Below are 57,671 nucleotides of genomic sequence, written 5' to 3'. Positions count from 1 at the left end.
TCGTCCGTGCGGCGAAAAGGACACAGGAATTTCGCAGGGGCTCGAACCACGCCCTGACCCGTGACACCATGGACAGCGCTCCTCACTGAGGTGCTGTCTCCATTCTCGCTGGCCGGGAGCTGCTTCATGACACGAGCCGCCATCGTCCACGCGCACGGACCGTTCGTCGGGGCGCGGCCCTTCCGCGCCCAGGACCGGCGACACTTTCTCGGCCGCAGTTCCGAAACCGAGGAACTGGTGCGTTCCTGGAGCCGCCACCGGCTCACCGTCCTCCACGGCGACAACGGGGTGGGAAAGACATCCCTGGTCAGAGCGGGGGCCGTGCCCACGCTCACAGACCGCGGCAGCACCGTACTGCCCCAGGGCGAACTCCGCTTCGACCCGGGATTTCCCGCCGCGATACTCCCCGGACAGAACCCCTACAGCCGTGCTCTGCTGGCCCTGTGGAGCCCCTCGGAGTTCCCCACCCACGGCCCCGGCACCTCGATCAGCGACTACCTGCGCACCCACGAGAGCACCGACCGGCAGGGCCTGCCCCGGCCGGTCTTCGCCGTCCTGGACCAGACCGAACTCCTCCTGCGGCGTTCCGTCGCGCCCGAACCGGTGCGCAGGGACTTCCTGGACGAACTGTTCACCGCCGTGGAGCACCGCACCGACCTCCACCTGCTGCTCACCGTGCGCACGCAGCACCTCGACGAACTCCGGCGCCTCGTGGAGAAGCGCGAGGTCGACCACGCCGAGGTGCGACTGACGCCGTTCGCCCCGGGAACCGCCACCGACGTGGTGGCGCGCGCCCTGGCACTGGCGGGTTCACGCACCGCCGCGCGGGACGCCGACCTGCTCGTGGACCAGACCCGTACCGCCCGCGACGCTGGGCCGCGCCCGGGGCCCCCGAAGGACACCGTGGAGCCCGCCCTGCTCCAGTTCCTGGGGCGGGCGCTCTGGGAGAGGGCCAGCGAGTCCGGCGCCGCCCTGGTTCCGGACGCCGACTCCGAGGTCGACCGCCTCCTCACCGAGCGCCTGGCGGGGGTCCTCGCGGAGGTGGCGGACGAACACCTGGTCTCCCCTGAGGTTCCGTACGCCTGGCTGCGCGCGGTGGCGGGGGCCGGCCCCCGGGGAGTGGGCCGACCGGCCTGCGAGGACCCGGACAGCGAACTGACGCCCGGGGTGGTCCACGCCCTGGAGGACCGCCACCTGGTCACCGCCAACCGGGACGGCTCCGCCTACCTGCTGCGCCACCCGAAGCTGGCGGGTCCCCTGGTGTCCCTCTCCCCGTTCGCGCGCGGGCCCTCCACCCCGAGCGGCCCCGATCCCCTGGAGGCCGCCCGCGCCGCCCACACCCGGGGGGAGACGGCGCTGGCCGCCGAGCACGCCCGTCGTGGCCTGGGCGACCGACCGGTGCCGAACCCCAGGGAGCGCGCGCTGCTCACCGCGCTCCTTGGCGACCTCGCGTTCGAGCGCGGCGACCACCTGGCGGCGGCCGCAAACTACGCGGACGCAGCCAGGCAGCGCGAGGCGGTCGGCGACGGCGCGGCGGTCTCGCGCCTGCTGGTCGCCGAGGCGCGCAACCGCCTGATGGCGGGCGAGAGGTCGGCGGGGTTGACGGGGGTGGCGGCGGCCGAGGGCCGGGTGCACGCCGACCCCAGCCTGAGGGCCGGGATCGGGCAGGTGCTCTGGCTCGCGGGTCAGGGGAGCTCGGCCCTGGACGTCCTAGAGGGCGCCATGGTGGGTGGCGGCGGGATCACCGAGGCGCGGCGCACCCGCGGGGAGATCCGCGCGGAGCAGCGGGGAACGTCCGGCAAAGGGAGGAACTGAGCGTGGACTCCACCGTCCTGGTCGCCCTGATCACCGGTGTCATCACCGCGATCAGCACCCTGGGGGCCACGGCGCTGTCCGGCTACCGGACCGCGAAGGTCGAGCGCTGGAGGGCGGAGCACACCCTCAAGCGGGAGCGCGAGCAGCGCGAGTACGAGCGGGGGCGGGCCCGGCAACGGGAGGTGCACACACGGCTGGAGGAGGTGCGCGGCAGCGTGTTGCGGCTCGACATCGGCATGCGCAACATCGCCCAGATCCGGATGCACGGTCCTCCCCGCCAGGGTGGCGACGACCTGTCCGACCTCGTGCGGCAGGCCCGGACCGACATCTACGACGCGGTGATCGCGGTCGAGCGCATGCGCGACGTCCTGCCGCCGGACGGTCAGGACCACGTCGACGAGCTGCGTGACGCGGTGGACGAGGTGGTCAACCACGTTCAGGCGCGTACCGACCGGAGCGCCGACCAGGTGCACCGGGATTTGGCGTCGGGTCTTCGGGCGCTGGCCGGGGCGGTTCCGGCGGAGTGGGTGCTGGAGGCGGGAGCGCCCGTGGGGCGGCTCGGGGGCGGGGCTGGTTCCTCCGCGGAGCCGGTCGAGGGGGAGCCGAGCGCAGAACCAGGAGCAGAGTGAAGGAGAGGGTCAGCGCCCCGGTGGCCCCGCACACGAGCAGGACCGTGCCGTGCACTCCCAGGGCCTCCAGCGCGTAGCCCCCGCCCAGCATGCCCGCGGGCAGGGCGCCGCCGCTGAGGAAGCGGACGGTGCCGGTGAGGCGCCCCAGCATCTCCGGTGGGACGTGGGTGGTGTGGTAGGTCGCCACGGTGACGTTCATGTGCGCCCCGACGAACCCGATGCCGCCCCAGACCACGGGCAGCGCCGCCAGGAGCCAGGTGGACCCGGCCCGCTCGGCGCCGACGAGCAGGAGGGTCAGGGCGAGCCACGACCACAGGCACAGCACCACCATCCGGGTGGGGGTCAGCCTGCGCACCAGGACCGGGGCGAGCAGGGCGCCGAGCAGCCCTCCGGCGCCGGTGGCGGCCAGCACCACGCCGAGCAGGAAGGCGGACAGGTCCTCGTCGGTGGCGGTCAGCATGATGATCAGCCAGACCGACTGGAACAGCGCGTTGGTGATGGTGCACACGACCAGTGACCGCAGCAGGAAGCGGTCGGTGCGCAGCAACAGGAAGCCCCCGGCCAGTTCCCGGAGGACACCGTGCCGGGGGCCGGACCGCTGGGGCCTCGGCCGTGACCGGGGCAGCAGCCAGGCGGCCCACAGCCCCAGGGCGGAGACCAGGGTGTCGAAGAGCGCGGGCAGTCCGTGCGCCAGGCCGTACAGGGCTCCGCCGAGGGGGCGGCCGATCATCTGGGTGGCGTCGGTGCGGGCCTCGTTCTTGGCCGCGGCCCCGGCCAGTTCGTCCCGGGGGACGAGGAGTGGGACGGCGGCCGCCCCGGCGGTGGCGTGCAGGGTGCCGCACACGCCGTGCAGGGCGGAGGCCACCGCGAGCAGGACCACGGGTGCGTCGAACACCAGGACCGGGGCGACGAACAGGACGACGCAGGCGATGCGGGCGGCCAGGCCGACGACCATGACGGTGCGCGGGTCGTGGCGGTCCACCACGAGGCCCACGGGGATGTGCAGGACGGTGCGGGGCACCATGCCGGCGGCGGAGATCCAGCCGGCCAGCACCGGGGAGCCGGTGTGGAACAGGGCCAGGAGGGGGACGGCCAGACCGAAGGTCATGGTCCCGAGACCGGCCAGTGCCACACTGCTCCACAGCAACGCGAAATGGCGTCGCCAACGTCCGGTGTCTCGGTTCGGAAAGGTCTCCCCAACACAGGGTTCCGTTGTTGACATCGTTCTCAATGCAGATGGAAAACGTGAGTGCCGAAAACCCCGCAAGGGGTACTGGGATGGCGAATCCGAATGCCACAGGCCCTGTGGTGGAGGGCTTGTACTGAACCGATCGGTGTGGTCCACGCGGTTCTGAAGGTCCCGGTTCATGCTATCCGGAAAAGCGTGCCGCCTCGGCCTGTTGGTGTTCAAGATGAGCGTCTGAGTCGCAAGTGTCAACAGTGAAAAGGGTGATTGGTCGTTTTATCCCGTTTCCTCCGATCGACCTCAACCGCGGTCGAGGTCGCACACCGCTGGAGAACCGGTCCGACCCTGGGAGCACCGTGCCCGACCCCACCTTCCCAGCGCTCCCGCGCCGACGCCCTGCCGACGACCGTAACGCCCGGCCGCGCACTCTACGCTCCGACGGGTCGCCCCACGTGGTCCCACCGGTGTGGTTCGTGCACCTGGGGGAGCGATGGCGGATCGGGGCGTCCACCGCCTCCGTCAAGGCGCGCGACGCGCTGCGCGACCCCAGGGTGTCCCGAGCCTGGAAGACGCGCCCGTGGTCGCCCAAGGAGACGGCGACCGTCCACGACCACTTCCCCGAACGGTGTCCTGACCATCCTCCGCGACCGCTGCCACCGGGACCCGGGCACCCCCGGTGGCAGGGACACCCGCCGCTCCCTGGCGGAGGTCGGCGTCACCAGGTGGCCGATGGTCGGTGCCGCACCCGAGACCACCCTCAGCCCGGAGAGCACCCCCGACCCCAGGGGTCGCGCACGACGCCCCACGAACCCGGAGTGCGTTGACCCTCCGGGCGTCGGTGGAGGTGAGCAGCCCCCGGCGCCACATCGGCCTCCGTGGCCGCACCGAACCCCCGGGCGCGTCGCACCCCTGGAACGCGTGCGTTCGTCCCCTGCCCCACACTCGCCCCCACACCGCTCTCCGGAAGCTCCAAGGGGGTGGTGCGCAGTCCCCTCGACCGAACCGGCGCGCACGTCCCTGGCCCGGAGGTCTAGCCGGTCAACACCCGGGCGACCCGGTGGGCCTCGGTGGGGTCGGGGCACTCCCATCGCCGGACCAGCCGTTCCACCGCCGCCCGCGGCACCGGCGCGGACCTGCGGCCCATGCGTTCGCGCAGCACCTGGGGCGGTGCCTCCAACGCCACGATCTCCACCCGGGCCCGGTAGTCGGCCGCCAGGGACACCGGCCGCCCGCGCAGTTCGCGTGACACGTGGGTGGCGTTCCACACGAACGACCTGCCCGCGCGCAGGTGCTCGCGGGCGCGCTCGGTGGCGGCCGCGGCCACCGGGCGCTGGTCGGCGGTGGGACGGACCCCCAGTTCCGTGCGGAGCGCGTCCAGGCTCACCACCGGCAGGTCCGGGCGGTTCTCCCTGATCCAGTGGTCCTTGCCAGCTCCGGGCAGACCGGACATCACCGTCACGGTCATCCGGGTGTCGTCGTGCGCCGCGTAGTCGGGATCGCGGTCGGGCCTGCGGAAGAACCAGAACCGAGCGTGGTCGGAGGGAAAGGCGCGCGGTGTGTCCAGGCAGCGCTGCTCGGCGCAGTACTCGCCGTACAGTCCGATGTTGTCCAGCACCTCCGAGGCGTCTGCGCAGTGGCGCCCGAGGATGTCGGCGGTGGCCAGCACGACCAGGTCGTCGTTGCGGGCCAGCAGGCTGGCCCGGAAGGCGATCTGGCGCAGGTCCGGGCGTTCCAGGGCCCAGAACGGCACCTGGTGGTGGCGGACCAGCGCGGCCACGTGCTCACGCCACCCGATCGGGGCCCCGGACTCCCAGAGGATCCGGCGGGCCAGCAGGTCACCGCTTCGGGAGTGCCCGTGGGCGGTCACCCGGCCGTCCTCGTCGCGCCGGGTGCACAGGGGTTTGGCCACGTCGTGCAGGAGCACGGCCGCAAAGAGGCGGACCCGCTCCTCGGCGGGCCGGGCACGCCACTCGGGCAGTTCGGAGAGCGCTTCGCACGCCATGCGGGTGTGCACCTCCACGTCCCCCTCGGCGTGGTGGACCGGGTCCTGCTCCACCCCGGCCAGGTCCCGCACCCACGGGAAGGCCTCCCGTACCCGCTCCCAGTCCAGGCCCCAGTACGGCGGAGCGGGGCAGAGCTCATCGAACGGTCGCATACAGCACCTCCGGATCGGCCAGCGCGTTGGCGATCAGGGGCCGGTCCAGCCAGTGGGTACCCGCGTCCAGGATCGCGGAGGTGAACTCCGCCCGCACCCACTTGTACCGGTCGACCGTGTGGTCGCCCTCCTCGACCTTGACGTACAGCCCCTCCATGAGGTCGGAGTCGTCCGTCTCGGCCAGAGCCCGTTCGGGGTCGGCACCACCGACCCCGGCGGCCTCGGTCAGTGCCGCCCGCCACCCGGGGGTCCGGCACGTGGAGGTCCCCAGCAGCGCGGTCAGCTCCGTGAGCGAGGCCAGCGGCCCCTCGTGCAGCACGGGCACCGACACCACCGGGGTCCCGGCCAGGAGTCGCCTCCTGCGCGGCGTGGACAGGAACGTCCCGTCGCGGGTGTCCAGCACGTCGAACTCACAGAAGTAGTGCGGCAGCGCGTCGTAGTACACGGTGTGCCGGGCGTACAGCCACTCGCCGTAGAGCACGTACCGGTCCTCCAACCGGGGCCACAGCGCGGGCGCCACCGCCGCCGCCCAGGCCTTGAGCGGTGCGAACTGGCGCTCACGGGGGCCGCCGGTCAGGTAGTGCCCCCGGCTCTGGAGCCGTAGCACGCCGTCGGGACCGAAGCTGATCCCGGAGTTGGCGCCGTCCAGTTTCTCCTCGACGACCAGGTGCCGTCCGGCCAGGTGCGCGAACGGCTCGGCCGACAGGTCGTGGTCACCGTGCTGGAGCCGCGACCCACGGATGTGCCGTGTGCGGGGGTACTTGCGAAGCATGTGACGGTTGTACACACCCGACGGACCCCGGAGCCAGCGGTTTTCCGGCCCGAGCCCTCAGGTCAGTCTGGAGCGGGTTCCCAGGGAGGCGGCGTCGGCGGCGGCGCGGCCCTCGTACCAGCCCTCGGGGCTGGAGGGTCCCCGGACCCGGGACGAGGTCAGCGCTCCGAAGGCCTCGTCCACGGCGGCCTCCACCGCCTTCTCCCGGGCGGCGAACACCGGGACGAGGTCGGTACCGGTCTCGGCGGTGACCGCCTCCTCGGCGGCGCGCGCCGACTCGCTGAGGCGTTCGCCCACCCGCACCGCGAACGCGGACATGAACGACGCCCGGAAGTCCTTGCGCGCCCCGCGCCCGGAACGGTCCCGTTTCGAGCCGCTCACCCGCATCGCGGCTTCGGCCTGCACAAGCAGGGACGTGTACAGCAGGTCCACCGCCTCCACGTCGCCGGGGAACCCCATCACGGTGCTCAGGCCCAGTTCCCGGTGCCACACGGCACGGCAGTGGTTGGCCTCGGCGACCTCGGTCAGGAGCACGGCCCGGTGCTCGTCGTAGGGCGAGTCAACGGGGAGTCTGCGGGCCGAGGCGGCCTCCGGCTCCTCGGGGTCCTGCGCCACAAGGGCGAGGTCGATGCTGTGCCGGGCCATCATCTCCTGGGCCCGAGCGGTCAGCGCCTCGGCCTCCGACGGGAACTCGGTGGACTCGGCCTTGGCCAGCAGCGCCCGAACGCGCTGGAGTCGTCCCCGGTCCACCGGAGCGGAGGTGTGCACACCCGGCCGGAAGGTGCCCGGAGGCGGTCCCAGACGGCGCATCGGCGGCAGCACGCGCAACACGGCCAGGAGACGCAGGACCACCTCGACCGCCTCGAACCTCAGCAGGCCGTGCTCGGTGCCCAACCGGGTCAGGTGCTGGTCACCCGAGCCGGGGGCGGTCGCGCCCAGGGCGCGCACCTGCTCGGTCCAGCGCGGGTCCACCGTGGCGGCGGAGTGGCGTTCGAGGTCGGCGGTGACGGCCTCGGCGCACACGGCCGCGGCCAGCGCGCCGGACTCACGGGACACGTGCCGGACCGTCTCCGTGGGCTGCCAGCCGCGCGCCCAGGCGTCGGCGATCGCGAAGAGCAGGGTGTCGAAGAGCGCGCGTCCCGCCGCCCCGGCCCAGGCGGGGGCCTCGGCGTCGGCCAGCCGGGCCGCCGCGAGGTCCACGCCACCGCCCTCCTGCCCGCGCACGAGCGCCTCTACAGCTCCGGTGACCACCTCCACGGGTGTGTCCGAGGGACCTGGCCCGGCCCACTCGGCCTCGGCCCGCGCGTCGCCGCGTCTGCGGCCCTTCCTGCCCACGGTGGTACTCCCGGTTCGAGAAACTGTCGGGCCCTGCGGCCGTGCGGCCCCCTCCGGGCCGACTGGCCATCCTACCGGCCAGCGGTGGCCTGCGGATTCGGCGGTGGGGTGGGGGAGCACACCCCACCGGCCCCGCGGACCGCCCCGGGCCGGTCGGGGAGTGATCGCACCGCGGGGCGCGGACCGACCGGAACTTCCGGGTGGCGGTCCGCCTCGTGGAGGTGGTCAGCGGGCGGTCGTTCGCCGACCGGCTCGACGAACGGGTGCTGGTCCGGCTCGGCCTGACCGTCGGCACCCGGATCGCCGCGCCGGAGGGGCACGGCCCGCCCGTGCCGGGTCCCCGAGCCCGGAGCACGGGGCGGCCCCGGCACGGGCGGTGTGACGCGTCAGGGCTTGCGGGCCACTCCGCCGTAGTGCGCCACCTCGCTGATCCGGCCGACCTCGGCGGGGTTCGGCCGCCAGAAGGGGACGGAGACCACCCCGGGCTCCAGGAGCTCCAGCCCGTCGAAGAACCGGCCGATCTCCTCCGGGGTGCGCAGGTGGATGGGGAGCGCCGCGTTCTCGTTCCAGACAGCGGCGGAGTCGACGATCTGTTGGCTGGTGTCGGTGCTGTCGCACAGGGCCAGGAAGCTGCCCGAGGGCAGGGCGTCCACGTAGGCGCGGGCCAGCGCGTAGGTCCGCTCGTCGGCGGGGAAGTGCCCGAGCGTGCCCATGATGTTCAGCCCGATCGGCTGGCTGAAGTCCAGGTGCTCGCGGGCCTCGGCCAGCAGCGCCTCCGGGTCGAGCAGGTCGGCGTCGATGTAGTGGGTGGCGCCCTCGGGGGTGCTGGTCAGGAGTGCGCGCGCGTGGGAGAGCACCATCGGATCGTTGTCGACGTAGACGATCCTGGAGTCGGGCGCGACCCTCTGGGCCACCTCGTGCGTGTTGTCGGCGGTGGGTAGTCCGGTACCGATGTCCAGGAACTGTCTGACGCCCTCCTCACGGGCCAGGTGGGTGACCGTGCGGATGATGAACTGCCGGTCGGCGCGGGTGAGCTCGACGATCTCGGGGAAGGAGCTCGCGACCTGCTCTCCCAGCTCGCGGTCGACCGGGTAGTGGTCCTTGCCGCCCAGCCAGTAGTTGAACACGCGGGCGGAGTGGGCGACGGTCGTGTCCAGGGGGGCGGTGCTCGGGGTGTCCGTCATGGGGGCCTTCCGGTGAGGCGGGGCTGTCACGAGTCAGGCGCAGTATCCTGCCCCGCCGCCCCTGCGAGCAACCCACATCCCTTTGTTCCCAGGGGTTCGCGGGTTCCGGCGGTGCTCTGCGCCGCCGCTTCGGCAGCCAGTCCGATTCCTCCCGAACCGTCCTGCGGAGGGGGCCGGTGCCCGACGCCGAAAGGCGCCCCTTTCCTCACGGAAGCGACCCGGAAACATGCGGCGCCTAGCGTCGTCCCCACCGCAGCCACCGAGGAGTCTCCATGCGTCACGGAACAGGGTCCACGGGCGATGACGCGGCGGGGGCGGCGGGCGCCGCGCGCTGTCCGTACACCGCGCAGACCGCCCTCTCCCCCCAGCAGGACGGCGACCGCGGTCTGGCGCGCGGAGAGGAACCGCCCTGGGACCAGCTGCGCTCCCGACACGGAGGGCTGGTCTCCGTGGAGGTCTCGCCCGGTGTCCCCGGCTGGCTCCTGCTCGGCTACAAGGAGAACCTCCAGGTCCTGCGCGACCAGACCCACTTCTCCGCCGACCCGCGCCCCTGGAACGCCAGCGGGGCGGCGCCCGTGCGCGGGGCGGCCCTCAGCCACGACGGCGACGAGCACCTGCGCCTGCGCCAGCCGATCGTGGACGCGCTGGCCTCCGTCGGCACCCAACAGCTGGTCCCGGTGGTCCAGCGCGCCGCCGTACACCTGATCGGACGGGTCGAGTCGGCGGGCGCCGCCGACCTCATCGGCCAGTACGCGGCGCCCCTGCCCGCTCTGGCCCTCAACGAACTCCTCGGGCTGCCCGACTCCTACGGGCACCTGCTCGCTGACCTCGGCGCCAACCTGTGGAGCGGCGACCCGGACAGAGCCGCCACCGCCGCACCCGCCGTGCGCGCCTACTTCCGGGGGCTGGTGGCCCGCAAACGCGCGGAGCCGGGTCGGGACCTCACCTCCTTGATCCTGGAGCACCCGCACGGGCTGACCGACGACGAGGCCGTCGAGGCGCTGCACCTGCTGTGGGCGGCGGGCCACGAACCGACCACCCACCTCATCGGCAACGCCCTGCTCAGGCTGATCGAGGACCCCGGAGTGTGGACCGCCTACCTCGGCGGCACACTCACACCGGAGGACTTCGTCGACTACGTCATGTGGACCGAACCCCCGGTCAGCGTGCTCGCCGGGCGCTACGCGACCACGGACATGAGGTTCGCGGGGGCCCGGATCAGGCGGGGCGAGCCGCTGCTCTTCGGGTTCGGCTCCGCGCACACCGACCCCTCCGTCTCCGGTGACACCGCCGACTCCGTGGCCCTGCTGGCGGGGAACCGCGCCCACCTGTCGTGGGGCGCCGGCGCCCACCGCTGCCCGGCCACCGCCTTCACCCGGGAACTGGTGCGCACCGCCATCGACACGGCGCTGGACCGGATGAGGGGCATGGTCATGGCGGTCGAACCGGCCGGACTGCGGTGGCGCCCCGCACCCGGAGTGCACGGGCTGGTGGAGCTGCCCGTGTGGTTCACCCCGACCGGGGAGCGCGAGCAGTCCGGAGCCCGGCCCGAGCCCCGCGAACCGGTCGTCAGGCGCAGGAGCCGCCGCAGGACGCGCCTGCCCGCCGCTCAGGGCGCCCGATACCAGGCACCCTTCGCCGAGAAGCCGCACGTCCCCGACCCCCTCGAACAACTTCTGGAGGCCTGGAACCCCCGGAGCTGAGCCCCGGAGGCCGTCCTTCAACCGAACCTCAGCCGCCCTCGGGGTCCACCACGACCAACTCGGGGTGGACGCTCCCCGGATCGTCCAGAATCGGCTGGTCGCCGCCGCGCAGGTGATGGTCGAAGTAGGCGGAGGCGTAGCTCCGCACCAGGTCGACCCCGTGCTCCACCGGGAGGTCGCCGAACTGCCTCCGCCAATCCGTCGGGGTCATCGTGTCCCGCACCCCGAGCTGTTCCATGAGCACGCCCCGGTCCAGGGCGGTGGAGTGTCCGGAGTCGGTGACGCGGATCCACTGGCGCCAACCGGTCAGACCGGCCCAGCGCTCCTCCCAGCCGGGCCAGGGGTGTCCCTGACCGTTGGCGAGCAGAGCCAGGGGCTTGTCGATCTCCGCCTCCAGCTGCGCCGGGTAGTAGGGGCCGTCCAGGTTGAGCCCGGCTTCCACGCGCTCCTCGGTGGCCAGCGTCTGGGCGGTGGCGGTACCGCCCCAGGAGTGGCCCACCATGCCGGTCCGGTCGGTCGCGACGAGCTCGGACCAGCGCCAGGCCTGACCGCCCTCCAGCTCGTCCAGGAGGAAGGAGACGTCGTCGGCCCGGTTGACCGCGCCCTCCTCCCACTGCTCGGTGGCGCAGGCCCCGCACCACTCCACGAGGCCGTCGGGGAACTCCACCGGGTTTGCCTCGTGGCGGTGGTCGATCCCGGCCACCGCGAAACCGCGGCTGGCCAGGTCCTCACCGAGCGAGGACATCCAGGTGCGCGAGACCCCGGCTCCGGGGGAGATCACCACGAGGGGCAGACCGCGGTCGGTGCGTACCGGGGCGACGTCCGCCACGGAATGGGTACGCACCCTGGCCAGGGTGTCGGCGGGCAGGTGGTCGAATCCCGCCTGCGCGAGAATCGCCGCGGACTCGGCCCCGGTCAGGTAGGGGGCCGCTCGTCCGGCGTCGGTGCGGGCCGGGTACCACAGTGTCACCATGATCTCCCGGTCGCCTCCGAACCACGGGTCCTCGCGGTCGGTGTCCACCAGGTGCAGGTCGGTGGTGCCCACGGGTGCGGGGCCGGTGGGTTCGGGCAGAGCGGCGGTGGGCGGGCGGTCCCGGTCGGTCGAGGCGGCGGCCGGACCGGCGGCGAGGGTGCCGCCCAGGGCCAGGGCGCAGGCCAGGCTCAGGGGCGCGGACGGTCGCCGGGCGGCGGGCCGGGCGCGTGCGGGAGCGGGGGAGGAGGGGCGGGGCATCGGGGAACCTTCCCGTCGTGGTGGGTCTGCCATCCACCGCAACGCTAGGTATCGGGACCCGTCTGGCACGAGGGTGCACACCGGCGACTCCGCCGGGGGCGAACCGGCACCCGCATGGTGGGGCGGGCACGACCCGTGCCTCCTCAGCAGCGTCGACCCGCTGACCGAGGCGGTGCCCCGCCCGCAGCGAGTGCCCGCCCCGTCCCCAGCCTCCGGTCGGCCGCGACGGCACCTCGTCGCACCCGCACCAACGGCCTCGCCGGTGGGCCAGGAGCCACGGCTACCGACACCTCAGTCGGAGGGCTCCACCAGCAGCACCTCCAGAGTGCGGGGACCGTGTACGCCCTCCACCCGGTTGAGCTCGATGTCGCTGGTGGCCGAGGGGCCGCTGATCCACGTGAGCGGCCGGGCCGGGTCCAGGAGCCGGACCGCCCCCGGCACCCCGTTCACCACCTGGTCGGCCCGCACCACGCACAGGTGGTAGTCGGGGACCAGCGTGAGGGCCCGGCGGCCCTGGTCCGGTCCGGCGTCCAGCACGATCGTCCCGGTCTCCGCGACCGCCAGCGCGCACCCGGTCACCACGCCGTCGCAAGCGTCCAGGTCGGCCACCGACAACGGGGCCTCGGGGGAGTCGGTGAGCCGAGGCGCGGTCACCCGCGAGAACCACTCCCGTGGAGCACCCGAGGCGACCGCCACCCGGGCGGCACCGCGCCGTTCCAGCGCTGCGGCGATCCGCTCGGGCAGCGCCGCCTCCGGTACCCGTTCCACCAGTGCCCTGTAGTCCTGCAGCCGGTCCACCAACACCTCCAGGGCATCCCCCTCGAAGTGGCTCTCGTCGTACCCGTCCCCGGGGGGCGGTGTCACGTGTTCGTCGGCGGGCACGTCCGCGAGCGCCGCCCGCACCCGGGCCAGGACCCGTTCCCGGGAACCCATGGCCCCACCGCTCCCGCCACGCACGTCCGTGCCGCTCATCGCTGCCCCTTCCCCCGCTGCTTCCACCACTGGCGGAAGGTCTCCCGGGGCACGTCCGGCAGGTCCCGGGTGTCGGTCCACTTCCCCGCCTGCCCGGGCAGGTGCCGGGGCAGGTCCCCACCGACCAGCCCCGCCGCGCGCTGCACCGCGTCCAACGCCCCGGCCGAACCGAACACCGCCTCCGCCCCGGCCATGACGGCCTTCTCGCCGAGGTGCCCGGGGCCCTCCGCGACCCGTTCACGCAGGTGCACCAGGACCTCCGGGATGTCGATGGCCACCGGGCAGACGTCGTAGCACGCCCCGCACAGCGACGACGCGTACGGCAGCGCCCGGTCCACCTCCGAGGACATCCCCCGCAGCTGCGGCGTGAGGATCGCGCCGATCGGCCCCGGATAGACCGACCCGTAGGCGTGACCACCGGTGCGTTCGTAGACGGGACAGATGTTCAGGCAGGCCGAACACCGGATGCAGCGCAGCGCCTGGCGTCCGACGGTGTCGGCGAGCACGTCGGTGCGGCCGTTGTCGAGCAGCACCAGGTGGAAGTCGCGCGGACCGTCCCCCGGGGTCACCCCGGTCCAGGTGGAGGTGTAGGGGTTCATCCGCTCCCCGGTGGAGGAGCGGGGCAGCAGCTGCAGGAACACCTCGAGGTCGGACCACGTGGGCACGACCTTCTCGATCCCCACCACGGAGATCAGCGTCTCCGGCAGGGTCAGGCACATACGTCCGTTGCCCTCCGACTCCAACACCACGAGCGTCCCGGAGTCGGCGACGGCGAAGTTGGCCCCCGACACCGCCACCTTGGCGCGCAGGAACAGTTCGCGCAGGTGGACACGCGCGGCCTCGGCCAGCGCGCGGGGGTCGTCGGTGAGCCCGGGCGGGGCGGGCACCCCCCACTCCGACATCCGGTCCAGGAAGATCTCCCGGATCTGGGAGCGGGCCAGGTGGATGGCGGGCACCAGGATGTGGGAGGGCAGGTCCTCGCCGAGCTGGACGATCAACTCGGCGAGGTCGGTCTCGTAGGCGGTGATCCCGGCCGCCTCCAACGCGTTGTTGAGCTCGATCTCCTGGGTGGCCATGGACTTGACCTTGACCACCTCGGTCTCACCGGTCCGGCGCACCAGCCGTGTGACGATCTCGTTGGCCTCGGCCGCGTCGGCGGCCCAGTGGACCGTGCCGCCCGCGCGGTGGACCGACTCCTCCAGCCGTTCCAGGTGGTGGTCAAGGTGGCGCAGGGTGTGGGTCTTGATCCGCTCCCCCTCGGCGCGCAGCCGCCGCCAGTCGTCGCCGAGCTCACCCACGACCGCGTCGCGTTTGCCCCGGATGGTGTGGGTGGCCTTGTGCAGGTTGTGGCGGGTGCGGGAGTCGCCGACCGCCGAACGGGCGGCCTCGGGAAAGGGCGGAAGGCCCAGGAACGTGGCGCTCATGCGTGCGCGTACTCCTTCTCGGTGCTGGCCAGGATCTCGGCGATGTGGGCGATCCGGACACCGGAGCGCTGGCGGGACAGGGTGCCGCCGATGTGCGTCAGGCAGGAGTTGTCCACCGCGCACAGGACCTCGGCGCCGGTCTCGGCCACGTGGCGGGCCTTGTCGAACCCCATGGCGGCGGACACGTCTCCGTTCTTGACCGAGAACGTGCCGCCGAACCCGCAGCACTCGGCGGCACCGGGGAGTTCGAGCAGTTCCAGGCCGCGCACGGCGCGCAGCAGCTGGTAGGGGCGCTCACCCAGGCCGAGGAGGCGCAGCCCGTGGCAGGTCGGGTGGTAGACGACCCTGTGCGGGAAGTAGGCGCCCACGTCGGTGACCTCCAGGACGTCCACGAGGAACTCGGTGAGGTCGTACACGCGGGGGCCGAGGTCGGCCATCTTGCGGGAGAGCCTGCTGCCCGCCGCGCCGAGCCGGGGGTAGTTGTCGCGCACCATCGCCGCGCACGAGGCGGAGGGGACCACCACCGCGTCGGCACCGTCGAAGGTCCGGGCGAAGCGCACCGCGAGCCTGGCTGCGGGGCGCCGGTACCCGGTGTTGTAGTGCATCTGACCGCAGCAGGTCTGGTCCTCGGGGAAGACCACCTCGTGGCCCAGCCGCTCCAGGAGACGGACCACCGCGCGCCCGGTGTCGGGGAAGAGGGTGTCGTTGACACACGTGACGAACAGGGCGATCCGCATGGGCCTCCTTCACGCCCCGGCCCGGCAGGAGGAGCGTCCGGTCCGACGGACGGCAACCGAGGCAAGTGGTCCGACCACTTTTGCACAGCGGCGCGAGAGGGGGCAAGAACCCCGTAGCGGTCTCGGCGCACGCGCGGCGGGCGGTCGGGTGGCATTTCCACGACACAGTAGGCCGCGCAACCACTCGGGCGAGGTGTCCGTCCGGTGCGCGGGGGAGTCCCTGGAGCCATCCATGGAGCAGGTGGTCCGACCAATCGGCGAGGTCACACGGGCGCGAGCACGGGCCTGGCGAGTAGAATCGCCGTGTTCGTGACGGAGACGGGGGAGTGGCGTGGTCGAGGACGTGCGGACCCCGGTGGCCCAACGGGCCGTCGAGCGGATCAAGGCGATGATCGCCGACGGGGAGGTGGGTCCGGGGCAGCGGCTGCCCACGGAACGGGAGCTCTCCGTCCGGCTGGGCGTCTCCCGGGGATCGGTACGCGAGGCGATCCGCTCCCTCACCACCCTGGGCGTGCTGTCGGTCCGCCACGGGGCGGGCGTCTACGTCACCGCGCTGCGCCCCGCCGACCTCCTGGAGGCCTTCTCCGTCCTGGCCGAGGTCTCACGCGACGAGACCCTGCTGGAGGTCCTCCAGGTCCGCCGGATGATCGAACCCGCGGCCACCGCCGTCGCCGCCGCCCGCGCCACCCCCGAGGACCTGGCGAGGATCGGCCGCCTCCTCGACCGGATGGAGGAGGGGGCCGACCGCGCGCCCGCCGACCACGCCGCGGACGACCTCGGCTTCCACCAGGCCGTCGTGGCCTGCGCGGGCAACGCCACGCTCTCCGCCGTCCACGCCGGGCTGTCCTCGCGCACCTTCAACGAACGCGTCTGGGCCGGGCTCGGCGGGCAGGGGCTCACCGACGCCCTCTTCCAGGACCACCGGCGCATCCACGAGGCGCTACTGGCCCGCGACCCCGAGGCGGCCCGGGCGGCCGCAGCCGCGCACGTCCTGCGGGTGGAGCGCTGGCTCAGCCTTCGAGCCGACGGTTGACCCGTTCCGCGTACTGCTCGGCCCTGAGGATCCGAGACAGATCCTCGCGCCGGGGTTCCGTGGAGCCGTCCTCCTCAGGAGCGGACTCCCCGTCCGGAACCTCCTGGCCGACCTCCGCGTCCACACCGAGTACCCCGTGGTCCTCGATCTCGTCTATCCGATGGTCATCGGAGTGGTCCTCCAGGTACTCCGCCACGGCGGAGTCCTGGTCCGGAGCGCCCGCGTCCATCTCGGCGTCCACGTCGTCGACGTCCGTGGCGTCCCTGTCGAATTCGGCGGATTCCGTCATCGGCGGCCCCCTCGCCCAGGTTTCCCTGTCTTCGATCATGCCTGGTCGTGGCGGAAGACGCCAGTGGGGAGCGCGTGGAGGGCGAAGAGGACGAAACGGGGCGCCCGTTGCCGACGGTAGGCTTTTGCGCCGTCGTCCGAAGACAGAGACGGAGTTCTCCTCCCAGTGATCACGCGCGAACGGGTCCGTGCCCTCGTCGAGGCCCCCTGGTTCCAGGCCAGCGTCATTACCCTCATCCTGATCAACGCCGTGATTCTCGGTTTCGAGACGTCGACGCGGATGATGGACAGCCACGGTGATCTCCTGAAGAGCATCGACCGGGTCATCCTGGCCCTGTTCGTCGTCGAGATGGGCCTGCGGATGTTCGCCCATCGCCGGGAGTTCTTCCGGGACCCCTGGAGCTGGTTCGACATGGTGATCATCGGGATCGCCCTGCTCCCGGCCTCCGGTCCGTTCGCGGTGCTGCGGATCCTGCGGGTGCTCCGGGTCCTGCGCCTGTTGTCGGTGATCCCGTCGCTGCGCCATGTGGTGGCCGGGTTGTTCCGCGCGATGCCCGGCATGGCCTCGATCATGGTGCTGGTGGTGCTGCTGCTTTACGTCTCGGCGGTGATGGCCACTCGGCTCTTCGCCACGGACGCCCCGCAGTACTTCGGTGATCTGGGGACCTCGCTGTTCACCCTGTTCCAGATCTTCACCGCCGACGGCTGGAGCAACATCGCGGCCGAGGTGATGAAACACCAGCCCTACGCGTGGGTGTTCTTCGTCGTCTTCGTCATGGTGTCCACGCTGATCGCCCTCAACCTGTTCATCGCGGTGGCGGTCGAGGCGTTGGACAAGGCCGGACACGAGGAGCAGTACGGCAGACCCGGGCAGGGCGGCGCCCCGAGCGCCGAGGAGGGCAGCGGTCCCGACGGGGATCCGGGCGACACCCCCGACGGTGGCGCCAGCCGGACCCCGGACGAGGGTCAGCGGCAGATCCTGGCCGAGCTGCGGGCGCTGCGCGCCGAGGTGGCCTCGCTCCGCGACGAGCGCGAGCTGCTCCGTGGCGAGCACGAGCGCATCTAGTCGCCGCACCAACCAGCAACCGCCCCGTGGTGCCGCGTCATCCGAAGGGCGTGCCCGCAAAGGGGAAGGCCACGCCAACTCCGAGGGCCGGACCCTCCACCGCCACCGCAACGGTCCGAGGTCAGCGGTCGCCGGTCGTGGAGCTCACTGAGCCGGGTTCGAGGACTGTGGGACCGGCGGTGCCACGCGTGGCGGGGTCCTCTGCGTCCTGGGCCGCTCAGCGCGCTCCCGTACGGGCGCGGAGCTGTTCGGCCAGGCACTCGAGTTCGGCCGCCGTGGAGGGTGAGGCGTTGTTGAGTCCGCTGTGCACGGCCGTGGGGCTCCTCAGGAAGCGCCGGAGCACGGCCACGAGGGGCCCTTGCGGCAGAGCCCGCAACGCGGCGAACGCGCGAGGCACCGGCGGCGTCTCCATCGAGGCGAGGTTGTGCCGCATGATGTGCAGCATGCCGCGGACCGCGTCCGGATCGTCGGCCAACGCTTCCGGGCCGCCCGCCGCGTAGGCCGCCTGCTCCAAGGGAACCGCGGACGCGGCGTGCGTCCTGAGCCAGGCGTCCATCCGCGGTTCGGCCCTGGCGTTGATCCCGGCGGTGCGGAACGTTTCCACGATCCGCTCCAGACGCGGGGTGGTACGTCCGTCCGGCTCGCCGACCGGTGTCGCGACCCGGCGGGTGAGGACATTGCTCTTGCGGTAGCGGACCACGTCGCCGTCCATCGTGCCGCCGGTCGTGGGGAATCCCAGGAGCAACCGCTCGTGGCCGATCCCCGCGCTCAGCGCCTCCGGTCCGCCCGCCCAGTTGAGCATGGAGAGCACGTCCCCCGGGACACCCGCGAGTGATTCCAGCACCGCGTCCGCCTGATGGGCGCGGACGAAGACGGTGATCAGGTCGTACCCGCCCTCCGGGCGCTCGACCACCGGTACCGGCACCTGCTTGACCGCCGGGCTGTCCTCCTCGGCGAGCCGCACGCCGTGTCCGCGCAGGGCTGTCAGACGCTTGCCCCGGGCGAGGAGCGAGACGTCGTGGCCGGCCTCGTGCATCCGCGCGGCGAACAGGCTGCCGCACACCCCGGCGCCGTAAACGAGCAGCTTCATGATGATCCTCTTTCATACGTCCGTTTGAATCATACGTTCGTTTGATTCAAACATATGTATAGTCGCTCGTGTGGCAACCCCAGACACCCGCACCCAGATCCTCGACGCGGCCGAGCACCTCTTCGCTGAGCACGGATACCGCGGCACCTCGGTTCGCGCGATCACCACACGCGCGGGAGCCAACCTTGCCGCCGTCGGCTACCACTTCGGCTCGAAGTCGGAGCTGATGGCCGCGGTCGCCCGCCGCGTGATCGAGCCCATCAACGCGGCCCAGTGCGCCGGGCTCGACCGACTGCTCTCCCGGACCCCCGAACCACCGGTCGCCGAACTGGTGGAGGCGTTCGCGGGGCCGATGTTCGACGGGATGCGGGCCGACGGCGCGGGCGCCCGGACGTCCCGGCTGATCATGACGATCCTCAGTGACCCCGCCGAGGAGGTACGCAGCTGGACCGGCCCGGCCGAGGACTCGGTCCGCGAGCGCTACCTCGCCGCCTTCGCGCGCGCACTGCCCCGCCTGTCCCCGGAGGAACTGGGGTTCCGGATGCGGGGGATCCTCGCCGTGACGGCCGTCGACCGCCTGGAGGTCCACCAGGAGCCCACACCGGGCTGCGGTTCCCCGGGGCCGGGCGAAGCGGCCCGGAAGTGGGCGATCACGTTCCTCGCGGCGGCGATGAGCGCGCCTCCCACCCGGACCTGACGAGCCCGGACGGACGCTGGCGGCGCGGGTCGGGCGGCGTTTGCCCCGCGGCTCGCCGTGTTCAGGCCGTTGGTGTCCCGGAGGGGCTGGAGACGGGTTGGGCCGAACTCGCCCAGGCGGAGCAAGGCGGCGGGATCGCCTGATCGCGGTGTCTCCTCGCCCTCGGCGATGACATGAGGGGTTCCTTCGAGCAGCGCGGCACCACGGGTCGAACGCTGGTTGTGCGGCACTGGCTCGTGGAGGCCCGCGCCCCGGTCCGGCGGTGACGGGAGGCGGCACGACGCGGAGCGGCCCCAGCCCCGGTCCGGCGGTGTGAATCGCGTCCGTTGGCGCTCTGACGTGCGCGGAAGGGCCCGTGGTTGGGGGCTTTCGTGGGAGGGTAGGGGGACAGCCGCACGCGGTGTCCGGTAGGGCCCGCAGCCGATCATGGACGACGAGGAGCGACCGGATGTCTGCGAGTACACCCCTTCCTCGGACCGAGGACGTCGGGAACCGGTCCGGTGGGGCCGTCCCCCTGGATCGTCGGAAGGAGTGGGCCGCCCTGGCCGAGCACCGCGAGTGGTTCCGCGGCACCCACCTGCGGGACCTGTTCGCCGAGGACCCCGAGCGGGCCGACCGGTTCTCACTCGACGTCGGGAACCTGCACGCGGACCTGTCCAAGAACCTCCTGACCGAGCGGACGCGGGGGCTGCTCACCGATCTGGCGGAGGCCACCGGGGTCGCCTCCCTGCGTGACGCCATGCTGCGCGGCGACCACGTCAACCTGACGGAGGACCGCGCCGTCCTGCACACCGCCCTGCGGGCCCCACGCGGCGTGGTGATCCGGGAGGGTGGGCGCGACGTGGTGCCCGAGGTGCACGCGGTCCTGGACCGGATGGCGGCCTTCGCCGACCGGGTACGCGCACGGCGCTGGCTGGGCCACACCGGCCAGGCGGTCACCAGGGTGGTCAACATCGGCATCGGGGGTTCCGACCTGGGCCCGGCCATGGCCTACGAGGCGCTGCGCCCGTACACCGACCGCGGGCTGGAGTTCCGCTTCGTCTCCAACGTCGACGGCACCGACCTGCACGAGGCGCTGATCGACGCCGACCCCGAGCGGACCCTGTTCGTGGTCGCCTCCAAGACCTTCACCACCCTGGAGACGGTCACCAACGCCACGGCCGCCCGGGACTGGCTCCTGGCCGGGCTGGGAGCGGACTCCGACGCGATCGCCCGGCACTTCGTGGCGGTCTCCACGAACGAGGAGGAGGTCTCCCGCTTCGGGATCGACACCGCCAACATGTTCGAGTTCTGGGACTGGGTGGGCGGCCGCTACTCCTACGACTCCGCGATCGGCCTGTCCCTGATGGTGGCCCTGGGTCCCGAGCGGTTCCGCGAGATGCTCGCGGGCTTCCACCTGATGGACACCCACTTCGCCACCGCTCCCGCGGAGCGCAACCTACCGTTCCTGTTGGGCCTGCTCGGTGTCTGGTACGGCGGGTTCTTCGACGCCCAGTCCCACGCGGTGCTGCCCTACAGCCACCACATGTCGAAGTTCACCGCCTACCTCCAGCAGCTGGACATGGAGTCCAACGGCAAGTCGGTCCAGCGTGACGGCCGCCCCGTCACCTGGCAGACCGGCCCGGTGGTGTGGGGGACACCCGGGACCAACGGGCAGCACGCCTACTTCCAGCTGCTGCACCAGGGAACCAGGTTCGTCCCCGCCGACCTGATCGGGTTCGCGCGCCCGGCTCCGGACCTGCCCGAGGGTCTGGTGCCCCAGCACGACCTGCTCATGGCCAACCTGTTCGCTCAGGGGCAGGCGCTGGCGTTCGGCCGCACCTCCGACGAGGTCGCCGCCGAGGGGGTGCCCGCGGACCGGGTGCCGCACCGGACCTTCCCCGGCAACCGCCCAACCAGCACGATCCTGGCCGACCGGCTCGACCCGTCGGTGCTCGGCCAACTGGTCGCCCTCTACGAGCACAAGGTGTTCGTCCAGGGCGCGGTGTGGAACGTCAACTCCTTCGACCAGTGGGGTGTGCAGCTGGGCAAGGTCCTGGCGAAGCGGGTACAGCCCGCTCTGACCGAGGGCGCCGAGGTGCCCGACCTGGACGCCTCCACGGCCGCCCTGGTCCGGCGGTACCGGGACCTGCGCGGCCGCTGACCCCGTGACGGGGAGTCCCTGCCGGGGCTCCCCGGGGACCGGCTACCCCTCGCCGCCGACGGCGGCGAGGGAGGGGCCGCGTCCGGCCTCGATGTGCGCGGCCATGGTCAGCCTCGCGAGCCGGGAGTTCCCGGTGCTGACCGCGGCGTAGATCTCGTGGTGCGCCTGGAACTCCAGGTGGGGGTCGCGGAAGGCCGTCAGGGCGAACAGCCAGCGGGAGCGGGAGAGGATCGGAGCCATGAGCTCGGACAACAGCTCGTGACCGGCGGCTTCGACCACCTGCGCGTGGAAGTCCGCGTTCGCGGTCATGATGTGGTCCGGGGAGCCCGTCTCCGTTGCCTCCGCGGTCGCCTCCATGGCCGCCGCCAGACCGGCGTGCACGTGCCCCTCGGAGTGCTGGTGGGCCGCCCGCTCGGCGGCGAAGGGTTCCAGCCTGATCCTCAGGTCGAAGAGCTCGTCGACCCCCGAGGGGGACATCGTCCGCACGGTCGCGCCCTTGTGGGCGCTGGTCATGATGAACCCGTCGTGCCTGAGGTTGCGCAGCGCCTCGCGCACCGGGAGCCGGGACACGCCCAGCTCCTCCGAGAGCTCGCGTTCGCGCAGCCGCGCGCCCGGTGCGTACCGGCCGGAGATGATCCCCTCACGGATGGCGACCTCGGCCGCCTGTGTCAGAGGGGCCGACCCACCCGATGTCCGTGTCATGAGACCCGTTCCCGCCGTGTGCGCTTGGTTCACCCCCGGCCGGTGCGGGCGTCCTCGGACTCGGCCCGCAGAACCGGGAACGACGGGGGGAAGAGGGCCTCGACCGGGCGGTGGAGGCCGTCCCGCTCACTGTAGCCGCGCTGGAGTTCCCCGAACACCTCCTGCGCCTGGTTCCTGAGCGAGTCCAGGTCCACACCGGGCAGTCGCCCGTCGGTCACGACCGGACGACCGGCGACGAAGGTGTGGGTGGCGTTGCGGGCGGTGCCGTTGAGCACCAGAGTGCGCAGGGGGTCCTCCACGACTCCGTCGCGGAAGTCGCCCAGGGAGAACGCGGTCAGGTCCGCGCTCGCTCCGGCCTCCAGGCGTCCGAGGTCGGGACGCTTGAGCGCGGCCGCGCCGCCCAGGGTCGCGGCCTCCATGTAGCCGCCCAGACTGACGGCGCCGTTCCCGTAGAGCAGGCGTGAGGCGTGCAGGCCCACGTCCATGCCGCGCACGAGGTCGGGCGGGAAGGAGTCGGTGCCCAGCGCCATCGTGACCCCGGCGTCCCGGAAGTCGTTGAAGGTCTCCAGGATGTCGCCGTACCGGAAGGTGGTCAGGGGGCAGTGGATCACGCTCACGCCCGCCCTGGCCAGGCGGGTGATGTCGACGCCGTTCGGGCCGGTCAGCTCCGGGTTGCGGTCGGTCCACAGGGCATGGGGGATGAGCAGCCGGTCGTTGAGCAGTCCGCTGCGCTCGATCAGGTCCAGCGGGGTGAGACCGTGGCGCTGGATGATCACCTCGCGCTCCCACGGCTGTTGGAGGGAGTGCAGGCGCACGAGGAGTCCGCGCTTCGTGGCCTCCTTCGCCGTGCGCTCCAGCAGTTCGGGCGTGAGCGTCTCGATACGGCAGGGGAGGAGGACCGGTCGGACCAGGTCGTCGCCGCGCTCGGAGAGTTCGTCCGCGAAGCGCAGCGCCTCGTCCAGGCCGGACTCACCGCGCTCGGGGGCCTCGACGAAGGTGCGCTCTCCGTCTGCGACGGCGCCCACAGCGGAGCGGTACGAGGGGCCGAGGTAGCCGCGCAGGCCCCACTCACGGGTGAGGCCCGCCAGATGGCGCAGCTCGTCGGCGGACTCGTTCCACTCCAGGTGGATCTCCGAGGCGATCGGCATGTAGGTCGTGACGCCGTGCAGGGCGAGCTGCGCGAGTCCGAACCGGCGCAGGACGTCGCGCTGGTCGGGGGTCAGGACGTCGCGCGGGCGGTCGCGCCAGTGCTCGACGGAGCCGACCAGGGAACGGGCGTGCGCGGTGTCGTGGTGCGCGTCGAGGATGAGGTGGTCGATGTCCACCAGGGCGTCCAGGTCGATCAGCCCGGGGGTGAGGATCGAGTCGCCCAGGTCCAGGACGGGCGCGGTCGATCCCGGGGTGCCGGTGCCCACCTCCGTGACGACGCCGTCGGAGTGGGCGACGTAGCCGTCCTTCAACCAGACGTGGGAACCCTCGGAATGCGCCAGCACGTACCGTGCTCTGATGACCTGATCCATGAAACTTGTATACCACGAGCCCTTAAGGCGGGGATGGGTGTGCTCGTAAGTGCAGCTGAAGTTGGGGCTATATCGCTCTTGACAGCGGTTTTGTCCCAACCATAGGCTCCTCGAAAATTGAGCGGCTCACTGATTGGTATCCCAGATGAGGGCAAGAAAGCAGCAGGCGGAGTCGCACGGGGACGTGTCGGACCGCGGTTCGGTCGGTCGCGGTGACTGGGTGACCGCCATCGGCGTGAGCGTGCTGATCAGTGTCGTGGCCGTGTTGGTCGGCGAACACAAGTTCCGGGTCGGGCCCGCCGCCATCGTGCTGTTCCCGCTGGTCTGGGTGGTTCTGCTGGGGGCCGTCGTCGGCCTCCAGCGGTGGCTCCCGCTGCGCGGAGGCACCCGTTCGGCGGGCGAGGCCCTGATCCCGGTCGGCATGGTCCTCTTCCTCGCGATGCTCGGCACCGGCATCGGCCCGTCGATCGGCATGGTCGAACAGGTCGGACCGGCCCTGCTCATGCAGGAGGTGGGCCAGCTCTTCGGGACGATCATCCTCGCGCTGCCCATCGCCGTCCTGCTCGGCATGGGGCGCGCGGCCATCGGCGCCACCTGGGCGATCGACCGGGAGTCCTACCTGGCCTACGCCATCGACCGGTTCGGGACCTCCTCGCCCGAGTACCGCGGGGTCTTCGGCGTCTGGATCATCGGTTCGATGTTCGGTGCCGTCTTCATCTCCCTCATCACCAGCGTCCTGGGCGGCACGGGCCTGTACAACCCGCTGTCGCTGGCCCTGGCGCTCGGTGTCGGCTCCACCTCGATGATGCTCGGCGGAGTGGGCGCCCTGGCCCTGCTCTACCCCGACCAGGCCGCCGAGATCGCCGCCCTGGCAGCCCTGTCCAACCTGGTCACCAACATCGTCGGCTTCTACGCGGGTGTCTTCATCGGCCTGCCCGTGGCCCGTCGCCTCTACGGCTTCTGGTGCCGTGTGTTCCGCCGCCCCGCCCCGGAGATCGAGGAGGCGAGGCTGGTCGCCCGGGGTCAGGTTCCCGAGGGCGACGCCTCGGTACGGTCCAAGGAGGACGGCGACGCGGCGGCCGAGGCCGAAGGGCCGCGTGACCCCGACGTCCCCCGGGGATGGCGGCCGGGTGTGGCCGCCTACGCCTTCGCCGGTGTGGCGGGACTGCTACTCAACTGGCTGGGCACCGGCGGCTTCCACCCGCGCGACGTCGCGGGCATGGCCGTGCTGCTGCTGATGACGGGGATCGCGATCCTCCTGGCCCGCAAGGTGAGGGCCATCCCGGCCACGGTCTGGGTCCTGGCGATCGCCACGATCGTGACGACGCCGATCTCCCCGGTCTCCGGGGTGATCGCCGACCTCGTCCAGAACCTGAACGTGCTCCTGATCGGGCTGCCCCAGCTCGCGCTGGTCGGGATGACCATGGGCCGCGACCGCAAGGCGTTCTCGCAGCTGAGCTGGAAGATCGTGGTGGCGGCCGTGCTGACCTTCACCACCACCATCGTCGCCTCCGCCACGCTCGCCGAGCTGTTCATCAACCTGTAGCACCCGGCCGAACCGAGCCCCCACCCGAAGGGAACCCCGCATGCTGCGCGTCACCAACGCCGTCCTGCCCGGCCGGACCGAGCCGGTCACCGTCGTCGCGGAGGACGGGCGCATCACCGCGATCCAGGAGGGACCCGTCGCCGGGGCCCCGGGCGACGAGGTCATCGACGCCGCGGGTCGGACCGTCCTGCCCGGGCTGGTCAACGCCCACGCCCACATTGACAAGACCCTCTACGGCGGACCGTGGGTCTCGGCGCCACAGGTGGAGACCGTGGCCGAACGCGTCGCCCATGAGCGGCGCCACAGGGACGCCCACGGTCTGCCCTCTCGCGAGTACGCCTCCGCTCTGGTGGAGGCGATGGTCGCGGCGGGCACCACGCACCTGCGCACCCACACGGACGTGGACCCGGGCGTGGGCCTGCGGGGGATCGAGGCCGTCGCGGAGGTCGCGCGCCGGTACCGGGGCGTGATCGACATCGAGCAGGTGGCCTTCCCCCAGGGCGGGCTCGTCACCAACCCGGGGACGCTCTCCCTCCTGCGGGACGCGGTGGGGGCCGGGGCCTCGGTGATCGGAGGACTCGACCCCGCGGGGTTCGACGACGCACCCAACGCCCACCTCGAAGCCGTCTTCGACCTCGCCGCGTCCACCGGCACGGGCATCGACATCCACCTGCACGACGGCGGGTCGCTCGGAGCCTGGGAGATGGGCCTCATCGCCCGCATGACGCGGGAGCACGACCTGGGCGGCCGTGTGGCGGTGTCCCACGCGTTCGGGATCGCGCACCCGCCCACCCAGACCCGACTCCTCGAACAGTTCGCCGAAGCAGGCGTCGCCCTGGTGAACGCGGCGGTCTACGACGCCCCGGTGCCGCCGCTCCGGGCCTGCGCGGAGCACGGGGTGCTCCTGGCCGGCGGTACGGACGGCATCAACGACCTGTGGGGCCCCTTCGGCGACGGCGACATGCTGCGTCGGGCCATGCTCATCGCCTACCGCAACTCCAGCCGCTGCGACGACGAACTGCTGCTGGCGCTGGACACCGTGACGACCAACGCCGCCCGTGTGCTGGGGATCGGCGACCACGGCCTGAGGGTGGGCGGCCCCGCCGACCTGGTGGTCGTCGACGCGCGGTCGGCGGCCGAGGCCGTCGCCAAGGTACCGGGCCGCGACCTCGTGCTCAGGTCCGGAACGGTCGTCGCCCGTGACGGTGTCTTCGTCGGCGCGGAAGGTGGAAACGCCCCACTCCGCTAGTGCAAACTCTGCGTAGTCAAGTAGCAACACGTTGACACCGACGGGTGGCTACACGCAGAGACAGCAGGAGGCAGGGGTACATGACCGCGCCGATGGACGTGCCTGATTCCTCGCAGCACGCCGAGCCAGAAGCGGTCGTCGCGGGGTCCAGGAACGCCGCCAGCCGATCCCTGCGCCAGATCGCCTGGCAGCGGTTCCGCAAGGACAGGGTCGGCATGACCGGCGGGGTCGTGGTCGTCCTCCTCATCCTGGTCGCGCTCCTCGCGCCCCTGCTCACCGCCTGGTTCGGACACCCGCCCAACCAGTTCAACCAGGGCCTGGTCGACCCGCTCACCGGCGGGGTCCTGCGCGACCCGGACGACCCCGCCCGGGGACTGGACCCCTGGGGCGGGATCAGCGCCCAGTACCTCCTGGGAGTGGAGCCGGTCAACGGCCGCGACCTGTTCAGCCGCATCGTCTACGGCGCGCGCACCTCCCTGCTGGTCGCCACGGTCGCCACCGTGGTGTGCGTGGTCATCGGCACCGTGCTGGGCATCCTCGCCGGGTACTTCGGCGGCTGGGTGGACGTCGTCATCAGCCGCACCATGGACATCTTCCTCGCCTTTCCCCTGCTGCTCTTCGCGATCGCCCTGGTCGGCGTCATCCCCGACGGCGCCTTCGGCCTGTCCGGCAACAACCTGCGCATCGGCGTCCTGGTGTTCATCATCGGGTTCTTCAACTGGCCCTACATCGGCCGGATCGTGCGCGGGCAGACCCTCACCCTCAAGGAACGCGAGTTCGTCGAGGCCGCGCGCAGCCTCGGCGCGGGCAGCACCCACATCGTCTTCCGCGAGATCCTGCCCAACCTGGTCACGCCGATCCTCGTCTACTCCACCCTGCTCATCCCCACCAACATCCTCTTCGAGGCGGCTCTGAGCTTCCTGGGCGTGGGCATCAACCCGCCCATGGCCACCTGGGGCGGCATGTTGGAGAACGCCCTGCGCTTCTACACCACCTCGCCGCACTTCGTGATCATCCCGGGTCTGGCCATCTTCGTCACCGTCCTCGCCTTCAACCTCTTCGGTGACGGGCTGCGCGACGCCTTCGACCCGCGCTCCTCCGACTGACACCCCGCACGGGCCCCCACGGCCCCACAGTCCAGCCGAGACCCTCGGCCATCCGGGGCCGTGCGCCGCACGGCCCCACCAGCGAACCGACCAGGAGGCCCAGGTGACCACCCTTCACTTCACGCGCCAGCAACCGCCCGGGCGGCGCGGCGTGTTCCGCCGAGTCGCCGCACCCGCGGCCGCGGGTACCGCCATGGCGTTGCTCCTGGCCGCTTGCGGCGGCGGGAGCGGAGGCGGCGGCGGGCAGTCCGACGCCGAGTTCAACGAGGGCGAGACCACCATCGTCAACCCCTCCGACCAGTCCGGCGGGACCCTGCGCTACGCCATCTCCTCCGACTTCGACTCTCCCGACCCCGGCAACACCTACTACGCCTTCAGCTGGAACTTCTCCCGCTACTACGCGCGCACCCTGCTCACCTACACCGAGGCGCCCGGCGAACAGGGCATCGAGCTCCAGCCCGACCTCGCCGAGGCGATGCCCGAGGGCAACGACGACTCCACCGAGTGGACCGTGCGCATCAAGCCGGGCCTGAAGTTCCAGGACGGTTCGGAGATCACCGCCGAGGACATCAAGTACGCCATCGCACGCAGCAACTTCGGTGACCAGGCGCTGCCCAACGGCCCCAAGTACTTCCAGGGGCTGCTGGCCGACAGCGACGACTACGAGGGCCCCTACGCCGACGAGGGCGACCCGCTGGCCGGGTTCGACGGAATCGAGACCCCGGACGACCACACGCTGGTCTTCCACCTCAAGGACAGCTTCTCCGAGTTCCCGTACCTGCTCATCCAGCCGCAGACCGCGCCGGTTCCCGCCGATGCCGACCGGGGCGAGCAGTACCAGAGCAACGTGATCTCTTCGGGGCCCTACAAGTTCGAGGGGGAGTACCGCCCGGGAGTCTCCCTGAACCTGGAGCGCAACGACCAGTGGGACGCCTCCACCGACCCCACCCGCAAGGCGCTGCCGGACCGGATCGAGGTGGAGCTGGGCGTCGACCAGAACGAGATCGACCAGCGGCTGGTCAACGGCGAACTCGACGTGGACCTCGCCGGGGCCGGTGTCGGACCGGCGATGAAGGGCACCGTCATCACCGACGAGGGCCAGCGCCACAACGTCGACAACCCGCAGACCAACACCCTGCGCTACGTCAACATCAACACCGTCATGGAGCCGCTGGACGACCTGGCCTGTCGCCAGGCGGTCATGTACGCGGCCGACCGGGACGCCCTCCAGCGCGCCTGGGGCGGCGACACCGGCGGTGACATCGCCACCCAGATCATGCCCGGCGCCCTCCCCGGCTCCGACCCGAGCTTCGACCCCTACCCGTCCGACGACAACAAGGGCGACCTGGACAAGGCCCGGGAGAAGCTGGAGGAGTGCGGGCAGCCGGACGGCTTCTCCACGGCCATCGGCGCCCGCGCCGACCGACCCTCGGACGTCAGCACCGCCGAGGCACTCCAGCAGGCCCTGGCCCGGGTGGGTATCGACACGGAGATCAAGCAGTACCCGTCCGACACCTACACCAACACCCAGGCGGGTTCGCCGTCCTTCGTGGCCGACAACGACCTGGGGCTGACCGTGTACGGCTGGGCGCCGGACTGGGCGAGCGGCTACGGGTTCATGAGCAAGATCCTGGACGGTGACGCGATCCAGCAGGCGGGCAACTCCAACATCTCCGAACTCGACGACCAGCAGATCGACGACTGGTTCGACGAGGTCGTCGCGGTGGCCGACCCGGACGAGCGAGCCGACATCTACACGAAGATCGACGAGCGGGCGATGGACCAGGCCGCGATCCTTCCGGCCGTGTTCGAGCGGACGGTGCTGTACCGTCCCGCGAGCCTGACCAACGTGTACTACCACGCGGGCTACTCGATGTACGACTACATGGCCCTGGGCACCAGCAACAACTAGCGGGACCCGGGCGCGGCGGCGGTTCCTCGGGGGAGGGGCCGCCGCCTCCGTGCGCGGAGAGGCGGCGCTTTGGATCAGCCGGCGCCGCGCGGCCCGGACGACGGCCTCGATGGGCGTGTGCCCGACCCCTTGTACACGCCGACTCCAGCGCGTGATCACCTGATTGCCATGGGTTACCGTTTGGCTCCGGGGTGGAGTCGTCTCCGCCCCGACCCGAGCCCCGAGGCCCTGTCCCCTGACGAGAGAAGGCACGCGCCTTGCTGACCTACATCCTGCGCCGCCTCGGCGCGGGTCTGCTGCTCCTGGCCGTGGTCACCATGGTCACCTTCGCCATCTTCTACGTGGTGCCACGATGGGCGGGCCGGACCACCGAGCAGCTGGCCACGATGTACGTGGGCCGGGCACCCACCCCCGAGGCGATCCAGGCCACCATCGAACGCCTGGGCCTGGACCAGCCGATCGTGGTCCAGTTCGGCGAGTTCGTCCGGGGCATCTTCTTCGGCGCCCAGTACCAGTTCGGCCGGGACACCATCGAGTGCTCGGCCCCCTGCTTCGGCTACTCCTTCCAGACCTACCAGGAGGTGTTCCCCGAGATCATCTCCCGCCTCCCGGTGACGGCCTCCCTGGCCATCGGCGCGGGCGTCATCTGGCTGGTGGGCGGCGTCGCCGTCGGCGTGATCTCGGCCGTGTGGAAGGGAAGTCTCTTCGACCGCCTGGCCATGGGCATCGCACTGGCCGGTGTCTCCCTGCCGATCTTCTTCACCGGTCTGCTCGCCCTGGCCTTCCTCGTCCACTCCTGGGGCCTGTTCGCCACTCCGCGCTACGTGCCCTTCTCCCAGGACCCCCTCGCCTGGGCCCAGGGCATGCTGCTGCCGTGGCTGACCCTGGCGTTCCTGCACGCGGCCATGTACGCGCGGCAGACCCGGGCGGGCATGTTGGAGACCCTCAACGAGGACTACATCCGCACCGCACGGGCCAAGGGCCTCAGTGAGCGCAAGGTCGTGCTCAAGCACGCCCTGCGCCCCACCCTGACCCCCATCGTCACCATCTTCGGCCTGGATCTCGGGTTGGTCCTGGGCGGCGCGGTCCTGACCGAGCAGGTCTTCTCCCTCAACGGGATCGGCCGGTACGCGGTCCAGGCCATCACCCAGAGCGACCTCCCGGTCATCCTCGGCGTGACCCTGTTCGGCGCGTTCTTCATCGTCATCTGCAACCTGCTGGTCGACCTGGTCTACCCGCTCATCGACCCGCGCGTGCGCATCCACAACTGAGAGAGGCCTTCCGATGACCGAATCCCCTTCAGGGTCCCCGGCCGGTCCCTCCGGCGCGCCCGTCGTGCGCGTGGACGACCTGCACGTCACCTTTCCGACACTGGACGGCGACGTGCACGCGGTCGACGGCCTGTCCTTCGAGGTCCCCGCCGGTGGCGCCCTGGGCATCGTGGGTGAGTCGGGTTCAGGCAAGAGCGTGACCTCGCTGGCCCTGATGGGTCTGCACCGGGGCAGCCGCGCGCGGATCACGGGTGGGATCGAGGTCGTGGGAACCGACGTGGTCGCGGCCAGCGACAGGAAGCTGCGGTCCATGCGGGGCAATGACATCGCGATGGTCTTCCAGGACCCGATGCAGTCCCTGCACCCGCAGTACACGATCGGCAACCAGCTGGTGGAGGCACTGCGGGTGCACCGGCCGCAGGTGTCCCGGGCCCAGGCGCGCACCAGAGCGGTCGAGTCCCTGGAGAGGGTCGGCATCCCCGAGCCCGCGAAGCGGGTCAACTCCTACCCGCACGAGTTCTCCGGCGGCATGCGCCAGCGCGTCCTGATCGCCATGGGTCTGATGTGCGATCCCAAGGTGCTGCTGGCCGACGAGCCGACCACCGCGCTGGACGTCACCGTGCAGGCCCAGATCCTGGACCTGCTGGACGAGCTGCGCCGCGACCTCGACATGGGCCTGATCCTCGTTTCCCACGACCTCGCGGTGGTCGCCGGTTCCGTGGACGAGGTCGTGGTCATGCGACACGGCCAGGCCGTGGAGCACGGCGACGTGCGCCGGGTCCTCGCCGAGCCCGAGCACCCCTACACGCAGGCGCTGCTGGCCGCCGTGCCGCGCGTGGAGATGTCACGGGCCGAGCGGCGCGCCCGGGACCGCGCCGAGCGGGCGGAGAGGTCACGCCGGGAACAGCGCAGGTCCTCGGGAGCGACAGCGGAGTCCGCCGGCTCCGAGCCCGCCGAACCCGCGCCCTTCTCCGCCTTCGAGCCCACCACCCGGGCCACGGGGGACCGGGGCGAGCCACTGCTGCGCGTCCGCGATGTCGCGCAGAGCTTCAAGGTGCGGGGCGGGCTGTGGGGCCGGGCCTCGGACTTCTGGGCGGTCAAGGGAGTGAGCTTCGACCTGTACAAGGGCGAGACCCTGGGGGTCGTCGGTGAGTCCGGGTCGGGCAAGAGCACGCTCTCCCGGATGGTCATGCGGCTGCTGGAGCCCACCAGGGGCACCGTGGAGTTCGAGGGGCAGGACATCACCCACCTGTCGGAACGGCGGCTGCGTCCGCTCCGCCGCGACGTGCAGATGGTCTTCCAGAACCCCTACTCGTCGCTGAACCCGCGCATGACCATCGGCCAGAGCATCGGCACCGCCCTGCGGGTCCAGGGCGAGGGGAACACCCGCACGATCCGTTCGCGGGTGCAGGAGCTGTTGGAGCGGGTGGGCCTGGAACCCAACCACTACAACCGGTTCCCACACGCCTTCTCCGGAGGCCAGCGCCAGCGCATCGCCATCGCCCGGGCACTCATCCTCAAACCGAGGCTCATCATCTGCGACGAGCCCGTCTCGGCACTGGACGTGTCCACCCAGGACCAGGTGCTGCGCCTGCTGTCCGAACTCCAGGACGACTTCGGCCTCACCTACGTCTTCGTCGCCCACGACCTCGCGGTAGTGCGCCAGGTCAGCGACCGCGTCGCCGTGATGCGCAAGGGCGAGGTGGTCGAACTGGGCGACAGCGACACCATCTATGAGAATCCGCAGAGCGACTACACCAGGCAGTTGCTCACCGCCGCCCCGGTCCTGGACCCCGACGAGGCCCGTGAACTGCGCAGCGAACGGGTGCGGCTGCGGTCCCGGGGCGACTGACGGCCGCTCAGCCGGACAGGCCCCTGAGCAGTGCGCGCAGGCCGAACCGGAACGCGGCCAGGGCCTCGGTCTCGTCGGGAGCGTCCTCACGGTCACCGTGGCGGACCTGGTGGGCGACCGCACCCAGACAGTAGGCGTTCAGGGCGTCGCAGGCCCGGGACACGTCGTCCTCCGCGACTCCCGCCTCGGTGAGGGCCGTGTGGAGCAGCGCCCGTGTGTCCTCCTCGCCCAGGGTGTGCGGCGCGCGGTGCATGAGCAGGGACAGCGCGCCGGAGTAGGTCAGCAGCCGCTCCCGGTAGGCCTCGGCCCAGACGGTCAGACGGCGGTCCCACGGGAGGTCGTCGGCCCCGGCCGCCTCCACGGGGTCGGTCCCGGTCGCCTCCACGCCCTCGGCACCGTCGACGTCCCCGGGCGGGCCCTGTCCCTCGGTCAGCCCACTGACCACCCGCGCCGTGGTGACGTACGCGGCGATGGCGTTGAACAGCTGCTCCTTGCCCTTGGGGAAGTGGTGGTAGATCGCCATGGCCTCCACGTCCAGGGCGTCGCCGAGTCGGCGCATGGACAGCCCGCCCAGACCCCGTCCGGCGATGATGTGGAGGGCCTCGACGATGATGCGCTCGCGGCTCAGACCCGCGTAGTTCCTGCTCACTCTGGTGCCTTTCGGGGGACAGGGGGATCGACGGAGTCAAGCTGGCAGGTCCGCCGCCGCGACGCCACCACCGACGCACGGTCCGGCTCGCCCGATGATCTTCGTCACCCATAGAGTTGCCTCGACACGGCTGACGGTACTCCCCACGGAGAGCGGACATGGGACTTGCCAAGCAGGACATGACGAAGGCGCGCGAAGAGCTCGCCCAGGACCAGGAACGGGCCGATCAGCTGCCCGAGCTCCTGAGGTCGGTGGCCGAGGCGGAGCGTGCCCTGGACGAGGTGCGCGAGCAGGACGCCCCGGTCGAGGAGGTCCACGCACACGGCGTGCGGTTCGACACCGCCCTGACCGAGGCCATGCGCGCCGCCTACGCGCGGGAGCGCGTACTGGTCGGGGTCAAGGGCTACACGGACCGCATCAAGCGCCGTAAGCGTCTGGCCCGACCCGAGATCAAGCAGGCCACCCAGGTCGCGGAGGACCTGCTCACGGCTCGGGAGGCGCACCGGCTGCACGGTATCCAGCAGGTGCCCCGTTCGGTGGTGGTCTGACTCCGGCCCCCGGCGGCCCCATGGTTCACTCCGTGGGGCCGCTTCGTCTGTGTCGGACCCGATCCATCGGGCCCGGTGCGTCGGACCCGGCCCACTGGCTGTTCGACGGTTGGGGCGAGGAGTGAGAGGACGCGCGCGGAGCGTGGACCTTTCAGGCTCGTTGAGGGCGACGGACGGGGACCGGTTGGGGGTCTGCGCGCGAAGCGGGTCGTTTGAGGGTTGGTGGTGGGCGACGGGTTGGGGGGTCTGGGCGCGAAGCGGGTCGTTTGAGGGTTGGTGGTGGGCGACGGGTTGGGGGGTCTGGGCGCGAAGCGGGTCCTTTGAGGGTTGGTGGTGGGCGACGGGTGGGCATAGGTTGGACGAACACCCGGTTCGCGCCGGGTGAGTGGTCGGCGATTCATGTGGGGAGCACACAAGGACATGGCGGATTTCATCCGCATTGATCCAACGTCGAAGGTTCCGCCCTACGAACAGATCAGAGCTCTCGTCGCGATCGCCGCGGCCAACGGTGAACTCCCCGTCGGCTACCGGCTGCCCACTGTCCGCGCCCTGGCCGGACAGCTTTCGGTGGCGGTGAACACCGTCGCCCGTGCCTATCGGGAACTCGAACAGGCCGGGGTCGTGGAGACCAGGGGCCGCTCGGGGACCTTCGTGGCCGCCGCCGGGGACGACCAGAGAGCCGAGGCCCTGGCCGCCGCGCGTGCCTACGCCGAGGTCATCACCCGGGTCGGGTTGGAACACGACGAGGCCGTCGAGATCCTGCGCGCGGCCCTGAAGGGTTCACCGGGGGCCGGTAACTGAAGACGCGCGCGGGACTCGTGGGGTTCCCTTCCGGGCACGTGATGACCGCAATCGGACCAAACCACTCCTGAAGCCCCTGAACTGGGGTGTTCGGCGATATTGTCGTGGTGCGCCGCCCTCCCCCGGTGGCGGTGAACGACAACCCCCAAGGAGGCGCCGATGAGCAGGAGATCTGGCGGCGGACGGTCATCAGGCGGACGATCCGGCGGAGGCCGCTCCAGCAGCGGTCGCTCCGGCGGCGGGAGGTCCAGCGGCGGTCGTTCCAGCGGTGGCGGCAGCAGCTCACGCGGAGGTGCCGCACGCCGTGGCGGCGGCTTCAACTCGCGCAGCAGCAGCGGTGGGTCCGGCCGCTCCGGCGGTGGCTTCGGCTCCGGTGGCGGCGCCGCGCGTGCCGGTGGCGGGTTCAACTCACGTTCGGGTTCGTCCCGCCCCGCGCGGTCCCCGAGGGCGGGGCGTCCCTCGCGACGCAGCAACCAGGCCCACGTCGTGGGCTCCGCGCACGCACCGCGTCCCCGGAACCGCTGGTACTACGGCAGGAACCGCCACTACTACAGCGACGGCCCGGGGTTCGCTCCGCGCGGCGGCGGAGTGGGCGCGGTGCTGGGATGCCTGGGAGCCGTCGTCGGCACGCTGGTCATCCTGGCGCTCCTCGCAGTGCTGATCTGACCCCGACCAGCGATCCCCCGAACAGCCCCCGAGAAGGAAACGAGCAGCACCCGTGTCCCACCCCCGAACCCCCACCCGTGTACTGTCGCTGGCCGCCGCGGCCCTGGTCGTCCCCCTGGCGCTGACCGCGTGTTCCGGGAACCAGAGCGAGATCGACGCCGCCTGCGCCGACATCCAGAGCAACATCGCGGCGGTCGACCTGGCGGCCGAGAGCATCGGCACCGACGTCCTGGTCGACGACGTTCCTTTCCAGGACGAGCACTACGGCGTTCTCGACGCGCACGTGCTGGACGTCGAACGCCTGGAGGAGGCGGCCCGAGGCGACCTCAGCAGGGACGCCACCGAGCGTGCCGACGCGGTCAACGCGGTCCTGGAGGAACTGGACTTCGGAGACCACGACGGACTGGCCGACGCCCTGGACTGGACCTCCGAAACGCACGACATGATCCTCGCGGCCTGCGACTAGAGCCCTTCCGGCGCAGGGCCGAACATCGCGAACGGGGCGGGAACACACAGTTCCCGCCCCGTTCGCGTGCGCGCGGACGACTCAGCGGCGCAGACCCAGCACCGCGACCAGGTAGAAGCAGATCAGGCCGGCCCACACCATGAAGACGGACATGGCGCCCCCGATGAGGGCGGCGACGATGCCCGTGATGGGGATGCTGATCCCCAGGCACACCAGGGCCAGGACCATACGCACGGTGTTGGAGGCGACACCGACACGGCGCTCGTCCGCCCCGGCCTGGCGCGCCACGTGGTGCCTGACGCGTTCCTCGATGGTGTCGTCGACGCGCTCGACGAGGGAGGCCGCCACCGCGTCGTCGTACTCGGGGCCCAGGTCGCGGCTGGCGCGCAGCGCGGCCGCGATCTCATCCTGGTGCCGCTGGGGGTTGTCGCTCATCTGCCCATCATCCCACCGGGAGGGGGCGCGGAGCGCTCCCGTCCTCGGATACCGGGGGAAGTTCGGGGTTGTCCCTGAGCCCGGAAACGCCGAAGGGGCCGCTCTCCCGAGGGGGGAACGGCCCCGTACGTCACACGAGGGTGTGGTCAGCTGGCGAAGTCCAGCAGCTGCTGGGCCCGGCTCGGGTGGCGCAGCTTCGACAGCGACTGCTTCTCCAGCTGCCGGATGCGCTCACGGGTGAGCCCCAGGTGCTTGCCGATCTCGTCGAGGGTGCGCGGCCGGCCGTCCATCAGCCCGAACCGCAGCGACATGATGGTCGCCTCGCGCGGCTCCAGGTCCGACAGGGCGTTGCGCAGCTGGTCGGCCATGAGCTGACGGTCGACCACCTCGGAGGCCTCCGAGGCGTCCACGTCCTCGATCAGGTCGCCGATGCGGGTCTCGCCGTCCTCACCGATGGTGGAGTCGAGGCTGATCGGCTGGCGGGTGACGCGCAGCAGCTCCTCGATCTGGGCCGGGGTCTTGTCCAGCTCCAGTCCCAGCTCCTCCGGGGTGGGCTCGCGGCCCAGCGCCTGGTGCATGTCGCGCTCCAGACGGCTCACCTTGCTGAGCAGCTCCAGGACGTGCACGGGCAGGCGGATGGTGCGGGCGGAGTCGGCGAACCCGCGCTGGATGGCCTGGCGGATCCACCACATGGCGTAGGTGGAGAACTTGAAGCCCTTGGTGTAGTCGAACTTCTCCACGGCGCGGATGAGGCCGAGGTTGCCCTCCTGCACCACGTCCAGCAGGGACATGCCGCGGTCGCTGTACTTCTTGGCCACGGACACGACCAGGCGGAGGTTGGCCTCCAGCATGTGGGACTTGGCCTTGCGGCCGTCCTCGGCCACCCACTCCAGCTCTTCGCGTTCGACGTCGGCCATCGGGACCGAAGCGTCGATCTCGCCGTGCTGCCCGAGCCGGTACTCGGCGTACAGTCCGGCCTCGACCCGCTTGGCCAGGTCCACCTCCTGCTCGGCGGTGAGCAGCTGCCGCCGCCCGATCGCCTTGAGGTAGGTGTGGACCGAGTCGCCCATCGCGGGTGACTGGTCGTCGAGGTCGGCTTCGCCGGTCTCCGGGTCGGTGGTGTTCTGGTTGGTCTCGGTCTTCTTGGTTCGCCGCGTGGTGGTGCGGGCCTTCCTCCGGGTGGAGGGGCCCTTGCGCGAGGCGGCCTTGCCGGATGCGGCCTTGGGTGCCTCGTCGGTGTTGGGTACCGTCGCGATGAGAGTGTTTTCCAGCACGTCGTCCTCGGCGTCAGGGTCGGCCACCATCGCGGAGTCCTCGCCCCCGTTGGCGAGTCGGACCCCGTTCTCGGTGAGTTCACGCAGGATGGAGCGGCCGTCACTGGAAGTGACTCCGGCCGCGGAGAAAGCGGTACGTAGTTCTGAGAGGGACAGGTGTCCCTGGGCGCGCCCCTGGGTGATCAGGTCGGTCAGAGCCTCGTGGGCGGCACGGCCCTCGGTCGGAGCGTTGCCGTCGGGGACTTCGGCCTCGGGGCCCGAAGCGTCTAGGGCAGTGCTCGTCATGTGGGCACCTCCCTCCCTTCCAGGACGTCTGGCACGCGGCGGAGGGTTCCCGCCGACTGGTCGCGCCAATATGTCCAACGTGTCGGCGAGTCAAATGTTCCCTGTCTCGATTGGATATCGAAGAGGGTGGTATGGATCACTCTCCCATGAGTGGCGCAGGACCGACCCATGCGGGTAATGGCGCCCGCTCGGTCCGAGTGCGAGAACCGCCACGCGACAGGCGTTCCGGGCTCGGGGGAGGGCGCAGGGGAGCGGACGATGGGATCGATGGCTGCCGCCAACCGCGGACCTCCTTGGAAGAGGGGCCGAAGAGACCGGATACTCAAGTAGACGCCGGGGAGCTTTCGGAAGTTCCCCGCCAACCGGACAAGGTCTCCCGGGCCAGGGTCCCACGTGTACGGACCACACCGGTAAACGCGCCCTCGCCCCGGGTACGGCCGGTGATCCGGCTCCGACCAGCGGCGCGAGGGGTGTGGCGAGCGAGGGTGGTCCGCGGGGTGACCGGCCGATGCCGTCCGTTCAGGAACCGGGGCGGCGCAGTGTGACCAGGTCGGGCTTGCCGGAGGCGAGCATCGGCAGCGCGGCGCGCAGGTCCAGTTCCCGAGGGCACGCGTAGGCGGGCAGCCGTTCGCGGACCCATCCCCGCAGCTCCTCCAGCGCGGGCGGATTCCCGGGGTCGGCGGGTACCACGACCGCCGTCACCCGCTCGCCCCACTCGGGGTCGGGGCGGCCCACCACCACCGACTCCGCGATCTCCGGGCGGGCGGCCAGGATGGCGTTCACCTGGCCGGGGACCACCTTGTGGCCGCCCGTGTTGACCACCTCGTCCATGCGGCCCAACACGTGCAGACGCCCCTCGGCGTCCACACGGCCCAGGTCGTTGGTGCGCAGCCACAGGCGCCCGGCGTCGTCGCGGGACATCCCGGCCTCGTCCTCGTCCCGGGCCCAACCTCCTGGCCCCGAGCCCGGTGGCAGCCGGTACCCGGTGAGCAGGGTCGGGCCGCCCAGTACGACGCGGCCGGGCTCCCCGGGCCCCGCACCGGCGATGCGGACCTCGATCCCGTCCAGCGCGACCCCGTCGTACACGCACCCGCCGCAGGTCTCGCTCATGCCGTAGGTGGTCACCACCCGGCCGCCCGCCGCGCGGGCCGCGGCCAGCAGGGAGGGCTCTGCCGCCGCGCCGCCGAGCAGGATCGTGCCGAACGCCGAGAGGTCCGCCCCGGCGGCCAGGAGGCGGCGCAGCTGGGTGGGGACCAGCGAAACGTGTGGCCGCAGCTCACGCGCCAGCTCCGCCACCGCGTCCGTGTCGAACGGCGCGTGCACCACCTCGCCCCCGGTGACCAGGGCGCGGATCATCACCTGGATGCCGGAGATGTGCCCGGCCGGAAGCACGCACAGCCAGCGGTCGCCCGGGGCGGCGCCGATCCTCGACACCGAGGCACGGGCCGAGGCGCGCAGGGCGGACGCGGACAGCTCCACGCCCTTGGGCTCGCCGGTCGAACCCGAGGTGGTGACGACCAGAGCCGCGTCCGGACCCACCGCGACGCCACCGGGCAGGTCGGTGGTGCCGTCGGGGGTACGCAGCGACGAGGGCCGCATGGCGGCCAACAGGGCCTCGGCGCGCGGGTCGGGGGTGCCGTCGGGAATGGGTAGCAGAGCGGGGCCGGTGCGGTCCAACGCCCGGGCGAGCAACCCGTGCATGACGTCGGGGGTCAGACCGCGTACCGCCTGGAGGGTGCGTTCGCCCTCGCGGCCGGGGACCTGGGACCGGGGTTCGCTTGCTTGTGCCACGGTGCTCCAGCGTACGCCCGACCAGGGGAGCGGCCGTCCTGTGGGGCCGGGTGTCGGGTGCGTGGCTGCCCGTCCCGGCTCGCCTGGCACAATGCGTAGGGTTGACGTCTGGGCGCGACGGTCACCCCGGCCGCGCCCACACCGTCCCCATCCCCGTGAGGAGAAGCAGAAGCCGTGAGCAGCGTGATCGACTGGCAGCGGTCGGGCGAGTATTCCGACATCATCTACGAGACCGCGGAGGGCATCGCCAAGATCACGATCAACCGCCCCGAGCGGCACAACGCGTTCCGTCCCCAGACGCTCTTCGAGCTCCAGACGGCCTTCGGCAACGCCCGGGACGACTCCAGCGTCGGCGTGATCATCTTCACCGGCGCCGGTGACCAGGCGTTCTGCTCCGGTGGCGACCAGAAGATCCGCGGCGACGACGGCTACATCGGCGACGACGCCGTGGCCCAGCAGGGCATCGGCCGCCTCAACGTGCTCGACCTCCAGGTGCAGATCCGCCGCCTGCCCAAGCCCGTGATCTGCATGGTCGCCGGGTGGTCCATCGGCGGCGGCAACGTCCTCCAGGTGTGCTGCGACCTCACCATCGCCGCCGACAACGCCAAGTTCGGCCAGACCGGACCCAAGGTCGGCTCCTTCGACGGCGGCTACGGCGCCTGGCTGCTCGCCGAGACCGTGGGCCTGAAGAAGGCCCGCGAGATCTGGTACCTGTGCCGCCAGTACAGCGCACAGGAGGCGCTGGACATGGGCATGGTCAACACCGTCGTGCCGCTGGCGGACCTGGAGAAGGAGACCGTCTCCTGGGCCCGCGAGATGCTGGACAAGTCCCCGCTGGCGCTGCGCATGCTCAAGGGCGCCATCAACGCCGTGAGCGACGGCGCCGCCGGGATGCAGCAGTTCGCCGGTGACGCCACGATGCTCTACTACATGAGCGAGGAGGCCCAGGAGGGCCGGGACGCCTTCAAGGAGAAGCGCCGTCCGGAGTTCGACAAGTTCCCGCGTCGCCCGTGACCGGCGCCTCGGAGCCTGCCCCGGCGGTGACCGCCACCGGGGGGCGGGCCTTCGCCATCGGCCTGCGCAACCGCTTCCGGGGCATCACGGTCCGTGAGGGAATGCTGGTGCGCGGTCCCGCCGGGTGGGGCGAGTTCTCACCCTTCGCCGAGTACGGGCCGCGCGAGGCCTCCCGATGGTGGGCCGCCTGCCTCGAGGCGGCCCACCAGGGCTGGCCGGAGCCGGTGCGTGACCGGGTGGCCGTCAACGTGACCGTGCCCGCCGTGGACCCCCGACGCGCCGCCGCGATCGTCGCGGCGGGCGGCTGCGCCACCGCCAAGGTCAAGGTCGCGGAAAAGGGCCAGGACTGGCGCGAGGACGTGGCCAGGGTCGAGGCGGTCCGCTCCGCGATCGGCCCCTCCGGCCGGGTGCGGGTGGACGCCAACGGCGCCTGGGACGTGGACACCGCCGTTCGCATGACACGCGAGCTGGACCGGTTCGACCTCGAGTACGTGGAGCAGCCCTCCGCGACCCTGGACGAGCTGGCCGCCGTGCGCCGCCGGGTCGACGTGCCGGTGGCCGCCGACGAGTCCATCCGCCGCGCGGAGGACCCCCTGCGGGTGCGCGCCTCCGAGGCGGCGGACATCGTGGTGCTCAAGGTGCAGCCCCTGGGCGGCGTGAGTGCCGCACTGCGGGTGGCCGAGGCCTGTGGACTCCCTGTGGTGGTCTCCAGCGCGGTGGAGACGTCCGTGGGACTGGCCGCCGGGGTGGCCCTGGCCGCCTGTCTGCCCGAACTCCCGTACGCCTGCGGCCTGGCGACCATGCAGATGCTCGACGCCGACGTCACCGCCGACCCGCTGTTGCCCGTGGACGGGTTCCTCCCGGTCCGTCCGTCCCAGGTGGACGAGGCCGCCCTGGCCGCGGTCGAGATCGATCCGGGTGCCTGGCGCGCACGGGCCGAAGCCGCCGATGCGGCGGGGCGGACCCCCTCCGACCGGGCCTGACCTACCACGGGGCACGGTGACGGGTGTTGCGGAGTGACGTGCGACCGTACCCGGTGGGCATGAGATCACAGCCGGGTTCGCTCGCCGTTCGGAACCGAACGGGGTTCACTGGAAGGGTCCGGGCCCGTTCGACCGGGTCGCATCGCACGGGGATACTGGTACATACCTTGACGAACGAAAGACTCTGATGAATCCGTCTACCGCCCTGGCACGGGTCCTCGTCGACGAACTGGCCCGCTGCGGGATGGTCGAGGCCGTCGTCGCTCCCGGATCGCGCTCGACGCCCTTGGCGCTGGCCCTGGTCGCCCACCCCGGCGTCCGGGTCCACGTGCGTGTGGACGAGCGATCGGCCTCCTTCCTCGCCCTCGGCCTGGCCCGCGCCTCACGCCGACCCGTCGCGGTGGTGTGCACCTCCGGCACGGCGGCCGCCAACCTCCACCCCGCGGTGATGGAGGCGGACGAGAGCGGCGTGCCGCTGCTGGTACTCACCGCCGACCGGCCCCCGGAACTGCGCGGCACCGGTGCCAACCAGACGGTGGACCAGATCGGCCTGTACGGCGGCGCCGTGCGCATGTTCGCCGAGGTCGGCACCCCCGACCCCGCCCCGGGCATGGTGGCGTACTGGCGCTCGCTGTCCTGTAGGGCCTGGGCGTCCGCGACCGGCGGCCGCCCCGGCCCCGTCCACCTCAACGTGGCCTTCCGCGACCCGCTCACCCCCGACGAACCCTCCGCCACCCCCACCTGGACGGCGCCCCTGGACGGGCGCCCGGACGGCCGCCCGTGGATCTCGCGCCCGGCTCCGTTCACCGAGCCCGCGCCGCTGGTGCTGCCCGACGTCGAGCGCGGCGTGATCGTCTGCGGTGACGGCGACTTCGACCCCGTCCCCTTCCTTGCCCTGGCCGAGGTGACGGGCTGGCCCCTGCTGGCCGAGCCCACCTCCAACGCCCGCAGGGTCGGCGCGCTCTCCACCTACCGGCAGCTGCTGGCCTCACCGGGGTTCGCCGACGCGCACGCACCCGAGCTGGTCGTGAGCGTGGGGCGGCCGAACCTGTCCCGGCAGGTCCTGGCCTACCTGCGCCGAGCCGAACGCCACGTGGTGGTCACCGCGGGGGCGTTGGGCGACCCGGCGGCGAGTCTGGCCAACGACTTCTCCGACCCCGCGCGCACCGCCACCGACGTCGTCGCGGCGGTGGCCCCGCCAGCCGGGCTGGACTGGGCGCACCCGCGCCGCACCGACTGGTCGGGTTCCTGGGAGCGAGCCGAGGCGGTCGCCCGCGAGGCCATCGACTCTGTGCTGGACGCGGACGAGACCCTGTCCGAGCCGCGCCTGGCTCGCGACCTCGTCGCCCACCTGTCCGCTGGTTCGCTGCTGTTCGCCGGTGCGAGCATGCCCATCCGCGACCTCGACGCCACGATGCGCGCCCGCTGCGGTGTGCGCCTGGTCGGCAACCGCGGGGTGAGCGGGATCGACGGGACGGTGTCCACGGCGATCGGCGCGGCCCTGGCCCACCAGAAGGAGGGCGAGGGCCCGGCCTACGCCCTGGTGGGCGACCTGGCCATGCTGCACGACCAGAACGGCCTGATCATCGGCCCGGGCGAGCCCCGCCCCGACCTCGTGGTCATCGTCGTCAACAACGACGGCGGCGGCATCTTCTCGGGCCTGGAACAGGCGGGCCACCCCGACTTCGAGCGGGTGTTCGGCACCCCGCACGGCGTCTCCATGGAGCGGGTGGCGGCCGTGGCGGACCTGCCGTACACCCGGGTGGAGTGGGCCACCGACCTGCCCAAGGCCCTCCTCGGAGAGGGTCTGCGGATGGTGGAGGTCCGCACGACCAGAGCGGGCAGCGCGGCCCTGCGGCGCCGTATCCAGGACGCCGTGGACCACGCACTCGGCGCTCTGTCCTAGCGGGAGCGTCACACGAAGGGGGAGGCACGGAGCACCGTGCCTCCCCCTTCGCGCGCCGGGTCAGCGGTCCAGGATGTTCGTCAGGTCGAACTCCAACTTCAGCGGAACGGAGGTCCTGAGGGACTTCCGGTGGATGGTCGGCCTGCCGTAGTCGCCCGACGGGCTGGCGGGGTCCTTCTCGTACTCGTAGACCACCGCGTCGTTCCCGTCCTGCTCGACGCGCCAGTAGAAGCGCACACCGGCCCGCGCGTAGAGCTCGGGCTTGCGTTCACGGTCCCGTACCTCCGACTCCTTGGAGACCACCTCGACCGCCAGCTCCACCGCCTCCGGCGGGAACCAGGTCTGTTCCAGTTTCTGGAACGCGTCCGTACGGACCAGCATCAGGTCCGGCTCCGGCCGCTGCCGTTCGGAGAGTCTGATGGTGAACTCCCTCGCGACCCGCAGCCCCGCGGACACGTTGACCTTGAGTGCGTCTCCGAGGAGTTCGAGGACGAGCATGTGGAACAGCTTCTGGGGGCTCACCAGTACCAGGTTTCCGTCGATGAGTTCGGTGTGCGGCGGAAGATCCGGGATACGGTCGAGGTCGTCAGCGGTGAAGCCGTCCTGCGGCGGCATGGGGAGGACCACGGTGTCCTCGAACTCTGGCGCTTGTTGCTCGGCCACTGTCGGAGCGGACATGTGACTGCCTTCGGTCGTCGGATCGTTCTTGTCGCTCACCGTAGCCATCCCCGCTGTCCCTGGTGTCGCTTTTCGCGATTGTTCCTACCCAGAGCATGCACCAGAACCCGGGGTCGCCGGTCGACCACGGGTCCGAGGACACGCCCGAGTCCCCCCCGGGGGCGGTGTCGAGGTCGGCGCGCGTCGTGACGGGTTCCGCGGGGTTCGACGGTCATACTGTCGGGACCGTCACGAGGGAGGGCGCGATGCGCGACGTGGTCTATTCGATGGGTGTGTCGTTGGACGGCTACATCGTCGGGCCGGACGGCTCCTTCGACTGGTCGGTACCGGACGAGGAGGTCTTCGCCCTCGCCACCGACGAGGTGCGCCGGGTCGGCGTCTACCTGCTGGGACGACGCCTCTACGAGACGATGGCCTACTGGGAGACCGTCGACCAGAACCCGGCACACGACCACTCGACGGTCGAGTTCGCCGAGATCTGGCGGGCGCTCCCGAAGGTGGTGTTCTCCTCCACGCTGTCCGAGGTACGCGGCAACACCCGTCTGGCGTCCGGCGGTCCGGCGGAGGAGATCGCACGGCTGAGGGCCGGTCCGGGGGAGGGCGACATCGCCGTCGGCGGCGCGACCCTGGCAGCCCAGGTGGCCGATCTGGGCCTGATCGACGAGTTCCGGCTCCGGGTGTACCCGGTGCTGGTGGGCGGCGGCATCCCGTTCTTTCCCCGGGGCGAGCGCCGGAGGGATCTCCGGCTCGTCGAGTCCCGCACCGTCGGTGGGGGGATCGTCTACCTCCGCTACCGCGTGGCACGCTGACCGCGAGAGCGGAGGGACCGACGCCCCGCCGGATCGGTCCGGCGGGGCGCCCGTGCCTAGCCGCGCTCGAAGTGGCGGCGGCGTTCGAGGTCGGTGACGGTTGCGGAGAAGGCCGCGAGTTCGGCGCGGCCCGCCGCCGCCTGGTTGCGCACCACCTCAGGGCCGAAGCAGGACCGGGCGATCTCGCTGTCCTCCCAGGCCAGGACGGCCTCCTCCAGAGAGGCGGGCAGGCGGGCGGCGCCGCTGGCCGAGGCGTCCCCCGCTGTGGGCTCGGGCAGGGGGAGTGCCTGGTCGATGCCGTACAGGCCCGCCGCGACGACCCCCGCCACCGTCAGGTGGGGGTTGGCGTCCCCGCCCGGCACCCGGAACTCGATCCGCGCGGACCCGCCCGATCCGATCACCCGCACCGGGCAGGTGCGGTTGTCCAGACCCCAGGTGACGGTGTTCGGCGCGTAGGCCTGCGGTGACAGGCGCTTGTACGAGTTGACGTTGGGCGCGTACAGCAGGGCGAAGTCGCGGGCGCAGGCCAGCTGCCCGGCCACGAAGTGCTCCATGTGCTTGGACATGCCGTGCCGCCCCGCGCCGTCGTCGGCGAAGACCGGTGCGCCGGTCTGGTCGCGCAGCGACAGGTGCACGTGGCAGGAGTTGCCCTCGCCGCCGTCGAACTTGGCCATGAAGGTCAGCGCGACCCCGGCCTGCGCCGCCAGCGCCCGGGCCCCCGCCTTGTACACGACGTGGTTGTCGCAGGTGCGCAGGGCGTCGTCGTAGCGGAAGACGATCTCGTACTGGCCGGGATGGCACTCGCCCCGGGCCGACTCCACCGTCATGCCGGTGCGCTCCATGGCGGTGCGGATGCGCCGCATCAGCGGGTCGATCTCGGTGACCTCGGGCAGCGCGTAGTCGGAGTTGAACCGGGTGGCCGTGGTCAGGCCCCGGTAGTCGGCCTCGAACGCCTCCTGGTAGGAGTCCCGGAACACGAGGAACTCCAGTTCCGTCCCGGCCAGGGCGTGCCAGCCGCGTTCGGCGAGGCGGTCCAGCTGGGTTCGGAGCACCTGCCGGGGCGCCACCGGTACCGGGTTCCCCTCGGAGTCGCGGGCGTCGCCGAGCACCAGGGCGGTGCCCGGGTCCCAAGGTAGGTAGCGCAGGGTGGCGGGGTCGGGCAGGACCGAGAGGTCGCCGAGGCCGCCGCCCCAGGGGTCGACGGCGTAACCGGGCCGCGACTCCATCTCGACGTCCGTGGCGAGCAGGTACTGGCAGGCGTCGAAGCCGGTCTCCAACGTCCGGGAGAGGAAGTCCCGGGGGTTGATCCGGCTGCCCTGCACCCGGCCCTGGAGGTCGGGCAGGGCCACGATCACGTCGGTGATCGCGCCCGACTCCACGTCGGCGCGCAGGCGGTCGAGCGGCACGGGGAAGGGCGGAGGCGCAGGGCTGGGAGGCAGGGTCTCGGTCAGGGGCGGCAGTCCGTCGCCGACGAGCGGGTTCACCGGGTCTCCTCGGTACTGGTGGCGGGGGCCCGGTACAGCGGGTTGGGAATGGGCGGCGCGTCCAGGTGGAACTCGGCGTCGCGTTCGGCCCGGTCGTGGTAGCCACCGCCCAGCAGGCGCTCGCGGTTCAGGCACACCCGCTCGTACTCCGGGGCGAGCAGGTCGAACGTCGCGAAGCGTTCGGCCAGCTCGGGGAACTCCTCCTGGTAGCGCGTGATCTCCGCCCGGACCAGGTCCCAGAACCGTTCCTCCGGCACGTCCAGCGACTCGTGGACCAGCGGCGCGAGGTAGCGGAAGTGGCCGACGAACAGGGACTTGGCGACGGAGGAGGTGAGTTCCCGGGCGTCGAAGCGCATGAGCACGCCCAGGGTCTCCTCGGGCAGGTCCGCGTACTCGGGCAGGTCGGTGTCCAGGAGTTTCATGTCGTCCACGAAGTCCTTGACGGCGAGCCGTACCGGGCGGTCGCGCTCGTCGTGGACCACGATCGCGTTCTCCCCGTGCGGGTTGAAGGCCAGCCCGTACCGGTAGAGCAGGTGCAGGATCGGCGGCAGGAGGGCGGCGAACAGGGCGCGCAGCCACTCCTCGGCACCGAGGCCGGAGCGCTCCACGAGTTCGGCGACCAGCGCCCGTCCCTCGCCGTCCACGTGCAGCAGGGCGGCCAGCGTGCGGGCGCGCTCGCCCGGGTCGAGCTGTTCGGTGACCGGCTCGCGCCACAGGGCTCCCAGCAGCTGGCGGTGGCGGTAGGGGGCGTCGGGGATGTCCTCCAGGACCGGGTGGCGCACGGCCACCGCCGCGACCTCGCCGGGCAGGACCACCCGGCAGCGCTCGGACAGGAACGGGTCCCGGTCGCGCAGGGCGTGCACCCACCCGGTGCTGGCGGGCGCCGCCCGGCACAGCTCGGTGGGGATGCCCCGGTAGACCATCGTGTTCAGGATGGCCAGCGACAGTTTGACGTTGAGCCGGTCGGGGCGGCCGAGGTTGGTGAAGGTGCGGACGGACTGCTGCGGCAGGTAGTCGTCGGCCGCCTCGCCCAGCGCAACGACGAGGCGGTGCGCGATCTCGGCGGCGAACAGCGGCACGACCACCTCGTCCCACTGCCAGGGGTGGACCGGCAGCCACACGAACTCGGTGGCCGCGGTTCCGGAGCCCCGGAGGGAGTCCTCCAGGTGCTCGGTGAACAGGGAGGTCAGCTCGGGGCCGAGTTCTCGGGAGCGCAGTGCCTCCTGGTCCAGGCCGGGCACACCGTGGTGCTCGGCCAGGGAGCGGTGCACCGCGATCCAGGGCATGCGCGTGGGCCTGCGCGCCTCGGGCGGGTACTGCGCGCGGTCCCGGGCGGAGAAGCCCACCCGGCCCTTGTTGGCGAAGATCCAGGGGTGGCCGGTCTGGTGTCCCTCCAGCTCGGCGTGGGGGAGCGCGGCCAGCGCGGCGCTGGTGGTGCGGGAGGAGGCCAGACGGGCGTCGGCGCTCAGGGTGGCGCTCAGTTCCCCGACCGTGAACGCCTCCACGGCGGGGTCGACGATTCCGGCCGCGCCGAGGTCGCGCAGGAGCCGGAAGGGTGAGGCCGCGGTCCGGGTGCCGTCGCGGGCCTCCCGCTCGGCGGTACCGGGGCGGACCCGCCAGCCGTCCATGGCGGTGCGCCGTCCCTCGAAGACGTAGGAGGCGCCGGAGTGGACCGGGGCCCGCCAGCGCCCGGGGCCGTCGGCGTCGGGGCGCAGGGCGTACTCGAAGCAGAGCTCGGCGAGCATCTTGGCGGCCAGGTGGCCGCTGGCGCGGTCCCAGTGTTCGGCGGTGAGTTCCGGGGGGACCGGCAGCGGCCCCGGTGCGGTGGCCGTGTCCTGCGTCGTGGTCACGGACCGGGTCCGGGCACGGGGCGGGTTCTGGGTGGTCATCTGGTTTCTCCGAGCTGGTCGCGGTCAGGGCCGGGCGAGGGGGTTGTCGACCAGGCCGTGCATGACGTCGAACTCGGCGTCGCGTTCGGCGCGTTCGTGGAAGCCGCCGCCCATGAGCTGTTCGCGGTTGAGGGCGACCCGGCCCACCTTGGGGGCGAGCAGGTCGAACATCGCGAAGCGGTCGGCCAGCTCGGGGAAGCGCTCCTGGTAGGCGAGGACCTGCTCGCGGGCCAGGCGCCACAGGGCCTCACCGGGCACGCCCAGCTGTCGTTCGACGATGTCGGCGAGGAAGCGCAGGTGCCCGGCGCAGATCGCGGACAGCACGGAGTGGGCCAGTTCCTCGGGCTTCCAGCGGTGCAGGACCGAGCGCACGTGGTCGGGGATCTCGGCGTACTCGGGCAGGTCGAAGGGGAGCAGCTCGACGTCGGAACCGAAGTCCTTCAGGGCGACGCGGACGGGGGTCTCGTCGGCGTCGAAGACCAGCACGACGTTCTCGCCGTGGGGTGTGAAGGAGGCGCCGTAGCGGTGGAGGTAGTGCAGCACCGGTGGGAACAGCGCTCCCAGGAACCGCTCCAGCCACACCCGTGGTTCCAGGCCCGAGCGTTCGACCAGTTCGGTGACCAGTGCCCGCCCGTCGGAACCCTCCAGGAGCAGGCAGGCCATGGTGCGGGCCCGTTCCCCCGGGGCGAGGTGGCGGTGGATCGGCTCGCGCCAGATGGTGCCCAACAGCTCGTGGAAGCGGTAGGGGGCCTGCGGCATCCGGTCGAACACGGGGTGGGGGACGGTCGCCGAGGCGCGCTCGGCGAGCATGATCACCCCGGTCTCGTCGAAGTACGGGTCGCGTTCGGCGAGTGAGCGCAACCAGGTGCTCGTGTGCGGGGCGCATCCGGTCTGGGTCCCCGAGAGCCCGCGCCACACCAGGGTGTTGCGGATCATCAGCGGCACCTTGACGTTGAGGCGGTCGGGCCGGTCCAGGTTCATCAGGGTGCGGATGGACTGGAAGGGGCGGTAGCGGTCACGGCTCAGCCCCAGCCGCACCACCCGACCGAGGGCGATCTCGGAGGCGAAGAGCGGCGAGACGACCTCGTCCCACTGGAAGGGGTGGACCGGCATCCACAGGTAGGCGTCCGGGTCCTCGCCGCGCGCCCGCACCGCCTCGGCGAACTCCGCGCGTTGGTCCTCGTCGAGTTCGCGGGCGAGCAGGCCGTGCCTTTCGGTGCCGGCCATGGACTGGAAGCGCCCCAGGTCGGGGTGGACCGCGATCCACACCAGGCGGAACGCGCCGCGGGCCTCGGGGGTGTAACGGGCGGCGTCGGCGGCGGAGAACCCCAGGCGGCCCTTGTTGACGAAGATGCAGGGGTGACCGGTCTGGTGGCCCTCCAAGTCCTCGTAGGGGAGGTCGGCGAGCTCGGCGGCCCCGAGGGGCGAGGCGATCAGCCGGGCGTCGGCCGCGTGGGTGGCCAGCAGGTCGCGGACCACCTCGGCCAGGGAGTCGCCGGGCAGTCCCACGGTGGTCTGCGCGTCGGTGACGAACAGGGTCGGGTCCCAGGCGGGCTCCTCCCCGTCCCGTGTGTGACGGACCAGGGAGTCGGGGTCCACGTGCCAGGAGCCGAACCCGCCCCTCCGCGCGGTGAAGCCGTAGGAGACCCCGTCGTCAACGGCCAGCGTCCAGGAGGGGGAGCCGTCGGACGCGGCCCGCCGCGCGGTTTCGGGGACCACCATCTCCTCGTAGGCCATCTCTCCGACCATGTGTGCGAGCAGGCGCCGCCCGGCCCTTCGCCAGATCGCGGGATCAGTGGTGGCGGGGTCCACGGGGTCGGGTGTGGCGGGTGCGGTCTCGGGCAAGGGGTTCCCTTCCGTCCGGCGGTCGGTCGGCGTGGTGGACGTGCCGGTCACCGGCGCTCCTCGGCCGGCACACCGAAGGTCTGGTAGGCGGTGCGTTCGGGGAGCCGGTACACGGTGCGTCCGGTGAGGCTGTTGAGGATCGTGGCGGCCCTCCACGCGCCCAGGCCCAGGTCCGGGGTGCCCACGCCGTGCGTGTGCAGCTCGGCGTTCTGCACGTGGATGGGGGCGGTCAGCGCGGGATCGGTCTCCAGACGGTGGTCCGGTCCGATCACGTGTCGTCCGCGCGCGTCCGTGCGCAGGAACTTGGCCACGGGGGCGAGGAATTCGGGCGAGCGCTGGGCGTACCCGGAGGCGGCCACCACCGCGTCGGTGCGCACCGTGAACGCGCGTTCCTGCTCGCGGTGGTGGAAGCGCAGCTCGTAGCCGTCCCCCTCCGCACGGGCGTCGACGAGTTCGCACTGCGCGGCCAGGGAGGCGCCGACCTCGCCGCCGCCGATGCCGCGCTCGTAGAGCTCGTCGTGGATCTCGGCGATGGTGTCGGCGCTGATGCCCTTGTACAGCTGCCACTGCTGGGGCACCAGGCGGTCGCGCACCGGTTCCGGCAGGGAGTGGAAGTAGGCCGTGTAGTCCGGGGTGAAGTGCTCCAGGCCCAGCTTGGAGTACTCCATGGGGGCGAAGGCGGGTGAGCGGGTCAGCCAGCGCACCCGGGTGTCGCGGTGCTCCGGGGAGCGCAGCAGATCCAGGAAGACCTCCGCGCCCGACTGCCCGGAGCCGACGACGGTCACGTCGCCCGCGTCGGCCAGCGCGTCCGCGTGGTCGAGGTAGTCGGCCGCGTGCAGGACGCGTTCGCCCTCCAGTGCGCGCAGGGGCTCGGGTAGCACCGGAGTGGTGCCGATCCCGAGCACCAGGGCGTGGCCGCGAACGGTCTCCCTGGATCCGTCGGCCCGCGTGTACTCGACCGTGAACGCGTCGTCCTCGGCGCGTACGGCCGTGACCTCCGCGTCGAACCGGCAGGAGTCCAGGCTGCGAGCGACCCACCGGCAGTAGTCGTCGTACTCGCGGCGCGGCACGTGGAAGTGCTCGGCGAAGTAGAAGGGGAAGAGGCGGTCGTGCTCGCGCAGGTAGGACAGGAACGACCACCGGCTGGTCGGGTCCACCATGCTCACCAGGTCGGCGAGGAAGGGCACCTGGAGGCGGGCCCCCTCCAGCAGGAGCCCCGGGTGCCAGGAGAAGTCCGGACGCGCCTCCAGGAAGCGCGCGCGGAGCCCGGGCACCGCGTCGGCGAGGGCGGCCAGGGCGAGGTTGAACGGGCCGAGGCCGACCCCCACCAGGTCGTGGACGCGCTGGTCGTCGTCGTGCGGGAGGGTCAACGGTTCTCCTCGGGGACGGTCCGTTCGGCGTCGCCCGCCCTGACCACCTCGTCGAGCAGTGCGGCGGTGTCATCGGCGGTCGTGTCGGGGTTGAGCAGGGTGAGCTTGAGCCACACCCGGCCGTCCACGCAGGTGCGCCCGACCACGGCGCGGCCCCGTTCGAGCAGGCGGCGGCGCAGGCGCGCGTTGACGGTGTCGGACCGCTCTCCCGCGCGGTACCGGAAGACCACGGTGGTGAGGCTGGGCATGGCCAGGAGTTCCAGGTCCGGGTGCGCGTCGGCGAGCGCGGCGGTCTCCAGCGCGAGGTCGTGGCAGGCCTCCACCAGGCGTCCGAGCCCGTCGGTGCCCAGTGCGCGCAGGGTGACGGCGATCTTGAGGACGTCGGCTCGGCGGGTGGTGCGCAGCGAGTAGCCGAGCAGGCTCGGGTAGCCCGCCTCCTCGTCGTCGGCGGGGTTGAGGTACTCCACCGAGCGGGACAGCGGCGCGAACAGGGCGCGCTCACGGGTGAGGAGCAGCCCGGCGGCCACCGGCTGCCAGCCGAGCTTGTGCAGGTCCAGGCTGACCGAGTCGGCCTCCTCGATCCCGGTGAGCAGGCCGCGCAGACGTCGGGAGAAGAGGGCGCCGCCGCCGTAGGCGGCGTCCACGTGCAGCCACACGCCGAACTCCCGGCACAGGCGGGCGACCGCGTCGAGCGGGTCGACACCGCCCAGGTCGGTGGTTCCGGCGGTGGCGACCACGGCCACGACCGTGTCGCCCTCGGCGCGCACACGCTCGACGGCCGCACGGAGTGCCTCGGGGCGCATGCGGTGCCGCTCGTCCACCTCGACGGTGACCACGGCGTCCTCGCCCAGACCGAGGAGGGCGGCGGAGCGCTGCACGGAGAAGTGCGCCACCTCCCCGCACAGCACTCGGGGCCGGGCGGTGCCGGTGGTCCCGGCCATCCCGTGGCGCCCGGCTCCGGGCAGGGCGTGGTCGCGGGCGAGCAGCAGGGCGGTCAGGTTGGACTCGGTGCCGCCGGAGGTGACCACGCCTCCGGCACCGGATCCGTCGTAGCCGAGAAGTCCGGCCAGCTCGGCCACCACCTCGGTCTCCAGGGCGGTGGCGGCGGGGGCCTGGTCCCAGGAGTCCATGGACTGGTTGAGTACCGACGCGACAGTGTCGGCGGCCACCGCGACGGCCAGGGGCGGGCAGTGCAGGTGGGCCGCGCAGTGGGGGTGGGCGGGGTCGGCCGCGCCCAGGGCCAGGGCGTGGGTGATCCGCTCCAGGACGGTCTCGGCGGTGGCGTCGGGTTCGGGAAGGAGGGGGCCCAGCGCCGCGTGGACCCTTTCGGCCACCTCGGCGGGACCGTGTGCGGGCAGGGGACCGCCCCGGAGGGCGGTGGCGGTGGCCAGGACCTCGGCCGCCTTCCCCACGAGGGCGGCGACCGTGGCGGGACCGCCGGGAGCACCGGCGAGCCTGGAGGCGAGGAGGGGAGCGGGTGGGTCGGTCTCGCTGTCACCGGGGGCGCTCATGGTCAGAGTCGAGTCACTCTGTGTGATGGGCATGGGTGTCGGGCTCCTGTGGGTCCGGGTACGGAACGCGCGGGGCTGGTGGAGGTGCGACGACCGTTCCGGGATGCTGGCGGGCCGGACGGTTCGGGGGGAGGTGCCGTTGTGTCGGGGCGTGCCGGTGGTGAGTGGCCGGGGCTGGTGAGCCGGCCGGTCCGGAGAAGCGGTGCGCTCAGGGGCGCAGGGGCCGGACCAGTCCGCGGTGCCTGCGCCAGCCCGGGTGCGGCGCGGCGTCGCCCACGTGCCGCCAGCCGTTGTCGAGGAAGACGTCGAGGGCGCGGGTGTTGGTCTCGGCGACCATCGCGGCGGCGCGCTCCTCCCGGCGGCCGCCCAGCAGCAGGGTCAGGGTCCGGCGCGCCACGCCGAAGCCGCGGAACCGGTGGTGCACCAGGACCTCGCACAGGGCGAGGGTGCGGCCCGGGCGCTCTCGGACGGTCTCCTCGGCGTCGACCCCGGGCTGGGGCTCGAACCCGTCCCACCAGCCGGTGGTGGTGGGCAGCGTGTACCCGTAGGCGAACCCGGCCGGTTCACCGTCGACACGGCATGCGGTGAGGCGGAACCCGGGCCGGGCCGCGCTGAACGCCAGGCGTTCGCCGAAGGTGGGGTTCCGGTGATCGGGCAGGTCCAGGGAGTCGGCGTAGACCGTCTCGTAGGCCTCGATCCAGGGAGTCGGGTCGGCCAGGACCTCGTGGCCCCGGAGGTTCTCCAGGTGCCACTGGGCGTCCGGCGCTGGTCCGGCCGTGGGAGCGGGTGTCACGGGCATCGGGGGCGCTCTTTCGTCGGTGTCCTCAGGGTGCCGCGGGGGAGTGGTGTGTCGCCGGAGCGACCGTGGTGTTTCGGTTACTTCATGTGAGCCGGGTTCAATTAGGGCAGGCTAACCTAATCAAGTCAATGCTCCGGTTGAGTGCTCAAGCTCACGTTTGAGGATGGGTCCCTCGGGTGTCGACGGTTCGCCTCGGAGCTCCCGGATGCCCCAGGAACGCGGGCATGGCGAACTCGTGGCCGTAGGCGCCCGCGTTGGGGAAGACCAGCACGTCACCCGCGCGCAGCGAGCCCACTCGCACGTCCCTGGCCAGCACGTCCTCGGGTGTGCAGAGCTCCCCCGAGACCGTCACCGACACCCCGTCCACACCGGGGCGCGGGAGGCCCTCGGACCAGCCACTCCCCTCCACGACCGCGAAGTTGTGCCTGATCTCCCAGGAGGTGGGCAGCTGGAACTGGTTGATGCCGCCGCGCACCACCGCGAAGTGCTCTCCGTAGGCCGACTTCACGTCGGTCACCCGCGCCGCGTACCACCCGGTCGGCGCGGCGATCCACCGGCCGGGCTCGAACACCACCTCCACCCCGGGGTCCGGCAGCGCGGACAGCGCCGCGCCAAGGGCGGCGAGGTCGAACTCGGTGTCACCCTCCTCGAAGGGCACTCCCAGTCCTCCGCCCACGTCCACCACACGCAGGTCCACGCCGTGGCGCTTGGCGGTCTCGGTCGCCCACTCCAGGCACCAGAGCACGTAGGCGGCGTGAGCCACGGCGTCGGTGTTGCCGCTGACCGCGTGCACGTGGAACCCCACCAGGTCCAGCTCCGGCAGGGAGCGCGCCGCCGCCACCGCCTCCGGCACGCGGGGTTCCGGCAGCCCGAAGGGGCTCGGGGCGCCGCCCATCACCAGGGACCCGCTCACCGGCACCCGCTCGGGGTTGACGCGCAACGTCACCGGGAGCACGACGCCCGCCGCCCGGGCGGCCGCGGCCGCCCGGTGCAGCTCCAGTTCGCTCTCCACGTTGACCACCACGTCCGCGCCCCGCTCGGCGCGCAGCCGGGCCAGCCCCAGCAACATCTCCGGGGTCTTGCCCGGGCCGCTCACCGCGATCCGCTCACCGGGCACGGAACCCGCGCCCGGTCCTTCGCCGGGACCCTCCGGTTGGGCCCGTTCCCGCAGCGCCGTCAGGGCCGTGCGGGCCTCGCTCAACGACGCCGCCTCGAACCCGTCCACGGTCCGGGCCAGGTGCGACAGAACCGGGGAGAACCCGTTGGACTTGACGGCGAAGTACACGCGGGCCCAGTCCGGCAGCGCCGCGCGCAGTGTGCGCACGCGGTCGGCGGCCAGGGCGGGGTCGTAGACGTACCCGGAACCGGGGGAGTCGGCCAGTTCGAGGGCGGCCCGGCGGACCGCCTCGGGGAGGACGTCGGGGGACAGGGCGGGGGTGTGTTCGAAGGAGCGGGGCGGTTCCATGGGGTGCCCTTTCGTCGTGTCATGGTCCGCGCACCGAGCGTGCGCGGCGCAGGGCGGGGAAAGGGGGCCCGGAGTCCGGGCCCCCGCGGGGGTGGTCAGTGCCGGGGGTCGACGCCGAAGACCTCGGCGACGTCGTCGAGGACCGCGTGAGCGGAGATCAGGCCCACTCCGGACATCCAGTAGGCGTCGTCCACCTCGGTCTTCTCACCCTCCAGCTGGTCCCACAGGGGGTTGGTGACGTAGTCGTCCTTGGACTCGTCCACCTCGCCCGCGCCGTCGTCGTAGGTGGCCACCAGGATCCGGTCGGCCTCCAGATCGAGCAGGCGCTCGGGGCTGTGATAGGTCGCGATCTCCTCGGAGTCGGTCTCGGTGTGCTCGCTCGCGGGCAGGCCCAGGTCGTCCAGGATCACGCCCACGTAGGAGTTGCGGGTGTACAGCCGCACGCCCTCGGCGTCCCCGGCGAAGCGGACCACCGAGACCGTGGGCGCATCGCCGTCGTGGGCCTCGGTGATCTCCTCGCCGATGGCGGCCGCGCGCTCCTCGAACTCGGTGACCAGGCGCTCGGCCTCCTCGGCCTGCCCCATGGCCTCGCCGGTCAGGCGGAGGTTGTCCTTCCAGGAGACCCCGGTGTCCCTGGACATGACCGTCGGCGCGACCTCAGCGAGCTGGTCGTAGGCGTCGCCGTGGCGGACCTCGGCGGACAGGATCAGGTCGGGCCGGGTCTGGGCGACCAGCTCGGGGCTGATCTCCCACAGCAGGCCGACCGACTCGGCGTCCTCGGCGCCGCCGGTGTTCCAGTCGCTCTCGAACAGGTACTCGGGCAGCCCGTCCTGGTTCTCGGCGATCTGGGTGTGGCCCACCACGTTCCCGCCCAGGGCGAGGACGGCGTCCACGTACGTGAAGTCCAGGGGCAGCACCCGCTCCGGGGCGGCGGCGATCTCGGTGGAGCCCATGGCGTGGTCGACGGTGAGAGGGAATCCCTCGGCTGTCGCGCCGTCGCCGTCACCGCCGCCAGCGTCCTCACCGGGGCCCGCCGCGCCGCACGCTGTGAGCAGGCCCAGCGAGGAGACCGCCGCCAGGGCGGCCAGGCCCGCGCGGCGGGGGAGGAGGGGGTTGGTCATGATGGGGGCTCCCGGAGGGGTGTGGGCGGTTCCGGCGCCGCTCCGTCGGGATGGTCGCGACGAGCTGCCAGAACATGACTAACGGTCGGACGGGATGACTCTCTGGTGTGAACCGTGGCAAACTTAGATCATCCAAGTGTGGCCAGGCAAACCTAACTTAGGTCTGCCTGGCCTTTTCCTGTGAGGGGAGACCCGGTGAGCCAGACCACAGGCCCGACCCAGGGGGCGGCCGGGCCACCGCGCTCCCGGGAACCGGCGCGCTCGGCCGTCGCCGCCCGTCGATCACGCCGCCTGGGCGGGCTGGCGCTGCTCACCCTGCTGCTGGTCCTCGCCCTCGCCGCCAGCGTGCTCGTGGGCGCCCGCACACTGGACCCGGTCACGGTGTGGCAGGCCCTGACCACCGGCGCGGGGCCCGAGGCCGACACGATCGTCAACGAGATCCGACTGCCCCGCACCGTGCTCGGCCTCCTGGCCGGGATCAGCCTCGGCCTGGGCGGCGCGCTCATGCAGGGCCACACCCGTAACCCCCTGGGCGACCCCAGCATCCTCGGCGTCACCTTCGGCGCGGCCCTCGCCGTCGTGGCGGGCCTCTACTTCTTCGGCGTCACCGCCCTGCACACCCAGGCGTGGTTCGCCTTCGCCGGGGCGGGCGCCGCCGTGGTCCTGGTCTACGCGGTGGCCTCGGTGCCCGGGCGCGGGCCAACCCCCGTGACCCTGGCTCTCGCGGGCACCGCCGTCAGCTGGATGGCCTACTCGGTGGCCTCCGGGCTGGTGCTGCTCGACCAGTCCACCATGGAGAACTTCCGGTTCTGGCGGGTCGGCTCCCTCTCGGGCCGGGACCCTTCGATCATCCCCCAGATGATCCCGGTCGTGCTCCTCGGCGCCGTCCTGGCCCTGGCCAACGCCCGCGCCCTCAACGCCCTGGCCCTGGGCGAGGACACCGCCCGCGCCCTGGGCTTCCGGGTCGGCCGGGCACGACTCGTCGGCCTCGTGGCCATCACCCTCCTGACCGGGATCACCGTCGCCGCCTGCGGGCCCATCGCCTTCGTCGGGCTCATCGTCCCGCACCTGGCCCGGGGCATCGTCGGGGCCGACTACCGATGGCTGATCCCCTACTCGGCCCTCATGGGCGCCGTCCTCCTCCTGGCAGCCGACATCCTCGGCCGGTTCCTCGCCCCGCCCGGCGAACTCCAGGTCGGGGTGGTCCTCGCGCTGGTCGGCGCGCCCTTCTTCATCCACGTCGTCCGCCGCCGGAGGTTGTTCG

47 protein-coding genes (1 of these 47 running past the window's edge) are annotated in these 57,671 nt (G+C 72.0%); 21 read left to right on the top strand and 26 right to left on the bottom strand.

Features of this window, described 5'->3' with window-relative positions:
- Positions 1–126: 126 nt before the first annotated feature.
- Positions 127–1,815 (top strand): ATP-binding protein, encoded by a 1,689-nt coding sequence (locus KBX21_RS06530; protein ID WP_210841323.1) that lies wholly within the window; start codon positions 127–129, stop codon positions 1,813–1,815.
- 426 nt (positions 1,816–2,241) lie between these two features.
- Here KBX21_RS06530 and KBX21_RS06525 read toward each other — a convergent pair whose 3' ends face one another.
- From KBX21_RS06525 to KBX21_RS06505, 5 genes are all read right to left on the bottom strand, one after another.
- A complete protein-coding gene (locus KBX21_RS06525; protein WP_234004095.1) occupies positions 2,242–3,576 on the bottom strand; it encodes an MFS transporter in 1,335 nt (444 codons plus the stop codon).
- A gap of 1,084 nt (positions 3,577–4,660) precedes the next feature.
- Positions 4,661–5,785, bottom strand: coding sequence for an AAA family ATPase (locus KBX21_RS06520; protein WP_210841322.1), 1,125 nt, complete (start codon positions 5,783–5,785; stop codon positions 4,661–4,663).
- Positions 5,769–6,557: an RNA ligase family protein gene (locus KBX21_RS06515; protein ID WP_210841321.1), complete on the bottom strand. Its 789-nt coding sequence runs from the start codon at positions 6,555–6,557 to the stop codon at positions 5,769–5,771. Before KBX21_RS06515 ends, KBX21_RS06520 begins: the two co-directional genes overlap by 17 nt.
- 57 nt (positions 6,558–6,614) lie before the next feature.
- Positions 6,615–7,892 (bottom strand): DUF2786 domain-containing protein, encoded by a 1,278-nt coding sequence (locus tag KBX21_RS06510; protein WP_210841320.1) that lies wholly within the window; start codon positions 7,890–7,892, stop codon positions 6,615–6,617.
- Positions 7,893–8,278: 386 nt separating this feature from the next.
- The gene (locus tag KBX21_RS06505) at positions 8,279–9,076 is read right to left on the bottom strand and encodes an SAM-dependent methyltransferase (RefSeq protein WP_210841319.1); all 798 of its coding nucleotides are present in this window, start codon (positions 9,074–9,076) and stop codon (positions 8,279–8,281) included.
- Between the two features lie 272 nt (positions 9,077–9,348).
- Here KBX21_RS06505 and KBX21_RS06500 point away from each other — a divergent pair, with 272 nt between their 5' ends.
- Positions 9,349–10,779, top strand: a complete 1,431-nt coding sequence (locus tag KBX21_RS06500; RefSeq protein ID WP_210841318.1) for a cytochrome P450 — start codon at positions 9,349–9,351, stop codon at positions 10,777–10,779.
- 28 nt (positions 10,780–10,807) lie between these two features.
- Here the strand turns inward: KBX21_RS06500 and KBX21_RS06495 are convergent, their stop codons facing one another.
- The 4 genes from KBX21_RS06495 to KBX21_RS06480 form a co-directional block, all read right to left on the bottom strand.
- Entirely contained in the window at positions 10,808–12,010 is a 1,203-nt protein-coding gene (locus KBX21_RS06495; RefSeq protein ID WP_210841317.1) for an acetylhydrolase, read from the bottom strand.
- A 291-nt stretch (positions 12,011–12,301) separates the two neighbouring features.
- A complete protein-coding gene (locus KBX21_RS06490; protein WP_247665328.1) occupies positions 12,302–12,982 on the bottom strand; it encodes a lactate utilization protein C in 681 nt (226 codons plus the stop codon).
- Positions 12,979–14,406: a lactate utilization protein B gene (locus KBX21_RS06485; RefSeq protein WP_210841316.1), complete on the bottom strand. Its 1,428-nt coding sequence runs from the start codon at positions 14,404–14,406 to the stop codon at positions 12,979–12,981. Before KBX21_RS06485 ends, KBX21_RS06490 begins: the two co-directional genes overlap by 4 nt.
- The gene (locus KBX21_RS06480; RefSeq protein ID WP_049578322.1) at positions 14,403–15,143 is read right to left on the bottom strand and encodes a (Fe-S)-binding protein; all 741 of its coding nucleotides are present in this window, start codon (positions 15,141–15,143) and stop codon (positions 14,403–14,405) included. The genes KBX21_RS06485 and KBX21_RS06480 overlap by 4 nt, the downstream gene beginning before the upstream one ends.
- Positions 15,144–15,474: 331 nt before the next feature.
- On the opposite strand from KBX21_RS06480, the gene KBX21_RS06475 reads away from it, so the two are divergent.
- Complete coding sequence (locus KBX21_RS06475) at positions 15,475–16,176, top strand: FadR/GntR family transcriptional regulator (protein ID WP_049578320.1); 702 nt, start codon at positions 15,475–15,477, stop codon at positions 16,174–16,176.
- Here the strand turns inward: KBX21_RS06475 and KBX21_RS06470 are convergent.
- Complete coding sequence (locus KBX21_RS06470) at positions 16,154–16,465, bottom strand: hypothetical protein (RefSeq protein ID WP_049578317.1); 312 nt, start codon at positions 16,463–16,465, stop codon at positions 16,154–16,156. The two genes, KBX21_RS06475 and KBX21_RS06470, sit on opposite strands and share 23 nt — an antisense overlap.
- A 165-nt stretch (positions 16,466–16,630) precedes the next feature.
- Here KBX21_RS06470 and KBX21_RS06465 point away from each other — a divergent pair, with 165 nt between their 5' ends.
- Positions 16,631–17,530, top strand: a complete 900-nt coding sequence (locus tag KBX21_RS06465; protein WP_049578314.1) for an ion transporter — start codon at positions 16,631–16,633, stop codon at positions 17,528–17,530.
- Positions 17,531–17,747: 217 nt separating this feature from the next.
- Here KBX21_RS06465 and KBX21_RS06460 read toward each other — a convergent pair whose 3' ends face one another.
- Positions 17,748–18,620, bottom strand: a complete 873-nt coding sequence (locus KBX21_RS06460; RefSeq protein WP_049578312.1) for a ketopantoate reductase family protein — start codon at positions 18,618–18,620, stop codon at positions 17,748–17,750.
- 70 nt (positions 18,621–18,690) lie between these two features.
- Between KBX21_RS06460 and KBX21_RS26525 the strand changes: the two genes are divergently transcribed.
- Positions 18,691–19,317, top strand: a complete 627-nt coding sequence (locus KBX21_RS26525) for a TetR/AcrR family transcriptional regulator (RefSeq protein ID WP_049578310.1) — start codon at positions 18,691–18,693, stop codon at positions 19,315–19,317.
- 448 nt (positions 19,318–19,765) lie between these two features.
- On the top strand, positions 19,766–21,460 hold the full coding sequence (gene pgi / locus KBX21_RS06450; RefSeq protein ID WP_210841315.1) for a glucose-6-phosphate isomerase: 1,695 nt from the start codon (positions 19,766–19,768) through the stop codon (positions 21,458–21,460).
- A gap of 42 nt (positions 21,461–21,502) precedes the next feature.
- Here pgi and KBX21_RS06445 read toward each other — a convergent pair whose 3' ends face one another.
- Both KBX21_RS06445 and KBX21_RS06440 read right to left on the bottom strand, forming a co-directional pair.
- Positions 21,503–22,162: a GntR family transcriptional regulator gene (locus KBX21_RS06445; RefSeq protein WP_049578306.1), complete on the bottom strand. Its 660-nt coding sequence runs from the start codon at positions 22,160–22,162 to the stop codon at positions 21,503–21,505.
- A gap of 29 nt (positions 22,163–22,191) precedes the next feature.
- On the bottom strand, positions 22,192–23,682 hold the full coding sequence (locus tag KBX21_RS06440) for a chlorohydrolase family protein (protein WP_210841314.1): 1,491 nt from the start codon (positions 23,680–23,682) through the stop codon (positions 22,192–22,194).
- A gap of 145 nt (positions 23,683–23,827) precedes the next feature.
- Between KBX21_RS06440 and KBX21_RS06435 the strand changes: the two genes are divergently transcribed.
- The 6 genes from KBX21_RS06435 to KBX21_RS06410 all read left to right on the top strand — a co-directional run bounded on the left by KBX21_RS06435 (position 23,828) and on the right by KBX21_RS06410 (position 32,618).
- On the top strand, positions 23,828–25,228 hold the full coding sequence (locus KBX21_RS06435; protein ID WP_247665327.1) for a DUF3100 domain-containing protein: 1,401 nt from the start codon (positions 23,828–23,830) through the stop codon (positions 25,226–25,228).
- Between the two features lie 40 nt (positions 25,229–25,268).
- The gene (locus tag KBX21_RS06430; RefSeq protein WP_210841313.1) at positions 25,269–26,477 is read left to right on the top strand and encodes an amidohydrolase; all 1,209 of its coding nucleotides are present in this window, start codon (positions 25,269–25,271) and stop codon (positions 26,475–26,477) included.
- Between the two features lie 80 nt (positions 26,478–26,557).
- Complete coding sequence (locus tag KBX21_RS06425) at positions 26,558–27,583, top strand: ABC transporter permease (RefSeq protein WP_210841312.1); 1,026 nt, start codon at positions 26,558–26,560, stop codon at positions 27,581–27,583.
- 103 nt (positions 27,584–27,686) lie between these two features.
- On the top strand, positions 27,687–29,495 hold the full coding sequence (locus KBX21_RS06420) for an ABC transporter substrate-binding protein (protein ID WP_049578295.1): 1,809 nt from the start codon (positions 27,687–27,689) through the stop codon (positions 29,493–29,495).
- 257 nt (positions 29,496–29,752) lie between these two features.
- Entirely contained in the window at positions 29,753–30,766 is a 1,014-nt protein-coding gene (locus KBX21_RS06415; RefSeq protein ID WP_049578292.1) for an ABC transporter permease, read from the top strand.
- 13 nt (positions 30,767–30,779) lie between these two features.
- On the top strand, positions 30,780–32,618 hold the full coding sequence (locus KBX21_RS06410) for an ABC transporter ATP-binding protein (protein WP_210841311.1): 1,839 nt from the start codon (positions 30,780–30,782) through the stop codon (positions 32,616–32,618).
- A gap of 7 nt (positions 32,619–32,625) precedes the next feature.
- On the opposite strand, the gene KBX21_RS06405 is transcribed toward KBX21_RS06410, so the two are convergent.
- Entirely contained in the window at positions 32,626–33,267 is a 642-nt protein-coding gene (locus tag KBX21_RS06405; RefSeq protein WP_049578288.1) for a TetR family transcriptional regulator, read from the bottom strand.
- Between the two features lie 158 nt (positions 33,268–33,425).
- Here KBX21_RS06405 and KBX21_RS06400 point away from each other — a divergent pair, with 158 nt between their 5' ends.
- The 4 genes from KBX21_RS06400 (at position 33,426) to KBX21_RS06385 (ending at position 35,748) form a co-directional block, all read left to right on the top strand.
- Positions 33,426–33,815 (top strand): hypothetical protein, encoded by a 390-nt coding sequence (locus KBX21_RS06400; RefSeq protein WP_049578285.1) that lies wholly within the window; start codon positions 33,426–33,428, stop codon positions 33,813–33,815.
- Between the two features lie 420 nt (positions 33,816–34,235).
- The gene (locus KBX21_RS06395; protein WP_049578283.1) at positions 34,236–34,616 is read left to right on the top strand and encodes a GntR family transcriptional regulator; all 381 of its coding nucleotides are present in this window, start codon (positions 34,236–34,238) and stop codon (positions 34,614–34,616) included.
- A 159-nt stretch (positions 34,617–34,775) separates the two neighbouring features.
- On the top strand, positions 34,776–35,282 hold the full coding sequence (locus KBX21_RS26520; protein WP_234004118.1) for a hypothetical protein: 507 nt from the start codon (positions 34,776–34,778) through the stop codon (positions 35,280–35,282).
- A gap of 52 nt (positions 35,283–35,334) precedes the next feature.
- Positions 35,335–35,748: a hypothetical protein gene (locus KBX21_RS06385; protein ID WP_210841310.1), complete on the top strand. Its 414-nt coding sequence runs from the start codon at positions 35,335–35,337 to the stop codon at positions 35,746–35,748.
- A gap of 81 nt (positions 35,749–35,829) precedes the next feature.
- Here KBX21_RS06385 and KBX21_RS06380 read toward each other — a convergent pair whose 3' ends face one another.
- The 3 genes from KBX21_RS06380 to KBX21_RS06370 form a co-directional block, all read right to left on the bottom strand.
- The gene (locus KBX21_RS06380) at positions 35,830–36,183 is read right to left on the bottom strand and encodes a hypothetical protein (RefSeq protein WP_049579023.1); all 354 of its coding nucleotides are present in this window, start codon (positions 36,181–36,183) and stop codon (positions 35,830–35,832) included.
- A 146-nt stretch (positions 36,184–36,329) separates the two neighbouring features.
- Entirely contained in the window at positions 36,330–37,742 is a 1,413-nt protein-coding gene (locus tag KBX21_RS06375) for an RNA polymerase sigma factor (protein ID WP_049579025.1), read from the bottom strand.
- Between the two features lie 519 nt (positions 37,743–38,261).
- Complete coding sequence (locus KBX21_RS06370) at positions 38,262–39,533, bottom strand: AMP-binding protein (RefSeq protein WP_049579027.1); 1,272 nt, start codon at positions 39,531–39,533, stop codon at positions 38,262–38,264.
- A gap of 174 nt (positions 39,534–39,707) precedes the next feature.
- On the opposite strand from KBX21_RS06370, the gene menB reads away from it, so the two are divergent.
- From menB to menD, 3 genes are all read left to right on the top strand, one after another.
- Positions 39,708–40,547 carry a 1,4-dihydroxy-2-naphthoyl-CoA synthase gene (gene menB, locus KBX21_RS06365; RefSeq protein WP_049579029.1) on the top strand — a complete coding sequence of 280 codons (840 nt, stop codon included), beginning with the start codon at positions 39,708–39,710 and terminating at the stop codon, positions 40,545–40,547.
- A complete protein-coding gene (locus KBX21_RS06360) occupies positions 40,544–41,530 on the top strand; it encodes an o-succinylbenzoate synthase (RefSeq protein ID WP_049579031.1) in 987 nt (328 codons plus the stop codon). The genes menB and KBX21_RS06360 overlap by 4 nt, the downstream gene beginning before the upstream one ends.
- A gap of 187 nt (positions 41,531–41,717) precedes the next feature.
- A complete protein-coding gene (gene menD / locus KBX21_RS06355) occupies positions 41,718–43,436 on the top strand; it encodes a 2-succinyl-5-enolpyruvyl-6-hydroxy-3-cyclohexene-1-carboxylic-acid synthase (protein WP_049579033.1) in 1,719 nt (572 codons plus the stop codon).
- A 60-nt stretch (positions 43,437–43,496) separates the two neighbouring features.
- Here menD and KBX21_RS06350 read toward each other — a convergent pair whose 3' ends face one another.
- Positions 43,497–44,114, bottom strand: a complete 618-nt coding sequence (locus tag KBX21_RS06350) for a Uma2 family endonuclease (protein ID WP_049579036.1) — start codon at positions 44,112–44,114, stop codon at positions 43,497–43,499.
- A gap of 245 nt (positions 44,115–44,359) precedes the next feature.
- Between KBX21_RS06350 and KBX21_RS06345 the strand changes: the two genes are divergently transcribed.
- A complete protein-coding gene (locus tag KBX21_RS06345; protein ID WP_049579039.1) occupies positions 44,360–44,923 on the top strand; it encodes a dihydrofolate reductase family protein in 564 nt (187 codons plus the stop codon).
- A 56-nt stretch (positions 44,924–44,979) separates the two neighbouring features.
- On the opposite strand, the gene KBX21_RS06340 is transcribed toward KBX21_RS06345, so the two are convergent.
- The 8 genes from KBX21_RS06340 to KBX21_RS06305 all read right to left on the bottom strand — a co-directional run bounded on the left by KBX21_RS06340 (position 44,980) and on the right by KBX21_RS06305 (position 56,407).
- Positions 44,980–46,407 (bottom strand): glutamine synthetase family protein, encoded by a 1,428-nt coding sequence (locus KBX21_RS06340; protein WP_082206726.1) that lies wholly within the window; start codon positions 46,405–46,407, stop codon positions 44,980–44,982.
- Positions 46,404–48,296, bottom strand: a complete 1,893-nt coding sequence (locus KBX21_RS06335) for an IucA/IucC family siderophore biosynthesis protein (protein WP_210841309.1) — start codon at positions 48,294–48,296, stop codon at positions 46,404–46,406. The genes KBX21_RS06340 and KBX21_RS06335 overlap by 4 nt, the downstream gene beginning before the upstream one ends.
- 24 nt (positions 48,297–48,320) lie before the next feature.
- Positions 48,321–50,141: an IucA/IucC family siderophore biosynthesis protein gene (locus KBX21_RS06330; RefSeq protein WP_247665326.1), complete on the bottom strand. Its 1,821-nt coding sequence runs from the start codon at positions 50,139–50,141 to the stop codon at positions 48,321–48,323.
- Positions 50,142–50,188: 47 nt separating this feature from the next.
- Entirely contained in the window at positions 50,189–51,511 is a 1,323-nt protein-coding gene (locus tag KBX21_RS06325) for a lysine N(6)-hydroxylase/L-ornithine N(5)-oxygenase family protein (protein WP_210841307.1), read from the bottom strand.
- Complete coding sequence (locus KBX21_RS06320; protein WP_210841306.1) at positions 51,508–53,055, bottom strand: aspartate aminotransferase family protein; 1,548 nt, start codon at positions 53,053–53,055, stop codon at positions 51,508–51,510. Before KBX21_RS06320 ends, KBX21_RS06325 begins: the two co-directional genes overlap by 4 nt.
- Before the next feature lie 175 nt (positions 53,056–53,230).
- Positions 53,231–53,821, bottom strand: a complete 591-nt coding sequence (locus KBX21_RS06315) for a GNAT family N-acetyltransferase (RefSeq protein ID WP_210841305.1) — start codon at positions 53,819–53,821, stop codon at positions 53,231–53,233.
- Positions 53,822–53,972: 151 nt separating this feature from the next.
- Positions 53,973–55,286, bottom strand: coding sequence for an alanine racemase (locus KBX21_RS06310; protein WP_049579887.1), 1,314 nt, complete (start codon positions 55,284–55,286; stop codon positions 53,973–53,975).
- A 95-nt stretch (positions 55,287–55,381) separates the two neighbouring features.
- The gene (locus KBX21_RS06305; RefSeq protein WP_210841304.1) at positions 55,382–56,407 is read right to left on the bottom strand and encodes an iron-siderophore ABC transporter substrate-binding protein; all 1,026 of its coding nucleotides are present in this window, start codon (positions 56,405–56,407) and stop codon (positions 55,382–55,384) included.
- Positions 56,408–56,602: 195 nt separating this feature from the next.
- Here KBX21_RS06305 and KBX21_RS06300 point away from each other — a divergent pair, with 195 nt between their 5' ends.
- Positions 56,603–57,671, top strand: the 5' portion of a protein-coding gene (locus tag KBX21_RS06300; protein WP_049578985.1) for an iron ABC transporter permease. The gene runs 8 nt beyond the window's last position; the window shows 1,069 of its 1,077 coding nt (coding positions 1–1,069); the start codon lies at positions 56,603–56,605; its stop codon lies beyond the right edge, outside the window.

The organism is Nocardiopsis sp. B62 (assembly GCF_018070675.1).
In the GTDB taxonomy this organism is placed as follows: Bacteria; Actinomycetota; Actinomycetes; order Streptosporangiales; family Streptosporangiaceae; genus Nocardiopsis; species Nocardiopsis prasina.
This window is presented reverse-complemented; position numbering and strand designations above follow the sequence as displayed.

Bases quoted from the DNA above. Each gene is read 5' to 3' on its own strand.
- KBX21_RS06530 (WP_210841323.1), top strand. From the start codon at position 127: ATGACACGAGCCGCCATCGTCCACGCGCACGGACCGTTCGTCGGGGCG.
- KBX21_RS06520 (WP_210841322.1), bottom strand. From the start codon at position 5,785: ATGCGACCGTTCGATGAGCTCTGCCCCGCTCCGCCGTACTGGGGCCTG.
- KBX21_RS06515 (WP_210841321.1), bottom strand. From the start codon at position 6,557: ATGCTTCGCAAGTACCCCCGCACACGGCACATCCGTGGGTCGCGGCTC.
- KBX21_RS06505 (WP_210841319.1), bottom strand. From the start codon at position 9,076: ATGACGGACACCCCGAGCACCGCCCCCCTGGACACGACCGTCGCCCAC.
- KBX21_RS06500 (WP_210841318.1), top strand. From the start codon at position 9,349: ATGCGTCACGGAACAGGGTCCACGGGCGATGACGCGGCGGGGGCGGCG.
- KBX21_RS06495 (WP_210841317.1), bottom strand. From the start codon at position 12,010: ATGCCCCGCCCCTCCTCCCCCGCTCCCGCACGCGCCCGGCCCGCCGCC.
- KBX21_RS06490 (WP_247665328.1), bottom strand. From the start codon at position 12,982: ATGAGCGGCACGGACGTGCGTGGCGGGAGCGGTGGGGCCATGGGTTCC.
- KBX21_RS06485 (WP_210841316.1), bottom strand. From the start codon at position 14,406: ATGAGCGCCACGTTCCTGGGCCTTCCGCCCTTTCCCGAGGCCGCCCGT.
- KBX21_RS06480 (WP_049578322.1), bottom strand. From the start codon at position 15,143: ATGCGGATCGCCCTGTTCGTCACGTGTGTCAACGACACCCTCTTCCCC.
- KBX21_RS06470 (WP_049578317.1), bottom strand. From the start codon at position 16,465: ATGACGGAATCCGCCGAATTCGACAGGGACGCCACGGACGTCGACGAC.
- KBX21_RS06460 (WP_049578312.1), bottom strand. From the start codon at position 18,620: ATGAAGCTGCTCGTTTACGGCGCCGGGGTGTGCGGCAGCCTGTTCGCC.
- pgi (WP_210841315.1), top strand. From the start codon at position 19,766: ATGTCTGCGAGTACACCCCTTCCTCGGACCGAGGACGTCGGGAACCGG.
- KBX21_RS06445 (WP_049578306.1), bottom strand. From the start codon at position 22,162: ATGACACGGACATCGGGTGGGTCGGCCCCTCTGACACAGGCGGCCGAG.
- KBX21_RS06440 (WP_210841314.1), bottom strand. From the start codon at position 23,682: ATGGATCAGGTCATCAGAGCACGGTACGTGCTGGCGCATTCCGAGGGT.
- KBX21_RS06435 (WP_247665327.1), top strand. From the start codon at position 23,828: ATGAGGGCAAGAAAGCAGCAGGCGGAGTCGCACGGGGACGTGTCGGAC.
- KBX21_RS06430 (WP_210841313.1), top strand. From the start codon at position 25,269: ATGCTGCGCGTCACCAACGCCGTCCTGCCCGGCCGGACCGAGCCGGTC.
- KBX21_RS06425 (WP_210841312.1), top strand. From the start codon at position 26,558: ATGACCGCGCCGATGGACGTGCCTGATTCCTCGCAGCACGCCGAGCCA.
- KBX21_RS06410 (WP_210841311.1), top strand. From the start codon at position 30,780: ATGACCGAATCCCCTTCAGGGTCCCCGGCCGGTCCCTCCGGCGCGCCC.
- KBX21_RS06400 (WP_049578285.1), top strand. From the start codon at position 33,426: ATGGGACTTGCCAAGCAGGACATGACGAAGGCGCGCGAAGAGCTCGCC.
- KBX21_RS06395 (WP_049578283.1), top strand. From the start codon at position 34,236: ATGGCGGATTTCATCCGCATTGATCCAACGTCGAAGGTTCCGCCCTAC.
- KBX21_RS26520 (WP_234004118.1), top strand. From the start codon at position 34,776: ATGAGCAGGAGATCTGGCGGCGGACGGTCATCAGGCGGACGATCCGGC.
- KBX21_RS06380 (WP_049579023.1), bottom strand. From the start codon at position 36,183: ATGAGCGACAACCCCCAGCGGCACCAGGATGAGATCGCGGCCGCGCTG.
- KBX21_RS06375 (WP_049579025.1), bottom strand. From the start codon at position 37,742: ATGACGAGCACTGCCCTAGACGCTTCGGGCCCCGAGGCCGAAGTCCCC.
- menD (WP_049579033.1), top strand. From the start codon at position 41,718: ATGAATCCGTCTACCGCCCTGGCACGGGTCCTCGTCGACGAACTGGCC.
- KBX21_RS06350 (WP_049579036.1), bottom strand. From the start codon at position 44,114: ATGTCCGCTCCGACAGTGGCCGAGCAACAAGCGCCAGAGTTCGAGGAC.
- KBX21_RS06345 (WP_049579039.1), top strand. From the start codon at position 44,360: ATGCGCGACGTGGTCTATTCGATGGGTGTGTCGTTGGACGGCTACATC.
- KBX21_RS06335 (WP_210841309.1), bottom strand. From the start codon at position 48,296: ATGACCACCCAGAACCCGCCCCGTGCCCGGACCCGGTCCGTGACCACG.
- KBX21_RS06320 (WP_210841306.1), bottom strand. From the start codon at position 53,055: ATGCCCATCACACAGAGTGACTCGACTCTGACCATGAGCGCCCCCGGT.
- KBX21_RS06315 (WP_210841305.1), bottom strand. From the start codon at position 53,821: ATGCCCGTGACACCCGCTCCCACGGCCGGACCAGCGCCGGACGCCCAG.
- KBX21_RS06310 (WP_049579887.1), bottom strand. From the start codon at position 55,286: ATGGAACCGCCCCGCTCCTTCGAACACACCCCCGCCCTGTCCCCCGAC.
- KBX21_RS06305 (WP_210841304.1), bottom strand. From the start codon at position 56,407: ATGACCAACCCCCTCCTCCCCCGCCGCGCGGGCCTGGCCGCCCTGGCG.